52 protein-coding genes, 1 tRNA gene and 1 pseudogene (2 of these 54 only partly in view) are annotated in these 56886 nt (G+C 66.3%); 22 read left to right on the top strand and 32 right to left on the bottom strand.

The annotated features are described in order from the left end of the window. The 5 genes from JF52_RS0112155 to JF52_RS0112135 all read right to left on the bottom strand — a co-directional run. On the bottom strand, positions 1-612 hold the 5' end (the start) of the coding sequence (locus JF52_RS0112155) for an ABC transporter permease (RefSeq protein WP_033106830.1). It extends 669 nt beyond the left edge of the window; only the first 612 of its 1281 coding nucleotides appear in the window; it begins with the start codon at positions 610-612; the stop codon falls past the left edge of the window. After that, positions 609-1916, bottom strand: coding sequence for an ABC transporter permease (locus JF52_RS0112150; protein WP_084595834.1), 1308 nt, complete (start codon positions 1914-1916; stop codon positions 609-611). Before JF52_RS0112150 ends, JF52_RS0112155 begins: the two co-directional genes overlap by 4 nt. After that, entirely contained in the window at positions 1913-3433 is a 1521-nt protein-coding gene (locus JF52_RS0112145) for an ABC transporter ATP-binding protein (protein ID WP_033106829.1), read from the bottom strand. The genes JF52_RS0112150 and JF52_RS0112145 overlap by 4 nt, the downstream gene beginning before the upstream one ends. 112 nt (positions 3434-3545) lie before the next feature. Then, the gene (locus JF52_RS0112140) at positions 3546-4628 is read right to left on the bottom strand and encodes a BMP family lipoprotein (protein ID WP_200881015.1); all 1083 of its coding nucleotides are present in this window, start codon (positions 4626-4628) and stop codon (positions 3546-3548) included. 131 nt (positions 4629-4759) lie between these two features. Further along, complete coding sequence (locus tag JF52_RS0112135; RefSeq protein WP_033106828.1) at positions 4760-5875, bottom strand: mannose-1-phosphate guanylyltransferase; 1116 nt, start codon at positions 5873-5875, stop codon at positions 4760-4762. 167 nt (positions 5876-6042) lie between these two features. On the opposite strand from JF52_RS0112135, the gene sdhC reads away from it, so the two are divergent. Genes sdhC through JF52_RS0112095 form a run of 8 tightly spaced genes read left to right on the top strand, consistent with a single transcriptional unit; the run spans position 6043 to position 13294 of the window. Continuing rightward, positions 6043-6477, top strand: coding sequence for a succinate dehydrogenase, cytochrome b556 subunit (gene sdhC, locus JF52_RS0112130; RefSeq protein WP_268746249.1), 435 nt, complete (start codon positions 6043-6045; stop codon positions 6475-6477). Further along, positions 6477-6929: a succinate dehydrogenase hydrophobic membrane anchor subunit gene (locus JF52_RS0112125; RefSeq protein WP_033106826.1), complete on the top strand. Its 453-nt coding sequence runs from the start codon at positions 6477-6479 to the stop codon at positions 6927-6929. The genes sdhC and JF52_RS0112125 overlap by 1 nt, the downstream gene beginning before the upstream one ends. 17 nt (positions 6930-6946) lie before the next feature. Then, positions 6947-8752, top strand: a complete 1806-nt coding sequence (gene sdhA / locus JF52_RS0112120; RefSeq protein WP_033106825.1) for a succinate dehydrogenase flavoprotein subunit — start codon at positions 6947-6949, stop codon at positions 8750-8752. Between the two features lies 1 nt (position 8753). Then, positions 8754-9515, top strand: coding sequence for a succinate dehydrogenase iron-sulfur subunit (locus JF52_RS0112115; RefSeq protein WP_033106824.1), 762 nt, complete (start codon positions 8754-8756; stop codon positions 9513-9515). A gap of 48 nt (positions 9516-9563) precedes the next feature. Next, positions 9564-10769, top strand: coding sequence for a YihY/virulence factor BrkB family protein (locus JF52_RS0112110; RefSeq protein WP_033106823.1), 1206 nt, complete (start codon positions 9564-9566; stop codon positions 10767-10769). A gap of 10 nt (positions 10770-10779) precedes the next feature. Continuing rightward, positions 10780-11619, top strand: coding sequence for an exodeoxyribonuclease III (locus JF52_RS0112105; protein ID WP_033106822.1), 840 nt, complete (start codon positions 10780-10782; stop codon positions 11617-11619). A 43-nt stretch (positions 11620-11662) separates the two neighbouring features. Further along, entirely contained in the window at positions 11663-12667 is a 1005-nt protein-coding gene (gene trpS / locus JF52_RS0112100) for a tryptophan--tRNA ligase (RefSeq protein ID WP_084595832.1), read from the top strand. A gap of 48 nt (positions 12668-12715) precedes the next feature. Next, positions 12716-13294 (top strand): hypothetical protein, encoded by a 579-nt coding sequence (locus tag JF52_RS0112095; RefSeq protein ID WP_033106820.1) that lies wholly within the window; start codon positions 12716-12718, stop codon positions 13292-13294. A 42-nt stretch (positions 13295-13336) separates the two neighbouring features. On the opposite strand, the gene pth is transcribed toward JF52_RS0112095, so the two are convergent. Both pth and JF52_RS0112085 read right to left on the bottom strand, forming a co-directional pair. Beyond that, a complete protein-coding gene (pth, locus tag JF52_RS0112090) occupies positions 13337-13918 on the bottom strand; it encodes an aminoacyl-tRNA hydrolase (RefSeq protein ID WP_033106819.1) in 582 nt (193 codons plus the stop codon). Positions 13919-14003: 85 nt separating this feature from the next. Next, positions 14004-14627 (bottom strand): 50S ribosomal protein L25/general stress protein Ctc, encoded by a 624-nt coding sequence (locus tag JF52_RS0112085; RefSeq protein ID WP_033106818.1) that lies wholly within the window; start codon positions 14625-14627, stop codon positions 14004-14006. Positions 14628-14849: 222 nt separating this feature from the next. Between JF52_RS0112085 and JF52_RS17945 the strand changes: the two genes are divergently transcribed. Together JF52_RS17945 and gndA are read left to right on the top strand one after the other, a co-directional pair. Then, positions 14850-14975, top strand: a complete 126-nt coding sequence (locus JF52_RS17945; protein ID WP_268746248.1) for a hypothetical protein — start codon at positions 14850-14852, stop codon at positions 14973-14975. Between the two features lie 154 nt (positions 14976-15129). Continuing rightward, positions 15130-16578, top strand: a complete 1449-nt coding sequence (gndA, locus tag JF52_RS0112080) for an NADP-dependent phosphogluconate dehydrogenase (RefSeq protein WP_152594896.1) — start codon at positions 15130-15132, stop codon at positions 16576-16578. A gap of 55 nt (positions 16579-16633) precedes the next feature. On the opposite strand, the gene JF52_RS0112075 is transcribed toward gndA, so the two are convergent. Further along, the gene (locus JF52_RS0112075) at positions 16634-17872 is read right to left on the bottom strand and encodes an FAD-binding oxidoreductase (RefSeq protein WP_084595831.1); all 1239 of its coding nucleotides are present in this window, start codon (positions 17870-17872) and stop codon (positions 16634-16636) included. A gap of 178 nt (positions 17873-18050) precedes the next feature. On the opposite strand from JF52_RS0112075, the gene JF52_RS0112070 reads away from it, so the two are divergent. Both JF52_RS0112070 and JF52_RS0112065 read left to right on the top strand, forming a co-directional pair. Beyond that, entirely contained in the window at positions 18051-18779 is a 729-nt protein-coding gene (locus JF52_RS0112070) for a response regulator transcription factor (RefSeq protein ID WP_033106816.1), read from the top strand. A gap of 47 nt (positions 18780-18826) precedes the next feature. Then, the gene (locus tag JF52_RS0112065) at positions 18827-20269 is read left to right on the top strand and encodes a sensor histidine kinase (protein WP_234001159.1); all 1443 of its coding nucleotides are present in this window, start codon (positions 18827-18829) and stop codon (positions 20267-20269) included. Here JF52_RS0112065 and JF52_RS0112060 read toward each other — a convergent pair. The 6 genes from JF52_RS0112060 to JF52_RS0112035 all read right to left on the bottom strand — a co-directional run bounded on the left by JF52_RS0112060 (position 20263) and on the right by JF52_RS0112035 (position 25807). After that, positions 20263-21837: a flavodoxin reductase gene (locus JF52_RS0112060; protein ID WP_033106815.1), complete on the bottom strand. Its 1575-nt coding sequence runs from the start codon at positions 21835-21837 to the stop codon at positions 20263-20265. The genes JF52_RS0112065 and JF52_RS0112060 overlap by 7 nt on opposite strands. Positions 21838-21852: 15 nt before the next feature. Beyond that, positions 21853-22722, bottom strand: coding sequence for an FAD:protein FMN transferase (locus JF52_RS0112055; protein WP_033106814.1), 870 nt, complete (start codon positions 22720-22722; stop codon positions 21853-21855). Positions 22723-22727: 5 nt separating this feature from the next. After that, entirely contained in the window at positions 22728-23219 is a 492-nt protein-coding gene (locus JF52_RS0112050; protein ID WP_033106813.1) for an FMN-binding protein, read from the bottom strand. A 42-nt stretch (positions 23220-23261) separates the two neighbouring features. Beyond that, entirely contained in the window at positions 23262-24296 is a 1035-nt protein-coding gene (locus JF52_RS0112045) for a ribose-phosphate diphosphokinase (RefSeq protein WP_033106812.1), read from the bottom strand. A 7-nt stretch (positions 24297-24303) separates the two neighbouring features. Further along, the gene (gene glmU / locus JF52_RS0112040; RefSeq protein WP_033106811.1) at positions 24304-25734 is read right to left on the bottom strand and encodes a bifunctional UDP-N-acetylglucosamine diphosphorylase/glucosamine-1-phosphate N-acetyltransferase GlmU; all 1431 of its coding nucleotides are present in this window, start codon (positions 25732-25734) and stop codon (positions 24304-24306) included. 1 nt (position 25735) lies between these two features. Continuing rightward, a tRNA-Gln gene (locus JF52_RS0112035) sits at positions 25736-25807 on the bottom strand. A gap of 127 nt (positions 25808-25934) precedes the next feature. On the opposite strand from JF52_RS0112035, the gene JF52_RS0112030 reads away from it, so the two are divergent. From JF52_RS0112030 to JF52_RS0112020, 3 genes are read left to right on the top strand one after another with little or no spacing between them, the layout of a single operon-like run. Then, entirely contained in the window at positions 25935-27179 is a 1245-nt protein-coding gene (locus tag JF52_RS0112030; RefSeq protein ID WP_033106810.1) for an HNH endonuclease signature motif containing protein, read from the top strand. A 16-nt stretch (positions 27180-27195) separates the two neighbouring features. Beyond that, positions 27196-27690 carry a MarR family winged helix-turn-helix transcriptional regulator gene (locus tag JF52_RS0112025; RefSeq protein ID WP_033106809.1) on the top strand — a complete coding sequence of 165 codons (495 nt, stop codon included), beginning with the start codon at positions 27196-27198 and terminating at the stop codon, positions 27688-27690. Positions 27691-27695: 5 nt separating this feature from the next. After that, positions 27696-28610 (top strand): pseudouridine synthase, encoded by a 915-nt coding sequence (locus JF52_RS0112020; protein WP_200881014.1) that lies wholly within the window; start codon positions 27696-27698, stop codon positions 28608-28610. A gap of 4 nt (positions 28611-28614) precedes the next feature. On the opposite strand, the gene JF52_RS0112015 is transcribed toward JF52_RS0112020, so the two are convergent. The 7 genes from JF52_RS0112015 to JF52_RS0111985 all read right to left on the bottom strand — a co-directional run bounded on the left by JF52_RS0112015 (position 28615) and on the right by JF52_RS0111985 (position 38582). Then, on the bottom strand, positions 28615-30432 hold the full coding sequence (locus JF52_RS0112015; protein WP_033106807.1) for an ABC-F family ATP-binding cassette domain-containing protein: 1818 nt from the start codon (positions 30430-30432) through the stop codon (positions 28615-28617). A gap of 108 nt (positions 30433-30540) precedes the next feature. Then, complete coding sequence (locus JF52_RS0112010) at positions 30541-31659, bottom strand: substrate-binding domain-containing protein (protein WP_033106806.1); 1119 nt, start codon at positions 31657-31659, stop codon at positions 30541-30543. 30 nt (positions 31660-31689) lie between these two features. Next, entirely contained in the window at positions 31690-33009 is a 1320-nt protein-coding gene (mmsB, locus tag JF52_RS0112005) for a multiple monosaccharide ABC transporter permease (RefSeq protein WP_052167008.1), read from the bottom strand. After that, positions 33006-34556, bottom strand: a complete 1551-nt coding sequence (gene mmsA, locus JF52_RS0112000) for a multiple monosaccharide ABC transporter ATP-binding protein (protein ID WP_033106805.1) — start codon at positions 34554-34556, stop codon at positions 33006-33008. Before mmsA (JF52_RS0112000) ends, mmsB (JF52_RS0112005) begins: the two co-directional genes overlap by 4 nt. A 150-nt stretch (positions 34557-34706) precedes the next feature. Next, positions 34707-35720: a LacI family DNA-binding transcriptional regulator gene (locus tag JF52_RS0111995; protein WP_033106966.1), complete on the bottom strand. Its 1014-nt coding sequence runs from the start codon at positions 35718-35720 to the stop codon at positions 34707-34709. A 100-nt stretch (positions 35721-35820) separates the two neighbouring features. Then, positions 35821-37020 (bottom strand): ROK family transcriptional regulator, encoded by a 1200-nt coding sequence (locus JF52_RS0111990; RefSeq protein ID WP_160175063.1) that lies wholly within the window; start codon positions 37018-37020, stop codon positions 35821-35823. A 35-nt stretch (positions 37021-37055) separates the two neighbouring features. After that, a complete protein-coding gene (locus JF52_RS0111985; RefSeq protein ID WP_033106965.1) occupies positions 37056-38582 on the bottom strand; it encodes a sugar ABC transporter ATP-binding protein in 1527 nt (508 codons plus the stop codon). 176 nt (positions 38583-38758) lie between these two features. On the opposite strand from JF52_RS0111985, the gene chvE reads away from it, so the two are divergent. From chvE to mmsB (JF52_RS0111970), 3 genes are all read left to right on the top strand, one after another. Continuing rightward, the gene (gene chvE / locus JF52_RS0111980) at positions 38759-39907 is read left to right on the top strand and encodes a multiple monosaccharide ABC transporter substrate-binding protein (RefSeq protein ID WP_033106803.1); all 1149 of its coding nucleotides are present in this window, start codon (positions 38759-38761) and stop codon (positions 39905-39907) included. 84 nt (positions 39908-39991) lie between these two features. Beyond that, a complete protein-coding gene (mmsA, locus tag JF52_RS0111975) occupies positions 39992-41545 on the top strand; it encodes a multiple monosaccharide ABC transporter ATP-binding protein (RefSeq protein ID WP_033106802.1) in 1554 nt (517 codons plus the stop codon). After that, positions 41542-42765 (top strand): multiple monosaccharide ABC transporter permease, encoded by a 1224-nt coding sequence (gene mmsB, locus JF52_RS0111970; protein WP_033106801.1) that lies wholly within the window; start codon positions 41542-41544, stop codon positions 42763-42765. The genes mmsA (JF52_RS0111975) and mmsB (JF52_RS0111970) overlap by 4 nt, the downstream gene beginning before the upstream one ends. 54 nt (positions 42766-42819) lie before the next feature. On the opposite strand, the gene JF52_RS0111965 is transcribed toward mmsB (JF52_RS0111970), so the two are convergent. Genes JF52_RS0111965 through rsmA form a run of 3 tightly spaced genes read right to left on the bottom strand, consistent with a single transcriptional unit; the run spans position 42820 to position 45687 of the window. Next, the gene (locus JF52_RS0111965; RefSeq protein ID WP_033106800.1) at positions 42820-43755 is read right to left on the bottom strand and encodes a 4-(cytidine 5'-diphospho)-2-C-methyl-D-erythritol kinase; all 936 of its coding nucleotides are present in this window, start codon (positions 43753-43755) and stop codon (positions 42820-42822) included. Between the two features lie 7 nt (positions 43756-43762). Next, on the bottom strand, positions 43763-44830 hold the full coding sequence (gene mgrA, locus JF52_RS0111960; protein WP_033106799.1) for an L-glyceraldehyde 3-phosphate reductase: 1068 nt from the start codon (positions 44828-44830) through the stop codon (positions 43763-43765). Next, a complete protein-coding gene (rsmA, locus tag JF52_RS0111955) occupies positions 44827-45687 on the bottom strand; it encodes a 16S rRNA (adenine(1518)-N(6)/adenine(1519)-N(6))-dimethyltransferase RsmA (protein WP_033106798.1) in 861 nt (286 codons plus the stop codon). Before rsmA ends, mgrA begins: the two co-directional genes overlap by 4 nt. A gap of 144 nt (positions 45688-45831) precedes the next feature. Here rsmA and JF52_RS17825 point away from each other — a divergent pair. Beyond that, a pseudogene (locus JF52_RS17825) lies at positions 45832-45990 on the top strand (MFS transporter); the annotation flags it as partial. A gap of 14 nt (positions 45991-46004) precedes the next feature. Here the strand turns inward: JF52_RS17825 and JF52_RS0111950 are convergent. The 4 genes from JF52_RS0111950 to rsmI form a co-directional block, all read right to left on the bottom strand. Beyond that, positions 46005-46892 (bottom strand): TatD family hydrolase, encoded by an 888-nt coding sequence (locus tag JF52_RS0111950; RefSeq protein ID WP_033106797.1) that lies wholly within the window; start codon positions 46890-46892, stop codon positions 46005-46007. After that, complete coding sequence (gene metG / locus JF52_RS0111945) at positions 46889-48466, bottom strand: methionine--tRNA ligase (RefSeq protein WP_033106796.1); 1578 nt, start codon at positions 48464-48466, stop codon at positions 46889-46891. Before metG ends, JF52_RS0111950 begins: the two co-directional genes overlap by 4 nt. Before the next feature lie 213 nt (positions 48467-48679). Beyond that, a complete protein-coding gene (locus tag JF52_RS0111940; protein ID WP_033106795.1) occupies positions 48680-50215 on the bottom strand; it encodes a molybdopterin-dependent oxidoreductase in 1536 nt (511 codons plus the stop codon). A 163-nt stretch (positions 50216-50378) separates the two neighbouring features. Beyond that, on the bottom strand, positions 50379-51200 hold the full coding sequence (gene rsmI / locus JF52_RS0111935) for a 16S rRNA (cytidine(1402)-2'-O)-methyltransferase (protein ID WP_033106794.1): 822 nt from the start codon (positions 51198-51200) through the stop codon (positions 50379-50381). Positions 51201-51240: 40 nt separating this feature from the next. On the opposite strand from rsmI, the gene JF52_RS0111930 reads away from it, so the two are divergent. From JF52_RS0111930 to JF52_RS0111920, 3 genes are read left to right on the top strand one after another with little or no spacing between them, the layout of a single operon-like run. Then, the gene (locus tag JF52_RS0111930; protein WP_033106793.1) at positions 51241-52791 is read left to right on the top strand and encodes a dolichyl-phosphate-mannose--protein mannosyltransferase; all 1551 of its coding nucleotides are present in this window, start codon (positions 51241-51243) and stop codon (positions 52789-52791) included. A gap of 42 nt (positions 52792-52833) precedes the next feature. Then, complete coding sequence (locus JF52_RS0111925; RefSeq protein ID WP_152594895.1) at positions 52834-53295, top strand: hypothetical protein; 462 nt, start codon at positions 52834-52836, stop codon at positions 53293-53295. Between the two features lie 10 nt (positions 53296-53305). Beyond that, positions 53306-53521, top strand: coding sequence for a hypothetical protein (locus JF52_RS0111920; RefSeq protein ID WP_033106791.1), 216 nt, complete (start codon positions 53306-53308; stop codon positions 53519-53521). A 32-nt stretch (positions 53522-53553) separates the two neighbouring features. Here the strand turns inward: JF52_RS0111920 and JF52_RS16580 are convergent, their stop codons facing one another. From JF52_RS16580 to JF52_RS0111900, 4 genes are all read right to left on the bottom strand, one after another. Continuing rightward, positions 53554-55119 carry an HNH endonuclease signature motif containing protein gene (locus JF52_RS16580; protein ID WP_033106790.1) on the bottom strand — a complete coding sequence of 522 codons (1566 nt, stop codon included), beginning with the start codon at positions 55117-55119 and terminating at the stop codon, positions 53554-53556. Positions 55120-55292: 173 nt separating this feature from the next. Further along, positions 55293-55673, bottom strand: coding sequence for a GntR family transcriptional regulator (locus JF52_RS0111910; protein WP_033106789.1), 381 nt, complete (start codon positions 55671-55673; stop codon positions 55293-55295). Next, complete coding sequence (locus JF52_RS0111905) at positions 55670-56473, bottom strand: hypothetical protein (protein ID WP_152594894.1); 804 nt, start codon at positions 56471-56473, stop codon at positions 55670-55672. Before JF52_RS0111905 ends, JF52_RS0111910 begins: the two co-directional genes overlap by 4 nt. A 313-nt stretch (positions 56474-56786) precedes the next feature. Beyond that, positions 56787-56886: the 3' portion of a thioredoxin domain-containing protein gene (locus JF52_RS0111900; RefSeq protein ID WP_033106787.1), read on the bottom strand. Its footprint extends 1697 nt past the window's final position; the window shows 100 of its 1797 coding nt (coding positions 1698-1797); the start codon falls outside the window, past its right edge — the gene reads right to left on this strand; its stop codon occupies positions 56787-56789.

The raw sequence follows: 56886 nt of genomic DNA, 5'->3' as shown, positions 1-56886 counted from the left end.
GTAGGTGATCGCGAACACGGCGAGCACGAGCGAGACCAGCACACCGGCGACCATCGCGGCGATGAGACCGATCCACGGGCTCCCGGTCGCCGAGCCGACGAGTGCGGCCATGAAGGCGCCGGCCAGCAGCTGCGCCTCGATCGCGATGTTGACGACTCCGACGCGCTCGCCGATCACTCCGCCCAGTGCGCCGAAGATCAGGGGAGTGGCGAGCGCGAGAGCACCGCCCAGCAGTCCGATCATCGGCAGCGTGCCACCGGCCGATGCCCACGCGAGGAACCCGACCAGCAGGATCACGACGTAGATCACGGTCAGCCAGAGCGGCAGTCTGCGCTGCGCGCGCGTCCACATCACCGCGAGCAGCGTGGTGGCGGCCATGAGCACGACGCACACCCAGGCGGTCGCGTTGGCGGGAAGCACCAGTTCGGGGAGCTGGATCGCAGCGTCTGCCGAGCGCACCAGCCGGAACGTGCTCGCACCGTCTCGGGGTGCGAGCAGCGGCAGCAGCGCGAAGAGCACCGTGAACAGGCCGAAGATGATGGGCGTCTTCCATGAGGTGATGGCGACGCGGCGCTGCTCGTCGCTGACGACAGCTTCAGCGGAGACGGTCATGCCGACACCTCCTCGGTGCGGGGCGAGCCGTTGGTCGCCGGATCCTTCGGGTTCTTGGGCTTCTTCGGCTTCGCGGGCTTCTTGCGAGCACCCGGCTGCGGCAGACCGAAGATCGCACGCACCAGAGGAGGTGCGGCGATGAACAGCACGATCAGCGACTGCACGACGAGGACGATCTCGATCGGCACGTTCTCGGAGGCCTGCATCGCGAACCCGCCGGCCTTGAAGGCGCCGAACAGGATGCCGGCCGCCAGCACGCCGAGCGGCGTCGAACGTCCGAGCAGCGCGACGGTGATCGCGTCGAAGCCGATCCCGGCGTCGATGTCGCTGCCGAAGCCGCTGGTCACGGTGCCGAGCACCTGGCTGACGCCGGCGATGCCGACCAGACCACCGGCGATCACCATCACCAGGAAGTACATCCTCCCGACGCTGATACCCGCCACCCGTGCCGCCGCCGGGTTCTCCCCCACGGCGCGGAAGCGGAAGCCGAGGCTCGAGCGCTCCAGCAGCCACCAGGTGAAGGCGACCGCGATCAGCGCGAGGATGAAGCCGGCGTGCAGCTTGTACTGCGATCCGAGGATGCCGGGAAGCAGGGCGGACTCCGCCATCGCCGCGGTCTTGGGGTTGTTGGATCCCGGCGCCTGCAGGATGCCGGGTGTGGCCAGCATCCATGCCAGCAGGTAGAACGCGATGTGGTTGAGCATGATCGTCACGATCACCTCGTGCGCGCCTGTTCGGGCTTTGAGGATGCCGGCGATGCCGGCCCAGATCGCACCGGCGATGATGCCGGCGATGATGGCGACCAGCATGTGCAGAGGCCACGGCATGTCCATGCTCGTCGCGACCCAGCCGGCGGCGGCCGCGGCCATGAGCATCTGGCCCTGGCCACCGATGTTGAACAGGCCGGCGCGGAACGCGAGCGCCACGCCGAGGCCTGCCGCGATCAGCGGTGTCGCGAACTTCAGCGTCTCGGTGAGCGGTTTGATCCCCGCAGCGAACCCGTCGACGCGGAAGTTGTAGATCGCGCCCTGGAAGAGAGCGACGTACGCGCCGGAGATCGATTCCCACACCGCGAGCAGCATGTCACCCGGGCGTGCGAAGAAGTATCCGGCCGTGCGCTGCACCTCGGAATCGGTGAAGGCGATCATGATCGACCCCGCCACGAGCGCGAGGATCACGGAGAGGACCGAGATCATTCCGTTGCCGGTGGCGATGCGCTGCAGCGCACTGTTCCATCGGGTCGGTTCCGTGGAGCCGAAGTCCGCGGGTGCGGCCTTGATCGGGCCAGGTGCGGGAGCGCTCATACGCCTGCCTCCTCGGTCGACTCGAGCATGCCCGCCATCATCAGGCCGAGCTTCTCCCGTGTGGTGTCGCCCGGCACGACGCCGACGACCTTGCCTCGATACATCACCATGATGCGGTCGGCCAGAGCCGCCGCCTCGTCGAGCTCGGTGGAGATGACGATCACCGGGATGCCCGAGTCCCTGGTCTCGATGATGCGCTTGTGGATGAATTCGATCGATCCGACGTCGACGCCGCGCGTCGGCTGCGCCGCCACGAAGAGCGAGAGTTCGCGGCTCAGCTCTCGAGCGAGCACGACCTTCTGCTGGTTGCCGCCCGACAGTCGCCCCGCCTGCTGCGCCGGCCCTTGCGTGCGGATGTCGAACTCGGCGATCTTCTCGCGTGCGAACTCGTCGAGCGCACGCAGCTGCAGAGTGCCCGCCTTGACGAAGGGAGCGCCGACCGAGCGGTCGAGAATGAGGTTCTCCGCGATCGAGAACTCCTTGACCAGGCCGTCGACGCTGCGATCCTCCGGAACGAAGCCGACGCCGTCGTCGAGGATGTCGCGCACGGATCGCCCCACCAGTTCGGCGCCGTTGAGCTGCACGCTGCCTTCGACACGCGGCTGCAGGCCGACGATCGCCTCGGTGACCTCGGTCTGACCGTTGCCCTGCACACCGGCGATCACGAGCACTTCGCCGCCGCGCACCGAGAACGACACATCGTCGACGAGCACCGTGCCGAAAGGATCGGTGACGGTGAGGTTCTTCACGATGAGCGATTCCTCGCCCAGCTTCGGTGCGTCCTTGTGCACAGTGAGCTCGACGGCCCGCCCCACCATGAGCGACGCGAGCTCTTCGTTGCCGGCCGTCGGAGACGCTTCCCCGACGACCTTTCCGAGCCGGATCACCGTGATCCGGTCCGCGACCTCACGGACCTCCCGGAGCTTGTGCGTGATGAAGACGATCGAGGTTCCCGATTCCTTGAGCTGACGCATCGTCGCCATCAGCTCATCGGTCTCCTGCGGCGTCAGCACCGCGGTGGGCTCGTCGAACACGAGCACCTTGGCATCGCGGGACAGCGCCTTGATGATCTCCACGCGCTGCTGCACGCCGACGGGCAGGTCCTCGACGACGGCATCCGGGTCGACGTGGAACCCGAAGCGGTCGGATATCTCGCGCACCATCGCTCGAGCCGCCGGCAGGTCGAGGCGACCGCCGAAGCGGGTCTTCTCGTGGCCCAGCATGACGTTCTCGGCGACCGTGAACACGGGGATCAGCATGAAGTGCTGGTGCACCATGCCGATACCGGCGGCCATCGCGTCTCCAGGGCCGGCGAAGTTCTGCACGACATCGTCCAGCAGGATCTCACCCTCGTCGGCCTGGTAGAGGCCGTAGAGCACGTTCATCAGCGTCGACTTGCCCGCGCCGTTCTCGCCGAGGAGGCAGTGGATCTCCCCCGGTTCGATGGTGAGATCGATGTGGTCGTTTGCCGTCAGCGCGCCGAACCTCTTCGTTATGCCGCGCAGTTCAAGCTTCATGTTTCAGATCCTAATCAGCAAAGGTGCCTCGTCCCAGGTTCCGGTGGGAGCCGGGGCAACAGCGAGGGGAGGCCGGCGGGTCGCCGACCTCCCCCTGTGGTTCGTTCCTCGATCAGCCGAGGTACGAGGTGACGGTCACTTCACCGTCGATGATCTGCTGCTGCAGGTCCTGGACCGCGGTCCAGAGCTCGGGGTCGACCTTGTCCTCGAAGTTGTGGAGATCGGCGATGCCGACGCCCTTGTTCTCGAGGGTTCCGACGTAGGCCTCTGCATCGAACTCGTCGTTCGCGCTGCTCATGGTCGCCTCGTAGGTCGAGAGCTTCATGTCCTTGAGGATCGACGTCAGCACGAAGTCCTCCGTGCTCGGGTCGGTGACGAACAGGTCTGCGTCAGCGCCGATGAGTGCGATGTCGCGGCCGGACTCCTTGATGACCTGGAGTGCGGACTGGTAGATCGGACCGCCGACGGGCAGGAGCACGTCGACGCCCTGGTCGACGATGTTCTGCGCGACCGACTTGGCCTCGGGACCGGCTTCGAAGCCACCGGTGAACGACGTCATGCCCACGACCTCGACGGCGGTGCCGTTCTGCTCGTTGTAGTAGTCGACGCCCTGCTTGTAGCCGTCCATGAAGATAGTCACGGTCGGGAACTCCATGCCGCCGAAGGTGCCGACCTTGCCGGTCTCCGAGTAGCCCGCAGACAGGTAGCCCGCCAGGAACGCGGCCTGGGCCGTGTCGTACAGGAGCGGCTTGACGTTCTCGGCGTCCTTCTCGCCGTCGAAGTCGTTGTCCGCTGCGTCGTCGACGAGGATGAAGTCGACGTCCGCGTTCGCGGTCGCAGCCTCGACGGTCGCCGCCGAGAGCGCGAAGCCGACGGAGACGATGGCGTTGCAGCCCTGCGAGATGAGGCTCTCGATGTTCGGGGCGAAGTCGGTCTCGCTGTTGGACTCGACGTTCTTGTACTCGACGCCGAGCTCATCGGCGGCCTGCACGACGCCCTCGAAGGAGAGCTGGTTGAACGACTTGTCGTCGAACCCGCCGGCGTCGGAGACGATGCAGGGCAGGAAGTCGATGCTCTCGCCACCGGCATCGCCGCCGTCGGAATCCTCTGGAGCGGCTCCGCAGCCTGCGAGTGCGACGGCGACGCCTGTCGCCACGAGCGCGGCGAGAGCGCGCTTCTTGGTGGAAATGGTCACGTAAGCCTCCACGACTACTGGCCTGCGCCAATCGCAAAGCCCCGTGGAGCTAAGTTACCCAGTGTTACGGCATCCGACATCACGGTTGCGGTTAATGGTTACAAACTCGCAATAGACCGGTGACCTGGGTGCTACAGCACGTCGCCGCGGCCGGTGAGCTTGAGGGATTCCACGACGCCCTTGACCCGCTGCGCGTGCTCGGTCGTCGTGACCAGCAGCGCGTCCGGAGTGTCGACGACCACGATGTCCTTCACGCCGACCAGGCTGATGACCCGCGATGTCTGGCTGACGAGGATCCCGGTCGCGGCATCCGAGAGCACCCTCGCCTTCGGCCCCAGCACCGCCAGGTCGTTCTTGCGGCCATTGCTGATGAGCTTGGTGAGCGATGCGAAGTCGCCCACGTCGTCCCAGTCGAAGTGGCCGGGAACGACAGCGAGATGACCGCGACGGGCCGCAGGCTCTGCAACCGCGTAGTCGATGGCGATCTTCTTGAGTCCCGGCCAGATCCTGTCGACGGCAGGACCGCGCAGTTCGCGATCATCCCACGCCTCGGCGAGCTCGAGCAGTCCGGCGTGCAGCTCCGGTTCGTTCAGCGCCAGCTCGTCGAGCAGCACGCTCGCCTTCGAGATGAACATGCCGGCGTTCCAGAGATAGTTGCGCTCGGCGATGTACGCGGTCGCGGTCTCGAGGTCGGGCTTCTCCACGAACGACTCGACGAGCGCGGCCTCACGCGCACCACCGACCACGAGTTCCTTCCCCTTCTTGATGTATCCGAAGCCCACCGCCGGCTCGGTCGGTGCGATACCGATCGTGCAGATGTATCCCTCGCGCGCGACTTCCACGGCGTCGCGCACCGCGAACTCGAACACCCGAGTGCCACGGATCACGTGATCGGCGCTGAACGATCCGATGATCACGTCAGGATCGCGACGATGCAGGATCGCCGCTGCGAGTCCGATCGCTGCCGCCGACTCGCGCGGCTCCGATTCCAGGAAGACGTTGATGTCCGCGATGCCGGGAAGCTCAGCCTCGACGGCCGCGCGGTGTGCGCGTCCTGTCACGACGGCGATGCGATCGGGTCCGGCCAGCGGCTCCAGACGATCCCAGGTGTCCCGCAGCAGCGAGTGCCCGGAGCCGGTCAGGTCGTGCAGGAACTTCGGTGCGTCGGCACGCGAGAGCGGCCACAGCCGGCTTCCGATGCCTCCGGCGGGGATCACGGCGTAGAAGTCATCGATCGGCTCGCTCATGACCCCAGCGTAGCCGTCGGAAACAATCTCGATGTCGAGATAGTTAGGCCACCCTTCGTCGCTCCCAGCGATTGAACAGGAATAGGATGGAGCACGATCGGGCACGTCTGCGGTCGCCTCAGACCCAGCGCGCGCTACCGACCTCGTATCGATCAGGGAGGACGACCGTGTCCGCAGGCTCACGCCCCGCACCGTCGATTTCGGAGACCACTTCCAAGACGCCACGCGGCACCCTCTACCGGGGCCGCGAAGGCATGTGGTCATGGGTGCTTCACCGCATCACCGGAGTCGCGATCTTCTTCTTCCTATTGGTGCACGTGCTCGACACTGCACTGATCCGGGTCTCCCCCGAGGCGTACAACGCCGTGATCGGCACCTACAAGAACCCGGTCATGGCCATCGGCGAGGTCGTCCTCGTCGCGGCCATCGTGTTCCATGCGATGAACGGCCTGCGCATCATCCTCATCGACTTCTGGTCGAAGGGCGCCCGCTTCCAGCGGCAGCTGTTCTGGGGCGTCGTCGCGGTGTGGGTCGTGCTGATGGCGGGCTTCTCCGGTCGACACCTCGCTCTCGCGTTCTCCGAGATACTGGGAGGCCTCTGATGTCCGCTCAGACCGTACAAGCGCCGCCGCGCCGCCGCCGCGGGATCAACCTCGAGAAGTGGGGCTGGCTGTTCATGCGCGGCTCCGGCGTCGTGCTGATCGTGCTGATCTTCGGCCACCTCTTCGTGAACCTGATGGTCGGCGAGGGCATCCGCGCTCTCGATTTCGCCTTCATCGCCGGCAAGTTCGCCACCCCGTTCTGGCAGTGGTGGGACGTGCTGATGCTGTGGCTCGCACTGCTTCACGGCGGCAACGGCATGCGCACGATCATCAACGACTACGTCACGCATGAGAAGGTCCGAAAGGCCCTTGTCGGGGCGGTCGGCCTCGCAGCCGGGCTCCTGATCGTGCTCGGCACCCTGGTCGTCTTCACCTTCGACCCTTGCCTCGGCGTGACCGAGAGCAGCACCCTGTGGGACACCTGCGTGGCCGCGGGCGTCGTCGGGAACTGAGAAGAGAGCAACGAGAAGTGACTACTGAGACACAGGATTCCGTCGTCCGCGACGGTGTGCACTACCACCAGTTCGACGTCGTGATCGTGGGTGCCGGCGGTGCCGGCATGCGGGCCGCGATCGAGGCGGGCCCCGGCGCCAAGACGGCAGTGATCTCCAAGCTCTACCCGACCCGCTCGCACACCGGCGCAGCGCAGGGCGGTATGGCTGCGGCGCTCGCGAACGTCGAGGAGGACAGCTGGGAGTGGCACACGTTCGACACGGTCAAGGGCGGCGACTACCTCGTCGACCAGGATGCCGCGGAGATCCTCGCCAAGGAGGCCATCGACGCGGTCATCGACCTCGAGAACATGGGTCTGCCGTTCAACCGCACACCAGAGGGCAAGATCGACCAGCGCCGTTTCGGCGGTCACACGTCCGAGCACGGCAAGGCTCCCGTTCGCCGTGCGTGCTACGCCGCGGACCGCACCGGCCACATGATCCTGCAGACGCTGTTCCAGAACTGCGTCAAGCTCGGCATCAACTTCTTCAACGAGTTCTACGTGCTCGACCTGATCACGGTCAAGGGCGATGACGGTGGCACCCTGGTCGCAGGCGTCGTCGCGTACGACCTCTCCACCGGTGAGCTGCATGTCTTCCAGGCCAAGGCGATCGTCTTCGCGACCGGCGGCTTCGGCAAGATCTACAAGACCACCTCCAACGCGCACACCCTCACCGGTGACGGCGTCGGCATCATCTGGCGCAAGAACCTCCCACTCGAGGACATGGAGTTCTTCCAGTTCCACCCCACCGGCCTCGCCGGTCTCGGCATCCTGCTCACCGAGGGCGCCCGCGGCGAAGGCGCGATCCTGCGCAACGCCTCTGGCGAGCGGTTCATGGAGCGCTACGCACCCACCATCAAGGACCTCGCACCCCGTGACATCGTGGCGCGTTCCATGGTGCAGGAGGTCCTCGACGGCCGCGGCGCCGGTCCTCACAAGGACTACGTCTACCTCGACTGCACCCACCTGGGCGCCGAGGTGCTCGAGACGAAGCTTCCCGACATCACCGAGTTCGCCCGCACCTATCTCGGCGTCGACCCGGTGACCGATCCCGTTCCGGTGATGCCGACGGCGCACTACGCGATGGGCGGCATCCCCACCAACAACAACGCCGAAGTCCTCGCCGACAACAACACGGTCGTTCCCGGCCTGTACGCGGCCGGCGAGTGCGCCTGCGTGTCGGTGCACGGCTCCAACCGTCTCGGCACCAACTCGCTGCTCGACATCAACGTCTTCGGCAAGCGGGCGGGCAACAACGCCGTCGCGTATTCCCAGACGGCCGAGTTCGTTCCACTGCCCGAGAACCCCGCGGCATTCGTCTCCGGCCTGCTCGAACAGCTTCGTGACAGCAAGGGCACCGAGCGCGTCGCGGTCCTCCGCAAGAAGTTGCAGGAAGAGATGGACCTCAACGCTCAGGTGTTCCGCACCCATGATTCGCTCGAGCACATGCTCGGCGTCATCGCCGAGCTGCGCGAGCGGTACAGGAACGTCTACGTCGACGACAAGGGCCATCGCTTCAACACCGACCTGCTCGAGGCGGTCGAGCTGGGCTTCCTGCTCGACATCGCCGAGGTCGTCGTCTACGCGGCGCAGAACCGCGAGGAGAGCCGTGGCGGTCACATGCGCGACGACTTCCCCAAGCGCGACGACGAGAACTACATGAAGCACACGATGGCCTACCTCACCGGCGACCCGCACTCGTCGACGCCGGCCGACCACATCAATCTCGATTGGAAACCCGTCGTCATGACCCGTTACCAGCCGATGGAGAGGAAGTACTGAAATGTCGAATGCTGTCGCAGAGGCGCCCGCCGCGGCTGACCCCGCCATCCAGTCCTTCCTGGTCACCTTCACCATCCGTCGGTTCGACCCGGAGAAGGACGCCGAGCCGCGCTGGGTCGACTACGACGTGGAGCTGTTCTCCACCGACCGCGTGCTCGACGCGCTGCACAAGATCAAGTGGGAGGTCGACGGCTCGCTGTCGTTCCGACGCTCGTGCGCGCACGGCATCTGCGGCTCGGACGCCATGCGCATCAACGGCCGCAACCGCCTCGCCTGCAAGACGCTGATCAAGGACCTCGACATCTCGAAGCCGATCTACGTCGAGGCGATCAAGGGCCTGCCGCTCGAGAAGGACCTCATCGTCGACATGGAGCCGTTCTTCGCCTCCTACCGCGAGGTGCAGCCGTTCCTGGTCGCGGGTTCCATTCCCGAGAAGGGCAAGGAGCGCGTGCAGACGATCGCCGACCGTGCGATCTTCGACGACACCACCAAGTGCATCCTGTGCGCCGCGTGCACCTCGTCGTGCCCGGTGTTCTGGACCGACGGCCAGTACTTCGGCCCTGCCGCGATTGTCAACGCGCACCGCTTCATCTTCGACTCGCGCGACGACAACGCCGACGTGCGTCTGGACATCCTCAACGACAAGGAAGGCGTCTGGCGGTGCCGCACGACCTTCAACTGCTCCGAGGCGTGCCCGCGCGGCATTGAGGTCACCAAGGCCATCGCCGAGGTCAAGCAGGCCGTTCTTCGCGGACGTCGCTGACGGCGCGCATCGTCATCGACACGCCCCCGCCCTGGATAGGGTGGGGGCGTGTCTGATTCTGGGGCGGATGCACCCGCCGGTCGCCTCGACGTCGCGGTCGAGCGCGCCACCGCACTGACCCGGCGCACTCTCGGGCTCTTCCCGGTGCGTGTCTGGCGCCACTTCCTGCAGAACAACGGCTTCCTGCTCGCCGCTGGTGTGAGCTATCAGGCCCTCTTCGCGATCTTCGCCGCCATCTACCTCACCTTCGCCATCTCCGGGCTATGGCTCGGCGGCAGTATGGATGCCGTCGATGCGCTGATCGGCGTCGTCAACGGCTACGTCCCCAATCTGATCAGTGAGCAGAGCAAGATACTCACCCCGGTTCAGGCGCACGAGATCGCCGGCAATATGACCGGTGTCCTCAGCATCACCGGTCTGATCGCCCTCATCGCGGTCGTCTGGACGGCGATCGGCTGGGTCACCTTCTCCCGGCGTGCTGTCCGCGACATGTTCGGCCTGCCACCTGATCGGCGCAGCTACCTGCTCCTCAAAGCACGCGATCTCTTCGCTGCCGTCATCTTCGGGATCGCCCTGATCGCCGGCTCCGCACTGAGCTACGCCAGTGCGGCGGTGCTGATCTGGCTCATCGAGCTGCTGGAGTGGGGCAGCGGCTCCGACGCTGTGAACCTGCTGATCCGCATCGGCTCCGTGGTCGTGTCGTTCGTGCTGCTGTCGGCCGCGCTGGCCGCCATGGTGCGCTTCCTCACCGGGACCTCGCTGCGGTGGCGCACGATCTGGCCGGGAGCGCTGCTCGGCGGAGCCGCGATGACGGTCCTGCAGTTCGGTGCGGGCTTCCTGCTGAGCTACACACCGGCCAATCCCCTGCTCGCCACGTTCGCGATCTTCGTCGGCCTCCTGCTCTGGTTCCGCGTCAACGGCGTCATCATGCTCGTGGCAGCGGCATGGATCGCGGTGGCCGCACGCGATCGTGATCTCCCGCTGCTTCAACAGAGCGAGGATGAGCGTATCGCCGCTGAGTATCAGGCGCTGCTCGTGGCCGCGCGCATCCGTCTGCGCGAGGCTCGGCGGGCACAGGATGAGGCCGGCTGGATCCGGGCGTGGAGCGCACGCCGTGCGGTGCGCTCGGCAGCCGCCGAACTCGACGAGCTCCTCGCCGAACCGCCGAAGGTCACGACACCGGATGCCGCGGCCGCTCACCGACTGCTCGCCGAGCTCACCCGATCGCGCCGCGGTGTCGGAGGCGCTGGCTAGGCTTGTTCCCATGCCTCATCTGCGTATCGCCTCGGTCAATGTCAACGGAATCCGGGCGGCGGCCCGCAACGGGATGAGCGGGTGGCTCGATGCCGCAGACGTCGACATCCTGACCCTGCAAGAGGTTCGCGGCCAGGACGAGCACATCGAAGCGGCCCTGCCCGGCTGGTCGTTCATCCACGACGAGGCGACGGCGAAGGGACGCGCGGGCGTCGCGATCGCGAGCCGAACCCCTGCGGTGGCCAGTCGCACGACCTTCGGCGCCGATGACTTCGACTCGAAGGGCCGCTGGATCGAAGGCGACTTCCACCTCGGCGATCGCACACTCACCGTCGTGAGCGCGTACGTGCATTCCGGCGAGGCCGATACACCGAAGCAGGACGAGAAGTGGAAGTTCCTCGACGCATTCGGCATCCGCCTCGAAGAGCTGAGCCGGGATGATGCGCTGGCTCTCGTCACCGGCGACCTCAATGTCGGCCACCGGGAACTCGACATCAAGAACTGGCGCGGCAACCGCAAGAAGGCGGGCTTCCTCCCCCGCGAGCGCGCGTACTTCGATCGCTTCCTCGGTGATGCGGGTTCGGAGGTCACAGGCGTCGACGGCACCGTCGGAACCGGTCTCGGCTGGATCGATGTGGGGCGGCGCTTCCACGGTGAGATCGACGGTCCGTACACGTGGTGGTCGATGCGCGGCCAGGCGTTCGACAACGACAGCGGGTGGCGCATCGATTACCACCTGGCGACGCCGTCGCTCGCCGAGAGGGTCGAGTCGTACCACGTGGCACGAGCGGCTGCGTACGATCAGCGCTGGAGCGACCACGCCCCAGTGATCGTGGACTACTCGTACTGAACGGCACGCAGATCGCCCCGCGTCATCCCCGTAGGATTGAACGGTGAAGAAACCTCGTCTCTACTCAGGAATGCAGCCCTCCGCCGACTCTCTCCAGATCGGCAACTACATCGGGGCTCTCCTTCAGTGGCGGGATCTGCAGAACTCCTACGATGCGTACTTCTCGGTGGTCGACCTGCACGCGCTGACCGTCGCACAGGAGTCGAAAGAGCTCCGTGAGAAGACGCGCCGCACCGCCGCACAGTACATCGCCGCCGGTATCGAGCCGTCGCAGTCGACGCTGTACGTGCAGTCGCATGTGCGCGCGCATGCCGAGCTCGCCTGGATCCTCAGCACCATCACCGGGTTCGGCGAAGCCGGGCGAATGACGCAGTTCAAGGACAAATCCTCCCGCTACGGCGCGGACGCCACCTCGGTCGGACTGTTCACGTACCCGGTGCTGATGGCCGCGGACATCCTGCTGTACCAGACCGATGTGGTGCCCGTCGGCGACGACCAGAAACAGCACGTCGAGCTGACGCGCGACCTCGCCGAGCGGTTCAACTCCCGTTTCGGTGAGACATTCACGGTGCCGATGCCGGTGATCCAGAAGGACACGGCACGCATCTACGACCTGCAGAATCCCGCAGCGAAGATGTCGAAGTCTGCGGAGAGCGATGCCGGCGTGCTCTGGATGCTGGATGACCCTGCCAAGTCGGCGAAGAAGGTCATGCGCGCGGTGACGGACAACGAAGGCAGTGTGCGCTTCGATCGGGAGAACAAGCCCGGGGTGTCGAACCTGCTGACGATCTACGCGGCGCTCTCCGGCCGTCAGGTCGCGGCGATCGAGGACGAGTACGCCGGCCGCGGTTATGGCGATTTCAAGAAGGGCCTCGCCGAGGTCGTCGTCTCGGAATTCGAGCCGGTGCGCGCACGTGCCCTCGAGCTGCTCGACGACCCGGCCGAGCTCGACCGCATCCTCGCCGCGAACGCCGCGCGCGCCGATGCGGTGGCCGATGCGACGCTCGCCGACGTCTACGACAAGGTCGGGCTGCTGCGTCGAGTCTGACGAGCCTGCCGGGCCGGCGGCAGGACGAGTGGCACCTAGGATAGGGGCGTGACAGATCCACAGTTCCCGCCGCCCGTGCCGCAGGCACCCGGTCACCAGCCGCCCGCTGCACCCGGCTATCACGCAGCTCCAGCACCGACTCCGACGTATCAGGCACCTCCGGGCGCCTATTCTGCGCCCGTCGGCGGATACGGCGCACCCACCGGCGCGTACCAGCCGTCAGACGCGCCGCAGCAGAAGTCTTCTGCTCTCGGCATCGTCGCGTTCGCGCTGTCGATCGTGGCGGCCGTCGTCGCGCCGATCGTCGCCGGCGCGGCCGGCTACCAGATCGGCTTCAGGCTGCCGACCGTGATGCAGCAGATCGACGGATCCACGAGCGATCTCTCCTTCCTCGCGCCGGTGCGCGACCAGGTACTGATGGGCGAGGTCTCGTTCTGGCTGGGCACCCTCGCCGGCATCGCGGCGATCGTGCTCGGGATCATGGCTATCGTCAAGCGCGCCGGACGTGCATGGGGCGTCACCGCACTGATCCTCGGTGTGCTCGGCCCGGTGATCTTCTTCACCGTGCTCGGCGTCACGCTCGGCATCGGTGCAGGCGCCGGTTCTGTGACGCTCTACGGAGCCTGACAGCAGGTCCGGAGCCCTGATCTGCCGAGCACGTCGGCGGGCTCAACGCGGAGCGTGGTGCTTCTGCTGGGCGGCGAGCAGCCCCTCGGTGACGAGCAGTTCGACGGCATCCGCTGAGTCGGCGACGAGGACCGGCAGCGTCTCGCGTTCGATCTTGCCGAACGGTGACAGCACCCAGTCCGCGGGATCCTGACGCCCCGGCGGTCGACCGATCCCCACGCGCACCCGCGGGAAGTCGGCAGTGCCGATCGCGCTCGCGATGTCTCGAACGCCGTTGTGTCCCCCGTGCCCGCCGCCGATCTTCAGCTTGAGCGTGTCGAACGGGATGTCGAGCTCATCGTGGATCACGACGGTGCGCTCCGGCGGTACAGAGTAGAACCTGGCCAGAGCCGCCACCGGAGTACCGGAGACGTTCATGAAGGAGTTCGGCTTCGCGAGCACGAGCTTGTCCGCCCCGGGGCGCACCCACGTCTCCACGACCCGCGCACCGCCCTTGTGCGCGCGGAAGCTCTCGCCGCGGCGTGCGGCCAGTTCATCCACGACCAGCTGGCCGACGTTGTGCCGGGTCGCCTCGTATCGGGGTCCGGGGTTGCCTAGTCCCACGATCAGCCAGGTGTCGGCCATACCTCTCACGCCTTTCGAACGTCGTCAGGATACGACAGAGGGGACGCGATGCGCTCGCGTCCCCTCTGTCGGAAGTGCGTGTGGATTACTCCGCAGCAGCTTCTTCAGCCTGAGCCTCTGCGGCCTCGCCCTCGGCGGCGACCTCGTCGGTCGACTCCGCGGCAGCCTCGGCCGTCGGAACGTAGATCGCGACGATGAGCGTCTCCGGGTCTGCGAGCAGCGACGCGCCCTTGGGGAGCTTCACATCGGCGGCGGTGATGTGCTGGCCCTCTTCCAGTCCCTCGATGGAGACCTCGAAGTGCTGCGGGATGTGCGTCGCCTCGACCTCGACCGCGAGGGACGTGGCATCGAGGTTGGCCACAGTGCCGGCGAAGGACTCGCCGACGACGACGATCGGGACGTCGACCTGGATCTTCTCGCCCTTCTTCACGACGAGAAGGTCGATGTGCTCGATGATCTGGCGCACCGGGTCACGCTGAACGTCCTTGACGAGCGCGAGCGAGGCGGTTCCCTCGATGTCGAGTTCGAGCAACGCGTTCGCGCGGCGGATGATGAGCGAGACCTGGTGGCCGGGAAGTGCGACGTGCACCGGCTCAGTGCCGTGGCCGTAGATGACGGCGGGGATCTTACCGGCCGCACGCAGGCGACGGGCGAAGCCCTTGCCGAACTGCTCGCGGACCTCGGCGTGGACCTTGGTGTCCTCAGACATGGATTCTCCTTCGGGGCACACGACGAACTACTCGCCGCGTGGTGGTCTATTGGTCGGCTTCCCGGACGCAGACGTGCGAAAAAGCCACGAGGCTTGGTTCGCCGCGTCGATAACGGATGCCGCGCACGCGAAGCATCCCTCGCCGAGGAACTCCTCTATCGTACCGGATGACCGGGTAGGCTGAAACTCAGCACTTTTCCCTCGCAGAATCTGGAGTCCGGCATGCTCGACGGCGCCTTCCTCTCACACGTCATCCTCTGGCTCATCGGCGCCATGACGGTGTGCGCGACGGTGTTCACCATCGGCGCCCTGTTCTCGATGGGACGCACCGGGTACCGCAAGGACTGACTCCGCATGGCGGGCGGAGTCCGCTCGCTCGGCACGCTGATGCGCATCCGACGTCGCACGCCAACAAACGGCATCTCCCGTCACACACGCGTCCGCCCGTCGCGCTCAGCGATAATCTGAGATCATCCCCAACTTCACGACCGAGGAGCAGTCTGTGCCCGAAGCATCAGCGAATATCGGAGTCGTCGGACTCGCCGTCATGGGTTCGAATCTCGCCCGCAACCTCGCCTCGCGTGAGGGGAACACGGTGGCGATCTTCAACCGCAGCTACGAGAAGACCCAGGGCGTGCTCGATGCGCACCCTGAGGCCGGGTTCATCGCGGCATCCACGTATGAGGAGTTCGCCGCGTCGCTGCAGAAGCCGCGCACCGCGATCATCATGGTCAAAGCCGGCGCGGGCACGGATGCTGTGATCCAGGCGCTCACCGAGGTGTTCGAGCCCGGTGACATCATCGTCGACGGCGGCAACGCGTACTTCCCCGACACGATCCGCCGCGAGAAGACGGTCCGCGAGAGCGGCATCAACTTCGTCGGCGCCGGGATCTCCGGCGGTGAGGAAGGCGCACTCCTGGGGCCCTCGATCATGCCGGGCGGCTCCGACGAGTCCTGGGTCACCCTCGGACCGATCCTGAAATCGATCGCCGCTGTCGCCGAGGGTGAGCCGTGCGTCACCCACATCGGCCACGACGGCGCCGGACACTTCGTGAAGATGGTGCACAACGGCATCGAGTACGCCGACATGCAACTCATCGCCGAAGCATACGACCTCATCCGGCGCGGCACGGGCAAGAGCCCGGCCGAGATCGCCGACATCTTCGCCGAATGGAACACCGGCGAACTCGAGTCGTACCTGATCGAGATCACCGCAGAAGTACTCCGGCAGGTCGACGCTTCCACCGGCAAACCGCTCGTGGACGTCATCCTCGACCAGGCCGGAGCCAAGGGCACCGGCGCATGGACCGTGCAGACCGCCCTCTCCCTCGGCGTGCCGGTCTCCGGCATCGCCGAAGCCACCTTCGCCCGCTCACTGTCCTCGCACCCCGAACAGCGCGCCGTCGCCGTGAACCTGCCCGGCCCCGACAACGCGTTCACCGTGACCGACGAGGCCGCCTTCATCGAAGACGTCCGCCTCGCCCTCTACGCATCCAAGATCGTCGCCTACAGTCAGGGCTTCGACGAGATCCGCGCCGGTGCCGCCGAATACGGCTGGAACATCGACCTCGGCGCCGTCTCGAAGATCTGGCGCGGCGGCTGCATCATCCGCGCCCAGTTCCTCAACCGCATCGCCGACGCCTACGCCGACAACACCGACCTGCCCGTACTCATGACCGCACCCTACTTCGCCGAAGTCTTCACCCGCGCGCAAGAGGCATGGCGCCGCGTCGTCATCGCAGCAGCGACCGCAGGCATCCCCGCACCCGCGTTCAGCTCATCACTGTCGTACTACGACGGCATCCGCGCCGACCGCCTCCCCGCCGCACTCGTACAAGGCCAACGCGACTTCTTCGGCGCACACACCTACAAACGCATCGACAAAGAAGGCACCTTCCACACCCTCTGGTCAGGCGACCGCACCGAAATCGAAGCAGAAGACACGCACTGAGCGAAGACTCCGCCTGGAAGGGCCGGTGACCGAGTGGTCGCCGGCCCTTCGTGCATCACCGGATGATGTTGTGATTGCGTCGGAACAGGTTGTGCGGGTCCCACGTCGCCTTCACCGCTCGCAGCCCGTCGTAGGCCTCCGGGGTGAACATGCCTGGCACCGCGTCCGGTCGCTCCGTGTCTGCGAAATTGCCGTACTCAGCGAGGCGGCCCGATTCGATCCGGCGCCAGTCGGCGAGGATCGCAGCCCTGGCGTCATCGTCGATCATCTCCGGGATGTCGAATCCTCCGGCCATCACGAACCACTGGGCAGATCGAGCGGGAAAAGGCGTCTCCTCCTGAGGCACGTCGCCGAACGCACCGCCGAGGGATCGCAGGAACACCACGGATGCCGGATACGCCGCGCGGAACGCCACCAGCCGGTCGATGAGGTCGTCGTCGAGCTCGGCGAACAGGCCGTTGCCCCCGATGAAGCCGGGAGGAACAGGAGTGTCCTCCCCCGCCGCCGGCGCCGGCATCTCGAGCAGGATGTCCCGGTAAGCCGGGGACGTCACCGTCGCCTCGACACCCTCCGAGTCCGCCACCGGCCGGAGCGCCGCGATGAGCGCATCGGCGTCGTCGCCCGCCCAGACCGCGGCCAGTCGTGCACCTGCCGGCGCGCTCGGATCCATCGCCGGAACATCCATGTACGTCACGGTCAACTCGCGCGGTGCCGTGCGCATGATGTCGCGGCACGTGCGCAGCACTGCCGCCGCGTCACCGCCGATCACGTACTCGCCATGGACGATGCCAGGGATCCGATGCGCGTCGAAGTCGAAGCGGGTGACGATGCCGAAGTTGCCTCCGCCTCCGCGCAGGGCCCAGAACAGGTCTGCGTTCTCATTCGCGGAGGCTTCGACGATCTCACCGGTCGCCGTCACCACCTGCGCGCCGATCAGCTGGTCGATGGCGAGTCCCCACGCGCGCACCATCCACCCGATGCCGCCGCCGAGCGTCAATCCGCCGACGCCGACTGTGGCGGTGTCGCCCGAGCTGATGGCCACGCCCTCTCCCGAGAGCGCCGCGGCGACCGCTCCCCAGGTCGCCCCGCCCCCGATCTGCACGGCCGTGCCGTCGATGCTGATGTCGGCGAGGTCGGTGAGTTCGATGCGCATGCCGTCGGATGCGTCGTGCGACCATGGTCCGTGACCGCCGGAGACGACGGTGATCTGGATCGATTCCCGGTGCGCGCGGCGCACCAGGGCGGCGACGTCCTCCGGCGTCGCCGGACGCACTGCGAGTGGACTCTCTGTCATGCGCAGATCGTATTCCCGGGCTCCGACATCGTGCCACCGGCATCCATCTCGATGAGGCGGAGATGAGTTCGATCTGGGAGCAGAAGGCCCCGATCATCGGCTGACACTCGCCGGAACTCACAGGTCACCCATAGCACTCTCCATAGAAATCCCATAGCTGATTCCTCAGAATGGGGTCATGACCAGCGATCAGCCCGACCTGCGCCGCCCCGACGGCTCCCCCCTGCGCATCCTCGCCGTCGACGACGAGCAGATGCTCACCGACCTGCTCGCCATGGCGCTTCGTATGGAGGGCTGGGAGGTGCGCACGGCTTCCTCGGGCCTCGAGGCACTCCAGGTCGCGCGGGACTTCGAGCCCGACGCGCTGGTGCTCGACATCATGATGCCCGATCTCGACGGCATGAGTGTGCTGCGTCGGCTGCGCGAATCGGGCAACCTCGTGCCCGTGCTGTTCCTGACAGCCAAGGATGCCGTCGGCGATCGCATCGCCGGGCTCACGGCCGGCGGCGACGACTACGTCACCAAACCGTTCAGCCTCGAGGAGGTCATCGCGCGCCTGCGCGCGATCATCCGCCGCACCGGTCTCGCAAGCGCCGACGAAGGACAGTCGATCCTTCGGGTGGGCGACCTCACCCTCAACGAGGACAGCCACGAGGTCGAGCGTTCCGGCGCCGAGATCGAGCTGACGGCCACCGAGTTCGAGCTGCTGCGCTACCTCATGCGCAACGAGCGCCGCGTGCTCTCCAAGGCGCAGATCCTCGATCGGGTGTGGAGCTATGACTTCGGCGGCAAGTCGTCGGTCGTCGAGCTCTACATCTCGTACCTGCGCAAGAAGATCGACGCCGGTCGGGCGCCGCTTCTGCACACCGTCCGCGGCGTCGGGTACATGATCAAGGCCCCGCAGTGACCACACCGGGGATGACGCATCACCCGCTGACGCTTCAGACACGGCTCATGGCCGCCGTCATCGGGTTCGTGTCGCTCATCCTCATCATCGTGGCCGTCATAACCAGCGCGACCCTCGGCACGTCCTTGGAAGGGCGCCTGCAGGATCAATTGAGCCGGATCGCGAGTCAGACGACGGTTCTCGTCAAGCAGGCGCAGATCCTGACGGTCGCGGGGCGACCGATGACAGCCCAGAATGTGCTCGCCGGCCAGAACTATCCCGGTCTGCTGCTGGCAATCGCTTCCGACACCGGCGCGACTGGCGCTCTGGTCACCTCCGAAGGGACCACCGCTCTCACGGATTCGCAGTTCGAAGCACTCACCGATGCCGTCAACAAGTCGCCGAGCACGTCGGTCGATCTCGACGGGCTCGGATCGTTCTCGATCACCGTCAGGGAGTACGGCGGCATCGGAATCATCACAGGTCTTTCCCGCGATGAAGTGCAGAGCACGATGGCGCAACTGCTCACGGTGATCACGCTCGCCACCCTCGGCGGGCTCATCCTGCTCGCCCTCACGACGGCGATCACGATCCGCGTGAGCCTCCGGCCGCTGCGCGCGGTCGCGGGAACCGCGACCAGAGTGGCCAATCAGCCGCTCGATCGCGGCGAGGTGACCATCACCGAGCGTGTGCCCGCGTCCGAGGCGGATCCCCGCACCGAGACCGGGATGGTGGGGGCCGCGCTGAACACCCTGCTCGATCACGTCAACGACTCACTCGCGTCGCGTCAGAAGAACGAAGAGCGGATGCGGCGGTTCGTCGCCGACGCGAGCCACGAGCTGCGCACGCCGCTGGCCTCGATCCGCGGATATTCGGAGTTGTCGCTGCGGGACCGTGAGCTGCCGGAGAACACCCAGACTGCGCTCGAGCGCATCCAGGCGCAGTCGCTGCGGATGACGCGCCTGGTCGAGGATCTGCTGCTGCTCGCCCGGCTCGATGAGGGTCAGGAGCTCGTGCACGGCACCGTCGACCTCGCGCAGCTCGCGCTTGAAGGGCTCGCCGACGCTCGTCCGACCGCGCCAGAGCACCACTGGAACATCAACGTTCCCGAACAGCCGGTGATCATGCTCGGAGATGCGGGAAGACTGCACCAGGTGGTCGCCAATCTGCTCGCCAACGCCCGCACGCACACTCCCGCCGGCACCACCATCACGCTGAGCGTGGCGAGGGAACGCGACGAGGCGGTCATCCGGGTGCACGACGACGGCCCAGGGATCGAACCGCCGGTGCGCGACGAGCTCTTCGCCCGCTTCGCGCGAGGCGACAGCTCACGCGCGCGTCAGACGGGCGGCACGGGTCTCGGACTCGCGATCGCCAAGGCCATCGTCGAGGGCCACCACGGAACGATCACGGTGGACAGCACTCCTGGCGACACCACGTTCACCGTGCGATTCCCTCTGACTCCGGCATCCGGAACCGGCGAGGCAGATCCCGCCGGCACTGCTCAGTAGCCGGCGAACGCGTCCGTCGTCAGCGAGTGAGCCTTCTGAAGCGCGGGCGCAAGGTCGGCGATCAACCGCGGCGGGCCGGAGATGAACGTGTGGCGCGCGGCGATGTCCGCCACGACGCGTTCGAGGCCGGCCGCATCGAGGCGGATGCCCTGCGCCCACGTCCAATGATCCGGGAGCCCTTCCGGCCGGTCCCGGCAGAACACGATCGTCGGCACACCGGTCTCGGCGAGTTCCGCGCGGAACGCGAGCTCCGACGCCTCAGCCGCGACGTAGACCAGCACGACGTCGCGCGTTCGCCCTTCGGCGTGCAGCTGTCGCAGCTGCGAGACGAACGGCGTCACGCCGATGCCTGCGGCGACCATGAGCACAGGCGCCTCGCCCTTGGGCAGCACGAAGTCACCCCAGGTGCCGGTGACAGCGAGCGTGGCGCCGGGCTCCGCGGCGGCCAGCGCACGCTTGTAGCTCGAGGGATGCTTCTGGTCGCCGTTCTTGTACGCGATGCGCAGCGTCGGCAGATCGGCGGGCGCCGAGACGATGCTGAACTCCCGGCGGGTGCCTCGGCCGTCGGGATGATGGTGCGGCACGTCGAGTTCGAGGTACTGACCGGGCAGGAACTTCAACTTCCCCTTCGCCCGGAAGGTGAGCTCCTGTGCGGTCGGGGTGATGAATTCGCGCTTCTCCAGGGTCAGGCGCACCGAGCCGCGCAATGCGAACGCGAACGCGAGCAGGTTGCCGATCAGCAGAGCGCGCTCCTGGCCGAGAGTGAACAGCCCGCCCACCATGATCGGCCATCCGGCGAGCACACCGACGAGCGCTGCGACCCAGAACTGCTGCCAGCGTCGTGGCGGGAGCGTCAGCGGCTCGGAGACCATGAACGCGCCGAGGAACAGGAACGGGCTCTGCAGCACCGCGAACTGCAGAGCGGCCGCGATGTCGAAGTCGATGCCGAACTGCTGCGCCTGCACGGCCTGGCGGACGACCGCCGTACCGATCGCGATCAGAAGGAACACGAGCACGACGCGCACCTTCTCGGTGCGCCACAGGACCGCGAGCCCGAGCACCGCGACCGGGATCGCCAGCGCGCCGTTGCCGACCCACCACGAAGCCGAGGTGCCGAGCCACTCGAACGCCCCGAACGAGCCGATGACCGAGACGACCGCGGCGCCGAATGCCGCAGGGTTGAGGATGTGACGGCCTCGCCACGCGATGAGGTACTTCGAGGCACTCGCGAGGATGCCGGCCAGTGCGAGGCCGACCAGCGCCGCGGGCTCCACGCCCGGACGCATCACGAACAGCATGATGAGCGCGGTCACGAGCGACGACTCGATGCGCCACGGCAGGTGCAGCAGCCGCTGCACGCCGGCATCGACTGCCGAGATCACGAGCGCGAGCACGACGAACGATGCCAGGAGCTCGAGAGGCGTCGGCGACACGATCACGCCGAAGGACGACAGCACCAGGGCGATCAGAGCGAGTGCGACCAGCGAGTACAGCACAAGGCGATACATGGACATCGCGCCGAGAACCGCCAGAACCCGCTGACGGAGGGCAGTGAATGAGAACGTCACGAGTACAACTCTTCCCTATCTGCGGATGCCGGCGGTCGTGAACAGCTCCACCGGGCAGTTCGGCGAGCGCTCCGCCGTGCCGGACGTGCTCATGCGCACCCATTCCACGCCCCAGCGTGCGGCGAGTTCCGCGCCTCCGTCGAAGAACAGTGCCGTGGCCACGGCATCCGCGTGCATCGCATCCGATGCGATCGCCCACGTCGCGGCCCACGTGCGCACCGGAACACCTGTGCGGGCGTCGAGCACGTGATGCAGGCCGTCTCCCCATGCGCGCCGGTTGATGGCCGAGGCGCACAGCGCCCGGTCGCGGATGTGCGCGACGCCGATGGCCTTCGTCCGGTCGAACGGATGCTCGAGTCCGATGCGCACCTCATCGCCGCGCACGGCGATGTCGCCACCGGCATCCACTGTGACGCCGCCGCGAACGCCGGCGAGCTCCGCGAGAACCAGATCGACGAGGCGGCCCTTTCCGATGGCACCGACATCGATCTGCCGAGGCGATACGAGGGTCAGACGCGTATCGGTCCAAGTGAGAATGCCGGCCCAGTCGGCGGGCGCCGGCTGCGGCGCACCGACGACGAGCGACACCGCGGCGTCGTAGCCGAGTGCACTGAGGCTCTCCCCCACCAGCGGGTTCACGGCACCGCCTGTGGCGTCGGAGAGTTCGCGGTACGCATCGAGCATCGCCACGGCATCCGTCGGGCTCGGCACATCACCACCGCTGCGAGCGAGCGAGGACACGAGCGAGTCGGCGCGGAATCGCGACCATGTGCGATCGAAGGCGTCGACCACCACGTTCACCGCGGCGCGCTCGTCGTCTCCGAGAGGATTCTCGGTCTCGATCTCCCAGCGCGTGCCGATCGCGTCGAAGCGCCAGACGGACATGGTGCTCAGGCTGCGGCCTGGGCCTTGATGTCGTCGACCGCTGCGTTGAAGCCGCCGCTCGTGAGCGAGGATCCCGCGACACGGGTGACATTCAGCTCGTCGATGGAGACGCCGACGACCTCTTCGGCGATGCCGTCGATGAACTGCCCCTGATACTGCTCGGTCTCGCGCGCCTGCGGGTCGCCGGTCACTTCGACGTCGGCGACGACGCCGTCTTCGAGCGTGAGCGTGACAGAGATCTGCTCGACCGTCTCGGGCGTCTGGTACGAACCGTCTGCTGAGTAGGTGCCATCAGCGTACGCGGCATCTGATGACGCCGTCGACGTGTCTGCGCCTGTCCCGCTGTCGTTCGTCGCGGTGCTGTCGGCCGCGTCTTCGGCGTCGGCCGCGTCTTCGGCGCCGGCCGCACCGGAGCACCCGGCCAGAGCGAGAAGACCGGCGACGCCGACGACAGCGGCACCCTTGCGAATTGAGGAGGAGACTCTCAGGCTGGTCATGGTTGTGAGATTATGTCGGCCCGCTATGGGCAGGCTGTGCTGTTACGCGTCGCCGCCGAACATGCTCGTGACCGATCCGTCCTCGAAGACCTCGTGGATGGCACGTGCGAGCAGCGGCGCGATCGGGAGGATCGTGAGGCCGTCCCAGCGACGGGACTCGGTGAGCGGAATCGTGTCGGTGACGACGACCTCGTCGATCGATGCGTCCTGAAGTCGCTCGCTGGCGGGGTCGCTGAAGATCGCATGCGTGGCTGCGACGATCACCCGTCGGGCGCCGGCGGACTTCAGAGCCTGCGCAGCCTTGACGATCGTGCCACCGGTGTCGATCATGTCGTCCACCAGCAGGCACGTACGACCCTCGACCGTGCCGACGATCTCATGCACCGACACCTGGTTGGCGATCTTCGGGTCGCGGCGCTTGTGGATGATCGCGAGCGGAGCATCCAGACTGTCGGACCAGGTGTCGGCCACGCGGACGCGACCCATGTCGGGCGAGACGATCGTGAGCGTCTCGCGGTCCTCGGCGGTGAGATTCTCACGGAAGTACTCGAGGAGAACGGGCTTGGCGAACAGGTGATCGACCGGACCGTCGAAGAAACCCTGGATCTGTGCGGCGTGCAGGTCGACGCTCATGACGCGATCGGCGCCGGCCGTCTTGAGCAGGTCGGCGACCAGGCGGGCGCTGATCGGCTCGCGGCCACGGCCCTTCTTGTCCTGACGCGAGTACGGATAGTACGGCGCGACGACGGTGATGCGCTTGGCCGATGCGCGCTTGGCGGCATCGATCATGATGAGCGTCTCCATGAGCCACTCATTGACCGGCTCGCCGAAGGTCTGGATGAGGAAGAGGTCGCAGCCGCGGATCGACACCTCGAAGCGGGAGTAGATCTCTCCCGACGCGAACGTGCGGTGCTCGGTCGGTGCGATCTCGGTGCCGAGGCCCGCGGCGACCGCTGATGTCAGAGCCGGGTGCGAACGTCCGCCCGCGATGACGAGTCGCTTCTTCGTCTTGGCGACGAGTCCCGGCGCGACACCGTTGTCCCGATCCAGTTCAACGGTCTTCTTCTTGCGCGCCATGGTCCGCCTATTCCGCCGATTGTTCCCGAGCTGCGGCATCCGCCGCGCCCGTGCCTGCTCTGTTCTTCTCGACCCAGCCCTCGATGTTGCGTTGCGGGGCCACGCTCATGGCCAGCGCTCCGGCGGGGACGTCCTTGCGGACGACGGCGCCGGCACCGGTCTTCGCACCGGCTCCCAGCTTAACGGGCGCGACCAGCACCGTGTGCGAACCGGTGTGCACTTCGTCGCCGATCTCGGTGCGGTGCTTGTTCACATCGTCGTAGTTCGCGGTGATCGTGCTCGCGCCGAGATTCACGCCGCGGCCGATAGTCGCATCGCCGACGTACGAGAGGTGCGGCACCTTGCTTCCCTCGCCGATCTGCGCATTCTTCGTCTCGACGAAGGCGCCGATCTTGCCGCCCACGCCGAGGGTCGTTCCTGCGCGGAGGTACGAGAACGGCCCGACGGTCGCTCCGGCGCCGATGACGGCGAGGGTCGCCTCCGAGCGGCGGATAACGGCATCCGCGCCCACCTCGCAGTCGACGAGCGATGTGTCGGGGCCGACGACGGCGCCGGATTCGATGACCGTCGCGCCGACGATGTGCGTGTTCGGCAGGATCGTCACATCGGCGGCGAGCTTCGCATCGTCGTCGATCCAGGTGGTGGACGGATCGACGATCGTGACGCCCTCGAGCTGCCAGCGCCTGACGATGCGGGCGTTGAGAAGGCGGCCCACCTCCGCCAGCTGCGCGCGGTCGTTGACACCGTAGGTCACCGTGACATCAGAGACGACGGATGCCGCCACCCGGCCGCCGTCGCGGCGAAGAAGCCCCGGAACATCCGTGAGGTACATCTCGCCCTGCGCATTGTCGACGCCGATCGCGGGGAGGTACTCGCGCAGCGTGGAGGCGCGGAACACGTACATTCCCGCGTTGATCTCATTGACGGATGCCTCGTCGGCAGTGGCGTCCTTCTGCTCGACGATGCGGTCGACGCCGCCGTCGGCGTCACGGATCACGCGACCGTAGCCGTTCGGATCGTCCACGACCGCCGTCATGAGCGTCGCGGCGGCGGCGGCGGCCCTGTGCGCCGCGACGAATGAGGTCAGCGTCTCCGCATCCGCCAACGGGCAGTCACCGGAGAGGACCAGTACATCGCCCTCGAAACCGGATGGCAGCGCGTCGACCGCGACCTGGACAGCACGCCCGGTTCCTGGAACCTCATCCTGATCGACGAACGTCACGTGCGGGTAGTCCGCGGAGAGTGCCGTCACCACCTGGTCGCGCTCATGGCGCACGACCACTTCGACGTGTGCGGCGTCGAGCGCAGCCGCCGTGGTCAGCACATGTCCCACCAGCGGGCGACCACTGATCCGATGCAGCACCTTCGGAAGTCTGGACTTCATCCTGGTGCCCTGGCCTGCGGCGAGCACGATGATCGCGAGCTTGTTCTCCGTCATGCTCCGCCGCCAGGATTCGAACCTAGACCTAACAGCTCCAAAGGCTGTCGTGCTGCCATTACACCACGGCGGACCGCGACCCTGAAGGCCACCAGACGATTCTGCCATGCCGGCCGCTTGACGATTCGCAGGTGCAGATAGATTCGACATTGGTTCACACAATCTCTTGCATTATTGGTAGTTATGTTCGATACTTGAATATGCCCATCATCGCAGACAATCGAACGGACCCGGCGGTCGTCACCGACCGCCGGGCTGTACTGCTCGACGAATGGGTCGACGTCGGAGCGGAGATTGCTCGACTCGAGGCGCGCCGTATGCGCATACTCGCCGAACGCGATGAACTTCTTGCCTATGAGACCGGGCCGAAGATCGTACACAGCTCGATGGCGCAGCGATCGATGGTCGCCGAGTTCGCCGCGGCCGGTCATGTCGCTCCCGGCGTGATGACCAACCATTTCGCCGTCGCTGCGATACTCGTGCGGGACTACCCGCGCACTCTCGCGGCACTGCAGGATGGGCACATCAGCCGCCGACACGCCGAGGTGATCTTGGAAGAGGCACCGAAGGGTGACCAAGACGCCGACGACGGTGGTGAGACCCTGCGGGCGGCATACGAACACGACGTCGTGCCTTACGCCTGCAAGACGACTGCTCCGCGGACCAGAGCCCACGCGAGGGCCGTGACAGCGGCGCTCCGACCGGTCACCCAGGAGCAGGCGCACCGCGAGGCGCGAGATGAGCGCGAGGTCAGCGTGCGCCCGACCTGCGACGGCATCGCCCAGTTGATCGGGGTGATCCCCGAAGTTCTCGCCTATGCGATCTTCGACCGTCTCACCGCGATGGCGGCAGCGATGGATGATGACCGCACGATGGACCAGCGCCGCGCGGACCTGTTCTGCGATCTGCTGCTGACCGCCATGGCGACGACGGCCACCGGCACCGATATGGATGCGTTCCGTCCGAACGTGCAGGTGACGATCGCTGCGAGCACCCTGGCGGGCCGGGACGACGCCATGGCCGAACTCGACGGGATCGGCCCCATCCACCCGGACATCGCCCGCAGCCTCGCCGGTCGGGCGCTGAGCTTTACCCGACTCTTCCTCGATCCCGACGGCATGGTCACCAACGTCGACACGTACGTCCCCTCCAGTCGGATGAAGAGGTACCTGCGAGCTCGAGATCAGCACTGCCGGTTCCCCGGTTGCCGGGCGAAGACTTCTCGGTGCCAGATCGATCACAATCACGATCGCGCGCTGGGTGGGGCGACGTCATTGTGCAACCTCGCCTGTTTCTGCACGAGCCATCATCCGCTGAAGCATCCGGACGTCGATGCACGACATCGATGGACTGTCCGACAGCAGCCCGAGGGGACTCTGGTGTGGACGAGTCCGCTCGGACGCGAGTACATCGACACTCCCGAACTGCGTGTGATGTTCGTCTGACACGGATAATAGAAGGATGAGCGAGGCAGACGAAGTCGACCGGATCGTCGGCGCGTGGAACACACAGCGTCCCGATCTCGACTTCTCCCCCCTCGAGGTGCTGTCCCGGATGGACCGGCTCTCCAAACACCTCGACCGCGCGCGACGCGACGTGTTCCGCCGCAGTGACATCGAGCCCTGGGAGTGGGATGTGCTCTCGGCGCTGCGGCGCGCAGGCGCCCCTTTCCAGCTCTCGCCCAAGCAGCTGCTGCAGCAGACCCTGGTCTCCAGCGGCACCATGACGAACCGGATCGACCGGCTGGTCGCGCGCCGCTTCGTGAGGCGCGAGGCAGATCCCGGCGACGGCCGGAGCGTGCTCGTCACTCTGACCGAGGACGGCCAGATGCGGGTGGATGCCGCGATCACCCGCCTCGTCGACGTCGAAGCCGAACTGCTGCAGGCGCTCTCCCGCGCCGACCGCGACCGGATGGCAGCGCTGCTGCGCAAGCTCAGCCTGAGCTACGACTCATGATGGCGATGCGCTCCCCCCTGCCCGTGCGCGACGGCGTCGGCGCCACCCGCCTGCATGTGCCACTCACCGGCCCATGGCCCACCGTGAGCGCATACATGATCGAGCGCTTCTTCCACCTCGATTCGCAGCAGCTTCTGACGCGTTTCGACGACGGTGAGATCGTCGCATTCGACGGCTCGCCCGTCGCCCGAGATGCACCGCTGGGCGCCGAGGAGTTCGTCTGGTACTACCGTGAACCGCCCGCGGAGACGCACATCCCGTTCGACATCGAGATCCTGCATGAGGACAGGGATCTCGTCGTGGTCGACAAGCCGCACTTCCTTCCATCGACACCGGCGGGCAGGTATGTGCAGAACTCCGCGCTCGTGCGTCTGCGCCGCCTGCTGGACAATCCTGATCTCGCTCCGGTGCACCGCCTGGATCGTGCGACAGCGGGACTGCTGATGTTCTCCGCACGCCCCGTGACGCGCGGCGCGTACCAGACACTGTTCCAACGTCGCAGGATCGAGAAGGTCTACGAAGCGGTGTCGGCACGGCCCGCAGGATGGACGAACGATCTTCCTCGCACTGTGCGGCTGCACATCGAGAAGCTGCGCAGTCAGGTATGCGTCGACGTCGACGCCGATCGCGAGCCGAACTCCGAGACGCTCATCGAGCTGTTCGACGCCGACGAGCACGTGGTCCACACGCTGCTGCGTCCGCACACCGGGAAGATGCATCAGCTGCGCGTGCACCTCGCGAGCATCGGTCTCGGCATCCTGCACGACAACCTGTATCCGATTCTCACGGACGAGAAGCCCGACGACCACGACCGGCCTCTGCAGCTTCTCGCCCGGGAGCTGCGCTTCGTCGACCCGCTCAGCGGTGAAGAGCGAGACTTCCGCACACGGCAGACGCTGCGCTACGCACCTCGTACCTGAGCACTCAGTTGACCTGGTCGCTGACCTCCAGCCAGCGTGTCTCGTTCTCTTCGACCTCGGACTCCAGCGCGCTGATCCGCTTCATCTTCTGAGCGAGTCCCTCATAGTCGGATTGATCGTGCTCCACCAGCGCGTGCTTGGCCTTGTCGATCTGCTGGGTGAGTTTCTGGATCTTGCGTTCGAGAGCAGCGACCTCCTTCTGCGCTGCGCGGAGCGCGGCACCGTCCAGTCCGGATGACGACGTCGTCGCCTTCGCCGATGGCGCGCCGCTCTGCTCTGCCGTCCGCAGCCGCAGATACTCGTCCACGCCACCCGGAAGGTGCCGGAGCCTGCCTCCCATGACAGCGAACTGCTGGTCGGTGACGCGCTCGAGGAAGTACCGGTCGTGACTGACCACGAGCAGAGTGCCCGGCCAGGAGTCCAGCAGGTCTTCGATGGCCGCGAGCATGTCGGTGTCCATGTCGTTGGTCGGCTCGTCGAGGATCAGCACGTTGGGCTGCTCGAGCAGCACGAGCAGCAGTTGCAGCCGTCGCTGCTGACCACCGGAGAGATCCTTCACCGGCGTCGAGAGCTGAGCGGACGAGAAGCCGAGGCGCTCGAGGAGCTGGCCGGGAGTGAGGGACTGCGACTTGGATCCGGTGCCGAAGGTGTACTCGGTGCGCAGACTCTCGATGACCTTGCGCACCGGGTCGTTCCAGACCGTGGTGAGCTCATCGATCCTCTGGGTGAGAGTCTTGACCTTGACGGTCGTGCCGCGCTTGACTCGTCCGCTGGTCGGTTCGATCGTGCCCGCGACGAGCCCGAGAAGCGTCGACTTGCCTGCACCGTTCACGCCGAGGATCCCTGTCCGCTCGCCCGGTGCGATGCGCCACTCGACGTCGCGCAGCACCTCGCGGGGAGCACCGATTTCACCGGTCACTGAGCCCGTCGAAGGGTACGTCACGCCGGCATCCAGCAGATCGACGACGTCCTTGCCGAGGCGGGAGACGGCGAGCGACTGCAGCGAGACCTTGTCGCGGATCTCCGGCACATCCTCGATCAGTTCGTTCGCGGCATCGATGCGGAACTTCGGCTTCGCCGTACGCGCCGGCGCGCCGCGGCGCAGCCACGCGAGCTCCTTGCGCGCGAGGTTCTGCCGCTTCGCCTCTGTGACCGCCGACATGCGGTCCCGCTCCACGCGCTGCAGGATGTACGCGGCGTAGCCGCCCTCGAAGGGCTCGACGATCCGGTCGTGCACCTCCCAGGTCTCGGTGCAGACCTCGTCGAGGAACCAGCGGTCGTGCGTGACGACGAGGAAGGCGCCGGAGTTCACGGCCCATCGTTTCTTCAGGTGCCCGGCGAGCCAGGTGATCGCCTCGACGTCGAGGTGGTTGGTCGGCTCATCCAGCGCGACGATGTCCCAGTCCTTGACGAGCAGCGCGGCGAGCGCCACGCGACGCCGCTGTCCACCGCTGAGACCCAGCACCTGCGCGTCCCAGTCCAGGTCTGCGAGCAGCCCCTGGATGACGTCGCGCACGCGGGCGTCGCCTGCCCACTCGTATTCCGGCATGTCGCCGACGACCGACTGTGCGATGGTGAGCGAGTCGTCGAGGGTGTCGGCCTGATCCAGCACGCCGACTGTTGTGCCGGCGCGCATCGTCACGCGTCCGGCATCCGGCTCCTTGCGGCCGGCGAGCATCGCCAGCAGAGAGGATTTTCCGTCACCGTTGCGTCCGACGATGCCGATGCGATCCCCCTCCTCGATGCCGAGAGTGATGGAGTCGAAGACGACCTTGGTCGGGTATTCCAGATGGAGGCCCTCGGCCCCGAGAAGATGTGCCATGTCACTCCAAGGCTACGGCAGTCGGCTGATCGTCGGCCTCGATGGCATGTGCAACGAGCCGCCCGGACCCAAAGGTCCGGACGGCTCGCGCGTCCCCAAACGGAGTCGTTACTTGTACGACTCCACGATCTCCAGGAGGCTCGGCACGTTGGCATAGGCCTCGGCAGCGTTGTCCTTCGTGACGATCACCGGGTCGAGCAGGTACGACGGCACGACCTTCGAGCCGTTGTCGTAGGACTCGGTGTCGTTCACATCGACCTCTTCGCCCTTCTGCAGCTGGCCGACCATCTTGATGGCCTGCTCCACGAGCAGCGTGGTGTCCTTGTTGATCGTGGAGTACTGGATGCCCTCCATGATCGACTTCACCGACTCGACCTCGGAGTCCTGACCGGTGACGACCGGGACGCCCTTGCCCGCCTGCTGTGCAGAGGTGAGGATGGCGCGTGCCAGCGTGTCGTTCGGCGACAGCACGCCGTCGAGCAACACGTCGCCGCCGTATGAGCCGGTGAGCAGCGTGTCCATGCGGTTCTGCGCGTTCTCTGCCAACCAGCCCTCTGTGGCGGTCTGAGCGATCTCGGTCTGACCCGAGACGACGTTCAGCGTGCCGTCATCGATCGCCGGCTGCAGTACCTCCATCGCACCGTCGAAGAAGACAGCCGAGTTCGCGTCATCCGGCGAGCCTGAGAACAGCTCGACGTTGTACGGCGCCTCGTGATCGGCGCGCTCGGCGAGCCCGTCGAGCAGGGCCTGGCCCTGGAGGTTGCCGACCTTGAAGTTGTCGAACGCGACGTAGTAGTCGAGCGCGTCGGTGTTCTCGATCAGACGGTCGTATGCGATCACGTAGGCGCCAGCATCCTTGGCCGCCTGCACCTGCGTGGCCAGCTGCTTGCCGTCCTTCGCGCCGATGATGATGACCTTGGCGCCGTTGGTGACCATCGACTGGATCTGGTTCTGCTGCTCGGCGACCGTGTTGCTCGCCGGGGCGTACTGGACGTCGGCCTTGTAGCCGGCTTCTTCCAGTCCGTCGGTGAACAGCTGACCTGCCAGCACCCAGTTCTCACTGGTCTTGTCGGGCAGCGCGACGCCGATCGTCGAACCTGCGTCGAAACCGGCGGCTTCCTCTTCGGTGCCTCCCCCGGTGTCGCCGCCACGTTCGCCTGAGCAACCGGTGAGGGCGAGAGCTGTAGCGGCGACAATCACTGTGGCCGCAAATGCCATTCTCTTCATGCGATCTCTTTCTCTGTTTCTTGGTGTGGATTACTTGGATTTTGGATAGTCGGTGAGGTTGGGGGCGTCTGGGCGGTTCCGCTTGCGCATCATGAATCCGATCAGCGACGGGCGCCCCTGCTGCTTGTTCCAGACGTCGATGCCGACCGCGACCAGGAGCACGAGCCCCTTGATCATCGAGACGACGTCTGCACCCTGGCCGAGCAGCTGCAGGCCGTTGTTGAGGAACGCCATGACAAGACCACCGATGATCGACCCGATCACGGTGCCGATGCCGCCGGCGACGGCGGCGCCGCCGATGAACACGCTCGCGATCGCGTCGAGCTCCCAGCCGTTGCCGTCACCGGGACCGGAGGCCTGCGACCGTGCGACGAAGATCATTCCGGCGAGGGCAGCGAGCACGGACATGTTCATCATCACGAAGAAGTCGACCCAGCGATCCTTCACGCCCGAGAGACTCGCCGCCTGGCGGTTGCCGCCGACGGCGTAGATGTGCCGGCCGAAGACCGTGTTGCGGGTGATGAACGAGTAGATGATGACCAGTGCGAGCAGGATCAGTCCGGACACCGGGAAGCTCGTGCCTGGACGACCGGTGGCGAACATCCAGCCAGCGGCGAGCACGACCACGGACAGCAGCACGACCTTGGTCACGCTCACCCACAGCGGCGCCATGATCGAGCCCATCTTGTGCTGGATGCGGCGGGTGCGGATCTCCCAGAAGACCAGCCAGGCGACGCCGGCGAGGGCGAGCAGCATGGTCGGCACGTTGAACTGGAATGGACCGCCGACCTCGGGCAGATAGCCCGCGCCGATGTACACGAACTCCTTGGGCACCGGGATCGACTGCGAGTTGCCGATCCACTGGTTGGCACCGCGGAAGAAGAGCATGCCGGCCAGCGTCACGATGAACGCCGGCACCCCGACGTATGCGACCCAGAACCCCTGCCATGCTCCCACCAGAGCTCCGACGACGAGTCCGAGCACGATCGCCAGCGGCCAGGGGAGATTCCATTCCGCCATCGACTTCGCGACGATGATGCCGGTGAAGGCCGCGACAGAACCGACCGACAGGTCGATGTGGCCCATGATGATCACCATCACCATGCCGATCGCGAGGATCAGGATGAAGGAGTACTGGTTGATGACGTTGATCAGGTTGCCCGGCGTGAGCGTCGCACCGTTCGGGCCGTTGCGTACGATCGTCAGGATCTCGAACAGCAGGACGATGACGACGAGGCTGCCGAAGATGCCGAACTGACGCAACGACGACTGCGCGCCGCCGAACATCTTGCGGATGTCGCGGAAGTGGAATCCCTGATTCTTGACCTCGGGGGTCGTGCTGGTGCTCATGCGGTCGCTTTCTGGTTCGTGGAGGTCATGCTGCGCATGAGCGCCTCCGGAGTTGCCTGATCGGCGGGGATGCAGTCGGTGACGCGTCCCTCGAAGATCGTGTAGATGCGGTCGGAGATGCCCATCAGCTCCGGCAGCTCGCTGGAGATGACGATGACGCCCTTGCCGGAAGCCGCGAGCTCGTTGATGATCGAATAGATCTCGTACTTCGCGCCGACGTCGATACCGCGGGTGGGCTCATCGAGGATCAGCAGATCGGGGTCGGTGAACATCCACTTGGCGAGCACGACCTTCTGCTGGTTTCCGCCGGAGAGCTTGTTGACACCCTCCTCGACCGTCGGGGTCTTGATCCGCAGCGCCTTGCGGTACCGCTCGGCGACGGAGAACTCCTCGCGGTCGTCGACCACTCCCCTGGTGGAGATCTTCGACAGCTTGGCGGAGACGACCGCGCGCTTGATGGTGTCGAGCAGATTCAGTCCGAGGGTCTTGCGGTCCTCACTGACGTAGGCGAGTCCGTGACGGATCGCACTGGAGACGTCGCGCAGTTCGATCTCCTCGCCGTCCTTGAACATCTGGCCGCTGAGGAAGTTGCCGTACGAGCGGCCGAAGATGCTGCGGGCGAACTCGGTGCGTCCTGCACCCATGAGGCCGGCGATGCCGACGACTTCGCCACGACGGACGGTCAGCCCTGAGCCCTTGACGACCATGCGCTCCGAGACGGTCGGATGCTGAACCCACCAGTCCTTGACCTCGAAGAAGACCTCGCCGATCTCGGGGGTGCGGTCGGGGTACCGGCTCTCCAGCGAGCGACCGACCATGCCGCGGATGATGCGGTCCTCGTTGATCTCGCCCTTGGTGATGTCGAGGGTCTCGACGGTGCGACCGTCGCGGATGATCGTGATCTCATCGGCGATCTGCTCGATCTCATTGAGCTTGTGGCTGATCATGATCGACGCGATGCCTTTGGCCTTGAGGCCGAGGATCAGGTCGAGCAGGTGCTGCGAGTCGTTCTCGTTCAGGGCCGCTGTCGGCTCATCGAGGATGAGCAGTCGCACGTCCTTGTTGAGGGCCTTCGCGATCTCGATGAGCTGCTGCTTGCCGACGCCGAGGTGCTTGATGGAGATATCGGGATCCTCGTTGAGGCCGACCCTGGCGAGCAGTTCAGTGGCGCGCATCTTGGCCGCGCTCCAGTCGATGACGCCGCCGCTGGCGATCTCGTTGCCGAGGAAGATGTTCTCGGTGATCGAGAGTTCGGGGATCAGTGCGAGCTCCTGGTGGATGATCGCGATGCCGGCCTGCTCGCTGGCCACGATGTCCTTGAAGCGCTGCTCCTCGCCGTACAGCAGGATGTCGCCGTCGTACGAGCCGTACGGGTAGACCCCGGACAGCACCTTCATCAGAGTCGACTTGCCTGCGCCGTTCTCACCGCAGATCGCGTGGATCTCGCCCGCGCGCACGGCGATCGAGACGTCGGAGAGTGCTTTCACACCGGGGAACTCCTTGGTGATGTTTCGCATCTCCAAGATCGGCCCCGACACTGTTGGCATCGTTGCTGTGCTGCTCACGGATCTTCCTCGATACTTGACGGTCGTTCTTAATGTGACCGTTCACATGAGACACAATATTGCGCCTCTTGATCTCCGGTGTCAAGTACGGGTCCTCTGTCGTTGCGCTATCGAGACGCGACGGTCGCGAAGTCAGCGCGACGCGCTGGAGGAACGCAGGCGCAACTGCGGCACGGCCGGGCCGAAATCGGGGATGTCGTCCCCGCGGATCTGCGCGAGCAGGATGTGCACGGCGCGCTGCCCCAGCGACGGAAAGTCCTGGTGCACGGTGGTGAGCGGCGGCCAGACGTGAGCGGCGACGGGAATGTCATCGAATCCCACGACACTCACCTGGCGCGGCACCTCGATGCCGGCATCCCTGAACCCGTGCATGAGGCCGATCGCCATCAGATCGTTCGCGGCGAACACCGCGGTGAAATCTCTGCGCCGCACCAGTTCGGTGCCAGCGAAGTAGCCGAAATCCGCCGTCCAGTCGCCGCGGATGGGCGGGAACGTCGGCAGGTCGGCCTCGCGCAGGGCATCGAGATAACCGCGCATGCGCGACTCCGCCTCGATCCAGTCCTGGGGGCCCGCCAGATGCAGTATGTCGCTGTGCCCCAGTGAGATCAGGTGCTCCGTGACGGCACGCGCTCCGGCCACCTGATCCGCAGAGTGCGAGAAGCCGTCGGAGCCGGAGGCGGTCTGAAGACTCACGAACGGCACGCCGACGGCCATGCCTCGCAGCACATTGAACACCCGCACCTGCGGGGCGAGCACGACGATGCCGCTGACCTGCTCCCGCCCCAGCTGCCGGATCGCATCCCCGATCGCCTCGGGAGTGGTGGTCGGCAGGTTGACGGTCGTGACCGAATACCCTTCGACGCGCGCGGCATCCTCGATGCTCGCGATCGACGATGTCGGACCGAACTCGCCGATGGTGGCCGACAGTATTCCGATCGTGTGCGAACGGCTGGTGACGAGGGCGCGAGCCGCGAGGTTCGGCTTGTAGTCGAGAACTGCGATCGCGTCCTGCACGCGTTTCTTCGTCTCCGGACGGATGCTGGGATGGTCGTTCAGCACACGGGAGACCGTCTGGTGCGAGACCCCGGCGAGGCGCGCGACGTCACGGATACTGGGCAGCCGTGCGCGCTCGGAGGCGTTGGACATCGCGCGGCCTCCTCCCATGTGCACGATCACATCGTCACTTCATTATGTCCGCTCGCGAAGATCAACGCACGCCATAGGCCGATGGTGTGCGAGGCGGATGCTACGCGCGCGGCGCTCTGGCGACCGGATCGCCCAGCAGCGGCTCGAACGCGAGCTCGGCCGGCGCGATCTGCATCAGATGCGATCTCATGTGCGCTCGCTCGAGACGGACGGTGCGCCCCTCGGCGCCCACGGGGTGCAGCCGGACCGCCGCCGACAACCGCTCTCGACTCGTGGCCAGAAGCACACCGAGGTATCCGGACAGCACGACCATCTGCGGTGCGAACGCGTTGACGAAGTTGGTCAGCGCGACCGAGAGCACGTCGACCTGTCGTGCCACCTCGGCGAGGGTGACGGGGTCGCGCACGAGGCCGAGCTCGATGTCGAGCTCATCCTCATCGAGACCGCGCCTGCCCAGCAGCGCGAGCACCTTCGCCGGATGCACCTCGACCTGAAGGCACCCGCGGCGTCCGCAGGAGCAGAGCGCTCCAGACGTGTTCACGACCGTGTGACCGAACTCCCCCGCGAACCCCGAGGTGCCGCGCACGAGGGCGCCGTCGAGGACGAGCCCGCCGCCGATACCGTTCATGGAACCGCTCAGATAGAGCACGTTGTCGACGTCTCGCCCGATGCCGAAACGCGTCTCCGCCATGGCGCCGACACTGGTGTCGTTGCCTACTTTCACCTCCATGCCGATCGCATCCGCAAGACGGTGCGCCAGGTTCTCCCTGCGCCAGCCGAGCGAAGGCGACAGCAGTACCGTCCCGCCGCGGTCCACCAGACCGGGAACGGCGACTCCTGCGCCGACGAGGCGGTAGTGGCGATCGATGTCCGCGCGCATGCCGTCGACCAACGACGAGGTGAGCTGTGCGAAACGCCTCGGGTTCGGGGGTTTGGCGAGGTCGTGTCGGACTCGGGAATGCACGGCACCGCCCAGACCGACCAGCGCGACGGAGACGGCGTGCGGATCGGCGCTGACGCTCAGCGCGACCACACGGTCATCGGCCGCGACCCCGAGCGACGGGCGGCCGGCACGACCGGTGGGTTTCACGGACGTCTCGCAGACGACCTGCAGGTCGAGGAGCTCCTGCACCAGCGCGGTCACGGTCGAGCGGGTCAGGCCGGTCCTCGCACCGATCTCCGAACGGGACAGGGCACCGCGGCCGTGCACCAGCTGCAGCACGGCCGACAGGTTCTGCTGCCGTACATCCTCGTTCGTCGTGCGCGCAGCCGGCCGGGCGGACGCCGGCGATGCGGTCACGAGATCACGATCTGTCATGTGCTGGCGCGCAGCCATCAGCGCACGGCCGTCATGTGTCGCATGAGCAGCTCCTGGGTCGCATCGGCCCTGGTCACTTCGGCCGTGATGCGCCCGTCGGCGAGCGTGTAGACCCGGTCGGAGAGCCCGATCACCTCGGGCAGCTCCGAGGAGATGACGATGATCGACTTGCCCTGAGCCGCGAGCTCGTTGATCAGACCGTAGATCTCGTACTTGGCACCGACGTCTATCCCGCGGGTGGGCTCGTCGAGGATGAGCACCTCGGGGTTGCTGAAGATCCATTTCGACAGGACGATCTTCTGCTGGTTCCCACCCGAGAGCGTCGCCGTGGCCGCGCTCACGCTGTGCGTCTTGATGTTCATCTTGTAGCGGTACGCCTCGGCGACTTTGCGTTCACGGACGCCGTCGACCAGTCCGTGGTGGGCGAGCCGCCCCAACGCCACCGAGGAGATGCTCGTCTGCACGGAGGCGAGCAGGTTGAGCCCGTCCTGCCTGCGGTCCTCGGGCGCGTACGCGATGCCGTGGCCGATCGCGTCTCTGATCGTGTGCAGCTCGATCTGCTCGCCGCGTTTGTATGCCGTGCCGGTGATCGTCGAGCCGTAGGAATGCCCGAATATGCTCATCGCGAGCTCGGTCCTGCCTGCTCCCATCAGACCAGCGATTCCCACGATCTCCCCTGAGTTCACGTGGAAGCTCACATCATCGATCACAACTCGCTGAGGATCGCTCGGATGACGGACGGTCCAGTGCTCGACGCGGAACAGCTCATCACCGATGTCCGGTTCGCGCGGCGGGAAGAGGTCGTCGAGCGGGCGGCCCACCATCGCCCGGATGATCCGGCTCTCATCCGTCTCGGGGTCATCGCGACGCATGGTCTCGATCGACGCGCCGTCGCGCAGCACGGTGATCCGGTCGGCGATGTCCAGGACCTCCTGCAGCTTGTGCGAGATCAGAACGCACGTGATCCCCTGTGACCGGAACCGGTCGACCAGTGCCATCAGTCGATCGGAATCGTCTCGCCCGAGTGCAGCGGTCGGTTCGTCGAGGATGAGCAGCCTGACGTCCTTGGCCAGTGCCTTCGCGATCTCGACCAGCTGCTGTTTGCCGATCCCCAGTTCGGACATCCGCGTCGCCGGGCTCTCCCGGAGGCCCACTCTGGCCATGAGCTCGGCGGCTCGAGCATGGGTGCGCTCTTCATCGACGAGGCCGAATCGGGTCATCTCGTGCCCGAGGAAGATGTTCTCGGCGATCGAGAGCTGCGGGACGACGGCGAGCTCCTGGTGCACGATGACGATGCCCTCACTCTCGCTGTCCGCGAGCGAGCGGAACTGCATGTCCCGCCCGTCGAACGCGATCTTCCCCTCGAACGTGCCGTGCGGATGCACGCCGCTGAGGATCTCCATGAGCGTCGATTTGCCCGCGCCGTTCTCTCCGCAGATCGCATGGACCTCGCCGCGCCGCACCTCGAGAGAAACGTCATCCAGCGCCGTCACGCCGCGGAATCGCTTGGTGACGCCCGACATGCGCAGCACAGTGTCAGGCATCGCACCACCTCTTCGCGTGTCGATCGGATCCAGCAATGCTATCGAAAAAAATAATTTGTCCGCAGGTACGTCAATATGCAATGCTTCGGGGGCGGAAGGCGCGCAAGCGCCGCAACGCACCCGACAGAGTGGTCCGACAGCACGGACCGCCGACCTTTCAAGGAAGAGAGAACGCAATGAGTAGAACCCTCCTGCGTGCCGTAGCCACCACCGGTGCATTCGCCCTCGCCTTCGGACTCGCAGCCTGCGCGAGCAGCCCTGCGCCCGAATCAGAAGGGAACGCCGAGGCGACGGACATCACCGTCGGCGTCGCGATGCCCACCGAGACCAGCGAACGCTGGATCGCCGACGGCGACGCCGTCAAGTCGCAGCTCGAAGAGGCCGGCTACGACGTCGATCTGCAGTTCGCGAACGACGACATCCCCCGCCAGCAGCAGCAGCTCGACCAGATGATCACGAACGGCGCCGACATCCTCATCGTCGCGTCGATCGACGGCACCGCCCTGGCGACCCAGCTCGAGAACGCCGCGAGCAAGGGCATCCCGGTCATCGCCTACGACCGTCTCATCAACGGCACCGAGGACGTCGACTTCTACGTCACGTTCGACAACTACACCGTCGGGGTGCAGCAGGCGCAGTCGCTGCTGCGCGGGCTGGGGTTCCTCGACGAGAACAACGAGGACACCGGTCAGGCAGATCCCAAGGCGATCGAGGTGTTCGCCGGCTCACCGGACGACAACAACACGAAGTTCTTCTACGACGGTGCGATCGCCACCCTGCAGCCGTATTTCGACGACGGCCGCATCACCGTCCCGTCAGGGCAGATCGACATGGACACCGTCTCGACGCTGCGCTGGGATCAGGCCACTGCGCAGAAGCGCATGGAAGACCTTCTCACCAGCACGTACGCCGGCGGCTCCAAGCCGCTGGACGGGGTGCTGGCTCCGTATGACGGCATCTCACGCGGCATCATCACCGCTCTCGAGAACGCGGGTTACGGCTCGACGATCGAAGGCGGGCTTCCGATCCTCTCGGGTCAGGATGCCGAGATCGCATCGGTGAAGATGATCGCCGACGGAGTGCAGTACGCGACCATCTTCAAGGACACCCGCAAGCTCGCCACACAGGCAGTCGCCGCTGCCGACTCGTTCGCGAAGGGCGAAGAGCCGGAGGCGAACGACACCGAGACGTACGACAACGGCGTGAAGGTCGTCCCGTCCTACCTGCTCGAGTCCGACATCGTGGTGGCCGACAACATCGCCTCGCTGCTGGTCGACTCCGGCTACTGGACCGAGGAAGAGGTCGCCGCAGGCGTCGCCGGCTGATCCTCACGGTGAGGTCCGTTCGCCGGGTCATCCCGGCGGACGGACCTCACCACTGCTGTCACCCACTCACAGACAGGAGCTGAGATGTCCGACGCTATCCTCGAGATGCGCAACATCACCAAGAACTTCCCCGGCGTCAAGGTGCTCGATGACGTCACCCTGACCGTCGCCCGCGGCGAGATCCACGCGATCTGCGGCGAGAACGGTGCAGGAAAATCCACCCTCATGAAGGTGCTGTCGGGCGTGTACCCGCACGGATCCTTCGACGGATCGATCGTCTTCGACGGCGAACCGCAGCGCTTCAACGCGATCAAGGACTCCGAGCACGCGGGCATCGTCATCATCCACCAGGAGCTGGCCCTGGTCCCCCACCTCTCGATCGCCGAGAACATCTTCCTCGGCCACGAGGTGGTCCATCGAGGACTGATCGACTGGCATGAGGTGAATGCGCAGGCGGCGACGCTCATGGAACGCGTCGGACTGCACGAGAACCCGACGACGCCGGTCGGCCAGATCGGCGTCGGCAAGCAGCAGCTCGTCGAGATCGCCAAAGCGCTGAACAAGGACGTGCGCCTGCTCATCCTCGACGAGCCGACCGCCGCGCTGAACGACACCGATTCCGAGCACCTGCTCGACCTGCTGCGCGGTCTTCGCGAGCAGGGCATCACGTGCATCATCATCAGTCACAAGCTCGGCGAGATCGTCGACATCGCCGACTCGACCACGATCATCCGCGACGGGCAGACGATCGAGACGATCGACATGCACGGCGCCGACGCCACACAGGATCGCATCATCCGCGGCATGGTCGGCAGGTCACTGGATCGCCGTTTCCCCGAACGCACGCCGGACATCGGCGAAGAGATCTTCCGCATCGAGAACTGGAGCGTGCTGCATCCCACGCAGCAGGGTCGCGTCGTCGTGGACGATGCCTCACTGTCTGTGCGCGCCGGGGAGATCATCGGCATCGCCGGACTCATGGGTGCCGGTCGCACCGAGTTCATGATGAGCGTGTTCGGGCGCAGCTACGGACGCGATGCGTCGGGCAAGGTCTTCCTGCGCGGTGAGGAAATCTCCACGCGCACCGTGAAGGACGCGATCGACAATCGGATCGCCTATGTCTCGGAGGACCGCAAGGAGTACGGCCTCAACCTGATCACCGACATCAAGACGAACATCTCCGCCGCAGCCCTGGGCAATCTGACATCCGCCGGGCCGTTCATCGACGGCAACCGGGAGGTCGAGGTGGCGGAGAAGTATCGCAAGGACCTCAACATCAAGTCGCGGACGGTCGCCCAGCTCGTCGGAAACCTCTCCGGCGGCAACCAGCAGAAGGTCGTTCTGGCGAAGTGGCTCTACACCGATCCGGAGGTCCTCATCCTCGATGAGCCGACCCGTGGCATCGACGTCGGCGCCAAGTACGAGATCTACGAGATCATCGGCGCGCTCGCGGCGGCGGGCAAGGCCGTCATCCTGGTCTCCAGCGAACTGCCGGAACTGCTCGGACTCTCGGACCGCATCTACGCCCTCGCCTACGGGCGGATCACCGGGCAGCTCCCCGTCGCGGAAGCGACACAGGAGGCGCTCATGTCCCTCATGACAATCGAAAACTCTTCTCCGAAGGAGGCCGCGGCATGAACAACGTGTTCACCGAGGTCAAAGACCTGCTGACCCACAACCTGCGCACTTCAGGCATCTACATCGCATTCGTCGCGATCATCCTGCTGTTCACGATCCTCACCGCGGGGACGCTGCTCAGCCCGGAGAACGTCACGAACATCGTGCTGCAGAACGCGCACATCCTGATCATGGTGCTGGGCATGATCCTGGTGATCGTCGGCGGCCACATCGACCTCTCGGTCGGTTCCGTCCTCGCATTCGCATCCGCAGTCTCCGCAGTGCTCGTCATCCGCATGGGCATGCCGTGGTGGGTCGGCGTGATCGCCGCCATCGTCACCGGGATCGTGGTCGGCGTGTGGCAGGGGTACTGGGTAGCGTACGTCGGGATCCCCGCGTTCATCGTCACTCTGGCCGGCATGCTGCTGTTCCGCGGCCTCACCTGGCTGGTGCTCAACAACGTGTCGCTGTCGCCGTTCCCGACCGACTACCGCGAGGTCGCCAGCGGCTTCCTGGACGGCCCGTTCGGAACGATCACTGTGGGTCAGGGCGAAGGCCTGATGTCCGTCCCGCAGACCGTCGACATCTTCACGCTCGTCATCGGCGTGCTCGCGGTGATCGGTATCGTCGTCTCCTCGCTGCGCAGCCGCCGCACGCGTCAGGGGTACAACCAGACCGTGGAGTCGATGCCGCTGTTCGTGCTGAAGCTCGTGGTCATCTCGGCCGTGCTCCTGGCCTTCGCCTGGGCCCTGGCGTACAACCGCGGCTTCCCGATCGTCCTGATCATCGTCGCGGTGCTCATCCTCATCTATCAGGTGATCGCGAACCGCACGGTCTTCGGTCGCCACGTCTACGCGGTCGGCGGCAATCTGTCGGCCGCCCGGCTCTCCGGTGTCAACGTGCGCAGCGTGAACTTCTGGATCTTCGTGAACATGGGCTTCCTGACCGGTGTCGCCGCAGCGGTGTTCTCCTCGCGCTCCAACGGCGCGCAGCCGGGCATGGGGAACATGTTCGAGCTCGACGTGATCGCGGCGTGCTTCATCGGCGGCGCCTCGACGATGGGTGGAGTCGGACGTGTCGGCGGGGCGCTGGTCGGTGGCCTCGTGATGGCCGTCATGACGAACGGCATGCAGCTGATGGGCGTGCCGCAGTCCAGTCAGCAGATCGTGAAGGGTCTCGTACTGCTGCTGGCAGTGGCGTTCGACATCTACAACAAGCGCCGCGCCGGCACCGTGCGCTGAGCACGTCGGCGAGGAAGGGAGGTCGGAGCGCGTACTGCGGTCCGACGTCCCTGCTCAGGCCGAGATGATCCGGGCGCCCGGTACGGGTCCGTGCACGTGCAGGGCCGTGCGGCCCGTCGCCTCGAGTGAGGCCTGCACGTACTGCGCACTCTCCGGCGTCTCGCACAGGAACGCCACTGTCGGGCCTGAGCCCGAGACGATCCCGCTCAGAGCCCCGGCGTGCAGTCCGTCGCTGATGATGTCATCGAGTGCGGGACGCTCCAGCAGCGCCGGCACCTCGAGATCGTTGAACATGCATGCGGCGAGCGAGTTGGGATCTCCTGCGCGCAGCGCCTGCAGAACCGGGACAGGCACGTCCAGCGACAGCGGCGGGTCATCTGCCAGGGCGCCGTTCTCCGCTCGATGAGTGTCGAGGCGCGCGTAGATCTCCGGTGTCGACAGCCCCTCATCGCTGGGCACGAGCACCCAATCGAAGCGTCCCCTCGCGAGCGCGGGGTTCAGCTGATCCCCGCGCCCCGTGCCGACCGCAGTCCCGCCATGCAGCGCGAACGGCACATCGGCACCGAGGCGGGCGGCGAGTTCATGCAGGCGCTGCGGCGAGAGCCCGGTGCCCCAGAGCGCATCGCACGCGACGAGGGCGGCGGCGGCATCCGCTGATCCCCCGCCCATCCCGCCCGCGACCGGCACGTTCTTGTGCAGTTCGAGGTGCACGCCGCCGGTGTATCCGGTCGCCGACGCGAGTATCTTCGCCGCTCGCATCGCGAGATTGCGGTCATCGACCGGCACAGTGCTCGGGTCCGCGACGCCGAACACGCTCAGCGTGAAGTCATCGGCATCGCGGGCGATGACATCCTCGTAGAGCGATACTGCCTGGAACACCGTCGCGAGTGCGTGATAGCCGTCACCATGGCGCCCGCCAACGCCCAGGTAGACGTTGATCTTCCCCGGGGCGCGCACGTGCACCGCTTCCGGGAATGCGGCGAGGCTCATGCGGATCTCACAGAGCGGACGATGGGGCCCAGAGGTTGACGTCGATGCCGTCGGAGAGGGCATCGATGCGAGCAAGCTCCTCGTCGGTGAGCGCGGGACCGTCGAGCGCCGCGATGTTCTCGTCGAGCTGCTCCGGACGAGACGCGCCGATCAGCGCCGAGGTGACCACCGGGTCGCGCAGCGTCCACAGCAGCGCCAGCTGCGCCAGCGACTGTCCGCGCTCCTTCGCGATCTCGTTGAGGCTGCGGAGGATGCCGAGTCCCTCTGCCGAGAGAGGCTTGTCGGAGAGCGATCGACGCTTCTGCGCGCGCTCCGCTGTGCCGTCTCCGAGGTACTTGTCGGTGAGCAGGCCCTGCGCGAGCGGCGTGAACGCGATCGCGCCCATACCATCGGTGCGCAGCGCGTCTGTGAGACCGCCCTCGATCCAGCGGTTGAGGATCGAATAGGAGGGCTGGTGGATCACGAGCGGCGTGCCGAGCTCGCGGGCGACCTCTGCCGCCTTCGCCGTGCGCTCCGCGCTGTACGAGGAGATGCCGACATAGAGCGCCTTGCCCTGACGGACCAGCGTGTCGAGCGCGCCGATGGTCTCCTCGATCGGCGTCACCGGGTCGGCGCGGTGCGAGTAGAAGATGTCGACGTAGTCGAGGCCCATCGAGGTGAGCGACTTCTCGGCGCTCGCGAGGAGGTACTTGCGGCTGCCGAAGTTGCCGTACGGGCCGGGCCACATGTCGTAGCCGGCCTTCGACGAGATGATCAGTTCGTCGCGGTACGGGCGGAAGTCCTCGGCGAAGATGCGGCCGAAGTTCTTCTCCGCTGAGCCGTAAGGAGGGCCGTAGTTGTTGGCCAGGTCGAAGTGCGTGATGCCGCGGTCGAAGGCGTGACGCAGCAGCGTGCGCTGGTTGTCGAGCGGGATGTTGTCGCCGAAGTTCCACCACAGACCGAGCGAGATCGGCGGCAGATACAGGCCGGATGTACCGACCTGGCGGTATTCGAAGTTCTTGTACCTGTCCTCCTTCGCCGCATATGGGCGGTGGAGTTCGGCGATGTCGGTGGGGAAGCGCGGCGTGTCAGTCACGCCTCCAGGTTAGCGTCCAGCGCCTCGGCGATTCTCACGAAGTCATCCACGGTCAACTGCTCGCCGCGTGCGGTCGGTGCGACGCCCGCCTTCTCGAGGATCGCGGATGCTTCGGCCGCGGTGCCGCCGAGCACGAGGGAGAGCGCCTGACGCAGCATCTTGCGGCGCTGCTGGAAGGCCGCGTCGACGATGCGGAAGGTGGCCCTACGCAGTTCTTCACTGCCGCGCGGCTCTTCGTCGCGCTCGAAGGCGACGAGCACGCTGTCGATGTTCGGCACCGGCCAGAACACCTGCCTGGACACGTTGCCTGCGAGTCGCCACGGTCCGTACCAGGCCGCTTTGACGCTGGGGGCGCCGTAGACCTTGCTGCCGGGAGGAGCCGCGAGGCGCTCACCGACCTCGGCCTGCACCATCACGACGCCGCGCTTGAGGCTCGGGAACGTCTCCATGAAGTGCAGCAGCACGGGGACGGAGACGTTGTATGGCAGGTTCGCGACCAGCACGGACGGGTCACCGGGAAGCTCTGTGATGCGCAGCGCATCCGCGTCGACCACGATGAGCGCATCTGCCTGGACGCCGTGATCGGCAGCCGTCTGCGCAAGCCGTGCGGCGAGGCGGTGATCGATCTCGACGGCCGTGACGGATGCTCCGGTCTCGAGGATCGCGAGCGTGAGCGAGCCCAGCCCCGGGCCCACCTCGACCACGCGCTCCCCCGCCTGCACCTTGCCGACGTGCACGATCTTGCGAACAGTGTTGGCGTCGACGACGAAGTTCTGTCCGAGCTTCTTCGTGGGTGTGACGTCGAGCTCGGCGGCAAGACGGCGGATCTCGGTGGCGCCGAGCAGCGTGACGGTCATCCTGCCATTGTCCCCCATGCCGGTAATGTGTTCGGGTGCCCTCACTCGGAGAACTCGTCGCGCCCCGCCGCATGGGCCCCGATTTCCGCTGGCGGCCGCTCCCCTGCTCTATGCGACCGAGCATCTGCACATGGGCGCAGTCGGCTATGGGGCACGATCTCGACGACCGTTCGCCAGCGCCTGGTGCCGCATGAGCTGCAGGGCAGGGTCGCGTCGGTGAACATGGTCGGTGTGTTCGGCGGGATGGTGATCGGTCAGGCCCTCGGCGGCGTCATCGCCCAGGCCTGGGGCCCGACGAGGCCGCGGCGGTCTGAGCCTCAGTCGGCGAACTCTCCGTAGACCTCGAGAGTGTTCGCGGCGACTTGCGCGGCGAGCTCGTCGACAGCGAGGCCGAGCTCTGCGGCCATGAAACGCAGCGTGAGCGGAACCAGGTACGGTGCGTTCGGACGGCCCCGCAGGGGCACGGGTGTGAGGAACGGGGCATCCGTCTCGACGAGGATGCGATCGAGTGGGGTGACCTGCAGTGCATCGCGCAGGTTCTGTGCGTTCTTGAAGGTGACGTTCCCGGCGAACGAGAGGTAGTAGCCCGCGTTCGCGCAGACCCTGGCCATCGCGTCGTCGCCGGAGAAGCAGTGGAACACTGTCGTCTCGGGTGCACCGACTCGGGTCAACGTCTCCAGCACGGCGTCGTGCGCGTCGCGATCGTGGATCTGCATGGCGATCGAGTGCTTCTTCGCGAGGGCGATGTGCGCCTCGAACGATTCGAACTGCGGACCGCGTCGCTCCTCCTCGGTGCGGAAGAAGTCCAGCCCGGTCTCACCGATCGCGCGCGTGCGGGGGTGCGCGGCGAGCTCGTCGATCACCCCGATCGCGTGATCCAGCCGCCCGGCCTCGGCGTAGACGGGCGCGTCGTTCGGATGGATCGCGACGGCTGCGAGGACGCGCGGATCGGATGCCGCGGCATCCACCGCCCAGCGGGACGACTCGACGTCGCCCGACGCCTGCACGACGCCGGCGACGCCGACAGCCTCGGCCCTGTCGAGCTGCTCCTGCAGCGTCAGCGGCTCGACGCCGTCGGTGATCTCCAGGTGCGCGTGGTTGTCGTACACCGGCACGGTCAGCGGTTCCGGAGCAGCCGGGTAACGGAGGTCCTTCCGGCCCTCCGCCGCCCGCTCCCGAACGTACTGACTGGGGTTCTCGGTCAAGCCTGCTGCTCCACGCGGGGGAACAGCGGAACAAGCGCGTGAACCCGTGCGCCGGGCTGCAGCACACCCCACGCTCCGGCCGCACGGATCGGCTGCGCCTGCAGCGCGCCGAGGCTCTCGGCAGCACCGAGCGCCGACCACAACTTGTCGGTCGCCTGCGGCATGACCGGCGACAGGAGTACAGCGAGCGCACGAAGGCCCTCTGCACACGTGTACAGCACGGTGCCGAGCCTGCCGCGCTGGTCCTCATCGCGCGCGAGCGCCCAAGGCTCGTTCTCGGTGATGTAGCCGTTCAACGCGTCGACGATCGTCCAGATCGACGAGATCGCCTCGTCGATGCGGAACTGCTCGATCCATCCATCGGCTGCTGTCGCAGCATCCGCCACGATCTTCTGGATCGCGAGATCCTGCTCGGTGTAGTCCGCCGCATCCGGAACGACGCCGTCGAAGTACTTCTCGATCATGGCGACCGTACGCGAGGCGAGGTTGCCGAAGCCGTTCGCGAGCTCGGACTGGTAGCGGGCCGAGAGATCTTCCCAGCTGAACGAGCCGTCCTGTCCGAACGCGATGGCGGAGAGGAAGTAGTAGCGGTACGCGTCGGAGCCGAAGACGTCGGTGATCTCAGTCGGCGCGATGCCGGTGAGCTTCGATTTCGACATCTTCTCGCCACCGACGAGCAGCCAGCCGTGGGCGAAGACGCCCTTGGGCACGTCGACGCCGGCAGCCATCAGCAGCGCCGGCCAGATCACGGCGTGGAAGCGGAGGATGTCCTTGCCTACGACGTGATACGCGGGCCAGCGGCGGGCGAAGGTCTCCTCGTCGGATCCGTAGCCGACGGCAGTCGCGTAATTGAGCAGTGCGTCGACCCACACGTAGATGACGTGCGACTCGTCCCAGGGCAGAGGGATGCCCCAGTCGAAGGTCGAGCGCGAGATGGAGAGATCCTTCAGGCCCTGCGAGACGAACGAGACGACCTCGTTGCGAGCGGAGTGCGGGCGCACGAAGTCGGGCTCGTTCTTGTAGAGCTCGAGCAGGCGGTCCTGGAACTCGCTCAGCTTGAAGAAGTAGTTCTTCTCCTGCAGCAGCTCGAGCGGCTTGGAGTGGATCGCGCAGACCTTCAGGCCCTCGAAGGGTCCGGTGCCGTCGACGATCTCCGACTCTGGCTTGAACTCCTCACAACCCACGCAGTAGAGCGCCTCGTACTCGCCCGCGTAGATGTAGCCCGCGTCGTACAGCCGCTGGAAGAACACCTGCACGTTCTTCTCATGGCGCTCCTGCGTGGTGCGGATGAAGTCGTCGTTGGCGACGTCGAGCGTCTCCAGCAGCGGGAACCAGCTCTCGGTGACGAGCTTGTCCACCCACTCCTGCGGCGTGACGTTGTTCGCCGCTGCGGCGCGGAGCATCTTCTGGCCGTGCTCGTCGGTGCCGGTCAGCATCCAGGTGTCATCGCCGCCGTGGCGGTGCCAACGCGCGAGCGTGTCGACGGCCACCGATGTGTACCCGTGGCCGATGTGGGGCACATCGGAGGGGTAGTAGATGGGCGTGGTGATGTAGAAGGATTCGCCTGAGGGCATGGGGTCAATTCTAGGCCGGTCTGCCGGGGTGGTTACGCGGTCCGGCGACTGCTGTCAGGGCACCGTGATGGCGGATGCTGATCTCGCCGGGCACCCGGTCGCGTTGCTCGGTGGAAGTGATGGTGAAGCCGGCGTCGGTGAGGATCAGCGGAAGCTCGACGGGCGGCGTGTGGATCAGCGAGTACCAGGCGAGGATGCCGCTGCAGGGCCCGCTCAGCGCACGGTCACACTGATGCGATGCCAGCCCTGCGCGCCGTCCGGAGCCGGCGGCGCCGGTGTCGAGGTCTGCGTCTCGCCGTCGGCACTGAGGGCGCGGCATTCGATCTCGTGCGTGCCGGACTCCGCCGTCCACGGCAGGCTCCACTGCACCCAGGTGTCGTCGGAGATCGCCGTGGCGAGTTCCGCGCGCCGCCACTGACCGCCGTCGACGCGCACCTCGACGCCCTCGACACCGACGTGCTGATGCCAGGCCATGCCGGCGATCACCGAGGATCCGGCCTCGACGTCGCGTCCGTCTCTGGGCACGTCGATCCGGGACTGCAGTTTGATGGGCCCGCGCTCCGACCATCCGCGCGACGTCCAGTATGCGCTCGCCCTGTCGAAGCGGGTGACCTCGAGTTCGGTCACCCACTTCGTGGCCGACACGTAGCCGTAGAGGCCTGGGACCACCAGTCGCACAGGGAAGCCGTGCGCGAGCGGGAGCGGCTCGCCGTTCATCCCGACGGCAAGCAGAGAATCTCGGTCATCTGTGAATGCCTCGAGCGGCGTCGATGCGGTGAATCCGTCGATCGAGGTGGAGAGCACCATATCCGCGTCGGCTGACGCACCCGCCCGCGCAAGCAGTTCGCGCACCGGATATCCGAGCCACCTGGCGCTGCCGATGAGGTCGCCGCCGACGGTGTTGGAGACGCAGGCCAGAGTGATGTCACTCTCCTGGAGCGGCAGCGCGAGCAGCTCGTCCCAGGTGAGGACGACCTCCTGATCGACCATGCCGTGCACCCGCAGGCGCCAATCCGCCGGGTCGACCTGCGGCACGACGAGGGCCGTGTCGATGCGATAGAACTCGGTGTTCGGCGTGACGACGGGTGCGAGCCCTTCGATTCCGAGCTCGGCCGCCGCCGGCACGGCCTGTGCCGCGGTCGTCGCGGCGGGCAGCCGCACCGCGGCGCGGGCGGCTTCGACGGTGCGCACGGTCGCGCGTGCAAGGTTTCCGAAGACGAGAGCCGCCGCTCCGAGCGCAGCTGTCGCGCCGGTCCACACCAGGAACTGCCGTCGATCGGGACCGTCCTTCGGCGCTTCCGCCGCAGGGCTCACCCGTTTCATGAGGACGCGCAGGGCGATCGCTCCGGCGGCGCCCGCCACGACAGAAGGCAGCCAGGCCAGAGGATCTCCGTCGGATCGCACCGTCGCCACAACGGCCCCGACGATACCGAGCGTGATGAAGATCGCTGTTCCGACAGGGGGCCGCCACAGCTCGAGCAGCCCCGCTGCGGCGGCGAGTAGAGCGGCGACCAGAGCGATAGCCGTCAGGAGTGCGATCTTGTCCGCCGTGCCGAACAGTTCTATCGCCAGGTCTTTCGCCCAGCTCGGCGCGATGTCGATAAGGCCACCGCCGATCGCCGCGAACGGGCTGGCGGACGGTGCGAGCAGGGATGCCGTCAGTTCACCGAGACCGGCGGCGAACAGCACGGCTGCGACGCCCGCGGCAGCGGCGCGCCATCGGACTCCCGCCACGGATTCTCGCCTCATTCGATGAGCTTACGCGCGGATGGGCTGCGCAGGCTCTGGTATGCCTGTCGCCGTGCGAGGTGCGTACGCTTCGCTCGGAGAATTGCACTATCTTCGGAGCGATTCGGGCGATTCGCTCCGAGCCGAGCGCACTTCTCCGAAGAACGTGCACGGCCCGCGTCGCTCATGGCTTCCGCGCGGCGAGGGCCTGCTGGTAGAGGTCTCGCGAGCTCAGGCCGGTCGCCGCGGCGACCTCCGCGCACGCTTCTTTCAGGCGCATGCCTCCTTCGACGAGCGCCTGCACCTGCGCGCCGGCATCCTCGACCGAGACGTCTTGATGCGGGGCGCCTTCGACGACGACGACGATCTCGCCCTTGACGCCGTTCTCGGCCCACTCCACGAGCTCGGATGCCGTGCCGCGACGCACCTCCTCGTAGAACTTCGTCAGCTCACGGCACACGGCGATACGACGATCCGCACCGAACGCCTCTCCCATGTCGGCAAGCGTCGAGGCGAGGCGGGCGGGAGACTCGAAGAAGACCATGGTGCGCTTCTCACCCGCGACGGACCGGAGCGCCGTCCGCCGCTCCCCCGGTTTGCGGGGCAGGAAGCCCTCGAACGTGAAGCGGTCGGTCGGCAGACCCGAGATCGCGAGCGCCATGAGCACCGCGCTCGGTCCGGGGATCGCAGTCACCGTGACGCCCTGTGCGACCGCTTCCGCGACCAGACCGTAACCGGGGTCGCTGACTGCGGGCATCCCCGCGTCGCTGACGACCACGATGTCCTGCTCGGCGGCGAGGGCGGCGAGTTCGGCTGCCATGTGCTTCTCATTGTGGTCGTGCAGGGCGATCAGGCGCGGTCGATTCTCGATCTGCAACGCGCGAAGCAGGTGCGCCGTGGTGCGGGTGTCTTCGGCAGCGACGATCTCGGCGTTCTCGAGCACCTCGATGAGGCGGCGGGACGCATCGCCGAGGTTTCCGATCGGAGTCGCGGCGAGGATGATCACACGATCAGCTTAGGCGCGCCCCGCCGCTTAGGCTTATGCCGTGACCGCGCCCGTGCCTCTGCTTCCGCCTCCTGCGGAGCGTCTGACCAGGTGGGGCCGGTTGCGCGATCGGATGCTGCTCGATCCCGACTGGAATCGTGTCATCCGCTGGCTCTCTCCGCTGGTGATCACGGCGCTCGCGGCAGTGCTGCGCCTGGCGAACCTCGCGCATCCGAATGTGCTCGCGTTCGACGAGACGTACTACGTCAAGGACGCATGGTCGTTGTGGACCTTGGGCTACGAGGGCACGTGGGGCGATGGCGCGAACGAGGCGTTCCTCACCGGTGACACGACGGCTCTGAGCGGAACCGGCAGCTTCGTCGTGCATCCCCCGCTCGGCAAGTGGATCATCGCGCTCGGCATGGGCGTGTTCGGTGCGGGAGGCAGTGCGGCGTGGCGCCTGGCGGTCGCCCTGATCGGCACCGCCACGGTGCTGCTGGTGTACTTCGTGGCCAAAGAACTCACGCGATCGGTCGTCGCGGCGTCGGTCGCGGGGCTTCTGCTCGCGATCGACGGACTCAGCATCGTGATGAGCCGGATCGCGCTGCTCGACGGCATCCTCACCTTCTTCATCCTGCTCGGTTTCCTTTTCATCCTGTACGACCGCAGGCGCAGCATCCCGCTGGTCGAGAAAGCCGATCCGGATGCCGCGGACCCGCTCTGGGGCAGGGTGATCTGGCGCCGTCCATGGGTGATCGCGGCAGGGGTCGCGCTGGGCGCGGCGTGCGCGGTGAAATGGTCTGGCCTCTACGCGCTGGCCGGTCTCGGGTTGTATCTCGTCATCACGGATGCGCTGGCGCGCCGTCGGGCAGGTGTGCTGTTCTGGCCGACGGATGCCGCGTTCCGACAGGGCGCGGTCTCGTTCGTGCTGCTGGTACCGGCTGCGCTTCTCACGTATCTCGTGAGCTGGACGGGATGGCTGGTGACGGCCGGTGGGTACGATCGCCAGGTCGCCGGGAACCCGCTTGCCGCGCTGTGGAAGTATCACGAGTCGATCTACGGCTTCCATGTCGGACTCAGCAGCGGGCATCCATACGCGAGCCCGGCGTGGCAATGGCCGTTCCTCATCCGTCCGACCGCGGTCTGGGTGGGAGACGATCAGAGCTGCGGCACCGATCACTGCATCTCAGTGGTGTCGTCGGTGCCGAATCCGCTGATCTGGTACGCCGGTGTCGCTGCGGCGATCTTCCTGCTCTACCGGTTCGTGCGCGGGCTCATCCAGCGCAGGCCGATGCCGTGGACATATGCGATACCGCTGGTCGGCCTCGGCGTGACCTACGTGCCGTGGCTGTTGTACCCCGAGCGCACGATCTTCCAGTTCTACACAGTGGTGATGATGCCGTTCCTGGTGCTGGCGCTGGTGCTCGCGCTGCGAGAGATAGCCGGACGCCGCGATGAACCGCTGCACCGCCGGCAGGCAGGAGAGCGCACGGTCATCGTCTTCCTCGTGGTCACGGTGCTCGTCTCTGCGTTCTTCTACCCGGTGTGGGTCGGGATGAACGTGCCGTATGAATTCTGGCTCATCCACAATTGGATGCCGACCTGGGTGTGAGTGCGGGTGTCCAATGTCGGTGGCCTCGACGAACATGGCCGCATGCAGAGGCAGCGACCACACATCGACGAGATCCTTACCGCTTTCCTGAGCGCGCACCTCAAAGGCAAGACGGGTCTGCGTCGCCGACGAATCGCCACGGCCGACGCGCAACTGCGCCGATGCTTGGAAGCTGAGGGGCACCGCATCCTGACGGACGGCGATCGCTCGGTGCTGGACCTCGAACGCGAGATCACTCCCGAAGATGCCTTCGTGCGAACGATGTTCGCCGACGATCTGCTTTTCGGGCTCGGCATCTATGTGTCCGAGCCATGGCTGCTGCCTGACCGGATCGACCGCGGTGTGCAGCTGCGTTTCGCCGAGACGCTCACGACGCAGCTGATCTCCTGGCGGCTGATCGACCAGTGGGACTTCAGCTGCGCGTTGCTCGATCTGCGCGGCTCGATCCGCAGGGCGAAGGCCGCGCAACGAGCGAGCCACCCGGTACCGCCGATCGGGAGGTAGCATCCTTCGCATGGGTGCCCCGACCGGATTCGCTTTCGAGATGCGCGGCGAGGACGTCGTGATCACTCATCATGGCAATCGGGCGACCGTGCTGCGCGGAGCACGGTCAGCGGAATTCCTGTCTGAGGTGGATCGGGGTGATCCGCAACTGCTCATGGCACGCATGACGGGGAACTATCGACGAGGCAACGAGCGGATGGCACGGCAGCACCCGCGCAACCAGTAGCTGCTCGCCCGGGATTCTCACGCCCGGATTTCTCATCCGGGTGCGGGTTGTCGCTGGTGGGGGCTGCGGGTGGGGTGCCAGTGCTGGTGGGGGTCCCACCATGCGGGTCCGCGGACTTCGGGCACGCCATGGTTCATGCGGATCACCCACTCCGTCAGATGCAGGGTGCGGTGATGCCACCAGCACAGCAGCACCCCGTTGTCGGTATGCGTGGGTCCGCCCTGGGCGTGCTCCTGCACGTGATGGACCTCGCACCAGGTCGCTGGGATCGTGCACCCCGGGATCACACATCCGCCGTCTCTCGCGGTGATCGCGCGGCGTTGCAGGGCGTTGAAGATCCGGCCACTGGTCCCGATCGACACGATCCGTCCCCGGTCATCGAACAGGATCCGTTGAATACCGCCCGCGCACCCGGTCTGCAGTGCCGCCGTCAACGGGACCAGGTCACCGGTGTGCCCGATCTGCGCCCACCCGTGCCCCGCGGCAAGATCCGCCGCGGTCGCCGCGACGGTGAGCGTGGGCGCGGCACCACCCAGGTGCGGGAACAGGTCGGTGCGGGCGGCAGTGTTCAGAATCGCCGCCAGCGCATCATGCAGTTTCTGCCCGCGCGTGCGGGTGTCTGTGAAGACGGGGCCGTCAGTCTCTTCGTCGGCGGAGGGTTCGAACCGCACTCCGCTGGTTCCCGACGTTCCTGCGCCTGTCGCTCCGCCGCCCGTCGACGCGTCATCCATGGACGCGTCGCTGATTGACCCGCCGTCCGTTGACCCGCCGTCCATCGACCCGTCACCAATTGCTTCGCCATCCCGGCCCGGGTCGTCCGCCCCGTTCACCTTGGGGTTGAGGAGGCTGTCGATCAGCAGGGCGAGTTGCGCCGCCACTTCGGGCAGCAGGCTACCGCGCACCGGTGCGGCGCCGTCTTTGACCTTCCCGATCGAGAAGTACCGGCCCCGCATCGCCGCTTCTTCCGCCGGCTCCGCCCCATCCGGGTCCAGATACGCGACCATCACCCGCGCCAGCACTCCGAGGTCTTCCGGAAGGGGGATCGGACGCGGCGCCTCACTGTCCGCAGCATCGCCAGTCATCCCGCGGGCGAAGTCCGCGAGCTGCCGGTCGGCTTCGGCCCGGTTCTCGTCACTGATGCGGCGGGCGGACTGCTCGATCGGATCCGTCGCCGCCAACACCCCCGCCAGCCCCAGGCCGCCCTCGACCATCACCTCCCGTAACGCCTGATACCGGGCCGGAAGGAACGCCCCGTCCGTGATCCCGCGGTCTCGCCGCATCAGGCGGGCCGCCCGCACGAGCCGCGTCGCTCCTCGAGTGTCGGTTCCGGTCAGCATCCGCACCAGATCCGCCGGCTTCGCACAGCCGTACCGGGTCGTCATCCGCTCTTCCTTGAGCCCCGCCGACCGGTCACAGATCTGCACGGTCGCCTCGATCTGCACGCCCTCCATGCGACGTTGGATCCGGCCCGACACGGCGAGCAGCTCCGCCGCATCCGCATCCGACAACCCCGGGATCTGCTCCGCATCGAACGCATCGCGCGCCACGGAATCGAGGTCATCCTCGAGTTCCCGAAGCCGAGCAACGATGCTGTTCATACCACCTATTCAACACCGGGTCACCGACATTCCACCCGGCTTTTCACCCTGATCAGAGAACTATTCCGAAGAATATTCTTCGCGCTGCACACACCTGCACACGCTGCAGTTTCAGAAGCCGGCCAAACAACGAAACAGTCGCTTGCATATGATGTTTCATCGGCGTCTTTGAGCTACGTTTCGGGGTCCGAGGATGCTTGCCAGACGAGCCGCAACACGTCGACAACATCCTCAGGATTCGCTCCATCCGCGTCGGCCGCAGCCACGAGGTCTCGAATGTGACGTATGACTGCACCAGAGAGCACCGCGGCCGAGTCGGCAACTCGCGTACCGGCGGCGGTGCGGGTCACGACCAACCCGTCTTGCTCGAGGAGTTTGTATGCTTTCGCCGCGGTTCCGGCGGCGACGCCGAGATCGCTAGCCGTTTGCCTGACCGTCGGGAGCCGCTCACCGGCGCCGAGCTGACCGGAGGCGATGAGCCCACGAAACTGCCGATAGATATCGAGAGCAGGACTGGTCTCGTCGGCTGACGACAGCACCTGCCGGGTAGTCATCGCACAGCCGTTGACTGCGCGGCTCGCACGGCGTGCGTGGCGGATTGCTTGCCTGCTGTCCCCCCGCGAAGCTGACGGATGACGAGAAGCAGCAGCACGAACCCCGCGATCTCGACGACAGGCGCGAGCCAACCAGCGATTGCGGCGAACTCCGCGAATCGCCATGCCATCTCGTAAGTGCCCCGTTGCGGTGTGTCGCCCTGGATCGTCAACTCAGAAGCCGAGCCCGAACTGGCGATGAAGCGCCACGCACCAGCAAGCGAGAGCAGCGCACCGCCAGTCGCGATTCGAACCGCCCCAGTGGCGATTCCTGACCGAGTAGCCTGCTCGGCACCCGCAGTCTCCATACTCAGGAACGGCCGCACCGCATTGCGGTGGAGAGTTGTCACCGTCACGACTGACAGACCGAGGAGGCACACAAGGACAGGCACCCCGTAAGCCCACCCGTAGAACCATTGACGAACTGGGTCGATCGACTCGTTAGGTATCGAGATCTCAAGGTAGATGTATCGCCCCTGATCATCAGGTGATGACGCGATTCCCGCCGCCGTCGTCGTCACCAACAGGGCGACCACAGCCACCGCCGCTCCCACCACACCAGTGCGCGGCCCGAAGCTCGCCCAGGTGCGCCGGACGCCGAGACCGGCGGGCCGTCCCGGACGCCCCGTTCCCCGGAATCTGATCATCGCGAGCAGCACGCCCAGTCCTACCAACGAGACGAAGATCGGGAGTGCGAATCGCCACCAGGAGACGACATCTGCCGTATTCAGAAAGTAACCACGGACGACGTTCTCGGTCATGAAGATGACTATCACGACAAGCGCACACACACCGAGCGCACGACGCTCTCGCGCATACCGCGCATCGACCGCCGTCGCCGCGGCAGCGGAGAGCCTGGACAGACGTTGATCAGTGTTCTGCGGTCGCGTGAAAGTGATGAGCCCTATCGTGATGATCAAGGCGAGCAGCAGCGACACCGCAGGCAAACTGAAAGCGGCGCCCACCAGTCCGATCAAACCGTGGGAGAAGATATTCTGCGACACGTTGTCCCCGCTTCATTCGTTGTGTCACATGTCTATCACAAGTTGTGCCAGAGAGTAAGTACAATCTGGATCACCGCTCCCCGACGAGCTCCGCTGGGTCATCGATCGGTAGCCGGCACACGAACGCCCGGCAGTCGTATGCGAGACCGGACGCCGCATCCTTGCCCTCG

The sequence above is a fragment of the Microbacterium profundi genome (genome assembly GCF_000763375.1).
Lineage (GTDB): Bacteria > Actinomycetota > Actinomycetes > Actinomycetales > Microbacteriaceae > Microbacterium > Microbacterium profundi.
The sequence above is the reverse complement of the archived record's forward strand: the minus strand, read 5'-3'. Positions and strand labels throughout refer to the sequence as shown.

Excerpts from the sequence above, each read along its gene's own strand:
- JF52_RS0112150 (WP_084595834.1), bottom strand. The coding sequence starts at position 1,916 with ATGAGCGCTCCCGCACCTGGCCCGATCAAGGCCGCACCCGCGGACTTC.
- JF52_RS0112025 (WP_033106809.1), top strand. The coding sequence starts at position 27,196 with ATGAGCGAGGCAGACGAAGTCGACCGGATCGTCGGCGCGTGGAACACA.
- JF52_RS17945 (WP_268746248.1), top strand. The coding sequence starts at position 14,850 with ATGCTCGACGGCGCCTTCCTCTCACACGTCATCCTCTGGCTCATCGGC.
- JF52_RS0111905 (WP_152594894.1), bottom strand. The coding sequence starts at position 56,473 with ATGACCGAGAACGTCGTCCGTGGTTACTTTCTGAATACGGCAGATGTC.
- metG (WP_033106796.1), bottom strand. The coding sequence starts at position 48,466 with ATGCCCTCAGGCGAATCCTTCTACATCACCACGCCCATCTACTACCCC.
- JF52_RS0112135 (WP_033106828.1), bottom strand. The coding sequence starts at position 5,875 with ATGAGCGAGCCGATCGATGACTTCTACGCCGTGATCCCCGCCGGAGGC.
- rsmA (WP_033106798.1), bottom strand. The coding sequence starts at position 45,687 with ATGACCGTCACGCTGCTCGGCGCCACCGAGATCCGCCGTCTTGCCGCC.
- mmsA (WP_033106805.1), bottom strand. The coding sequence starts at position 34,556 with ATGCCAACAGTGTCGGGGCCGATCTTGGAGATGCGAAACATCACCAAG.
- JF52_RS0111995 (WP_033106966.1), bottom strand. The coding sequence starts at position 35,720 with ATGTCCAACGCCTCCGAGCGCGCACGGCTGCCCAGTATCCGTGACGTC.
- chvE (WP_033106803.1), top strand. The coding sequence starts at position 38,759 with ATGAGTAGAACCCTCCTGCGTGCCGTAGCCACCACCGGTGCATTCGCC.
- JF52_RS0112030 (WP_033106810.1), top strand. The coding sequence starts at position 25,935 with ATGCCCATCATCGCAGACAATCGAACGGACCCGGCGGTCGTCACCGAC.
- JF52_RS16580 (WP_033106790.1), bottom strand. The coding sequence starts at position 55,119 with ATGAACAGCATCGTTGCTCGGCTTCGGGAACTCGAGGATGACCTCGAT.
- JF52_RS0112020 (WP_200881014.1), top strand. The coding sequence starts at position 27,696 with ATGCGCTCCCCCCTGCCCGTGCGCGACGGCGTCGGCGCCACCCGCCTG.
- JF52_RS0111920 (WP_033106791.1), top strand. The coding sequence starts at position 53,306 with ATGGGTGCCCCGACCGGATTCGCTTTCGAGATGCGCGGCGAGGACGTC.
- JF52_RS0112145 (WP_033106829.1), bottom strand. The coding sequence starts at position 3,433 with ATGAAGCTTGAACTGCGCGGCATAACGAAGAGGTTCGGCGCGCTGACG.
- glmU (WP_033106811.1), bottom strand. The coding sequence starts at position 25,734 with ATGACGGAGAACAAGCTCGCGATCATCGTGCTCGCCGCAGGCCAGGGC.
- JF52_RS0112010 (WP_033106806.1), bottom strand. The coding sequence starts at position 31,659 with ATGAAGAGAATGGCATTTGCGGCCACAGTGATTGTCGCCGCTACAGCT.
- JF52_RS0111910 (WP_033106789.1), bottom strand. The coding sequence starts at position 55,673 with ATGACTACCCGGCAGGTGCTGTCGTCAGCCGACGAGACCAGTCCTGCT.
- JF52_RS0112125 (WP_033106826.1), top strand. The coding sequence starts at position 6,477 with ATGTCCGCTCAGACCGTACAAGCGCCGCCGCGCCGCCGCCGCGGGATC.
- JF52_RS0112055 (WP_033106814.1), bottom strand. The coding sequence starts at position 22,722 with ATGTCCGTCTGGCGCTTCGACGCGATCGGCACGCGCTGGGAGATCGAG.
- JF52_RS0112015 (WP_033106807.1), bottom strand. The coding sequence starts at position 30,432 with ATGGCACATCTTCTCGGGGCCGAGGGCCTCCATCTGGAATACCCGACC.
- JF52_RS0111965 (WP_033106800.1), bottom strand. The coding sequence starts at position 43,755 with ATGAGCCTCGCCGCATTCCCGGAAGCGGTGCACGTGCGCGCCCCGGGG.
- mmsB (WP_033106801.1), top strand. The coding sequence starts at position 41,542 with ATGAACAACGTGTTCACCGAGGTCAAAGACCTGCTGACCCACAACCTG.
- JF52_RS0112115 (WP_033106824.1), top strand. The coding sequence starts at position 8,754 with ATGTCGAATGCTGTCGCAGAGGCGCCCGCCGCGGCTGACCCCGCCATC.
- JF52_RS0112075 (WP_084595831.1), bottom strand. The coding sequence starts at position 17,872 with ATGACAGAGAGTCCACTCGCAGTGCGTCCGGCGACGCCGGAGGACGTC.
- JF52_RS0111940 (WP_033106795.1), bottom strand. The coding sequence starts at position 50,215 with ATGAGGCGAGAATCCGTGGCGGGAGTCCGATGGCGCGCCGCTGCCGCG.
- JF52_RS0112085 (WP_033106818.1), bottom strand. The coding sequence starts at position 14,627 with ATGTCTGAGGACACCAAGGTCCACGCCGAGGTCCGCGAGCAGTTCGGC.
- JF52_RS0112070 (WP_033106816.1), top strand. The coding sequence starts at position 18,051 with ATGACCAGCGATCAGCCCGACCTGCGCCGCCCCGACGGCTCCCCCCTG.
- JF52_RS0111925 (WP_152594895.1), top strand. The coding sequence starts at position 52,834 with ATGCAGAGGCAGCGACCACACATCGACGAGATCCTTACCGCTTTCCTG.
- JF52_RS0112045 (WP_033106812.1), bottom strand. The coding sequence starts at position 24,296 with ATGGCGCGCAAGAAGAAGACCGTTGAACTGGATCGGGACAACGGTGTC.
- JF52_RS0112065 (WP_234001159.1), top strand. The coding sequence starts at position 18,827 with ATGGCCGCCGTCATCGGGTTCGTGTCGCTCATCCTCATCATCGTGGCC.
- mmsA (WP_033106802.1), top strand. The coding sequence starts at position 39,992 with ATGTCCGACGCTATCCTCGAGATGCGCAACATCACCAAGAACTTCCCC.
- JF52_RS0111985 (WP_033106965.1), bottom strand. The coding sequence starts at position 38,582 with ATGCCTGACACTGTGCTGCGCATGTCGGGCGTCACCAAGCGATTCCGC.
- JF52_RS0112105 (WP_033106822.1), top strand. The coding sequence starts at position 10,780 with ATGCCTCATCTGCGTATCGCCTCGGTCAATGTCAACGGAATCCGGGCG.
- JF52_RS0112050 (WP_033106813.1), bottom strand. The coding sequence starts at position 23,219 with ATGACCAGCCTGAGAGTCTCCTCCTCAATTCGCAAGGGTGCCGCTGTC.
- pth (WP_033106819.1), bottom strand. The coding sequence starts at position 13,918 with ATGGCCGACACCTGGCTGATCGTGGGACTAGGCAACCCCGGACCCCGA.
- mmsB (WP_052167008.1), bottom strand. The coding sequence starts at position 33,009 with ATGAGCACCAGCACGACCCCCGAGGTCAAGAATCAGGGATTCCACTTC.